Below are 56,063 nucleotides of genomic sequence, written 5' to 3' on the forward strand. Positions count from 1 at the left end.
CAACTGAGCGCGGAGCATCCTTCGGTGCACTTCTGCTTCGCAGCTCAGCCAATTCTTCTCATTTGGGGAAGGCTCTTAAGGGAAGGATATCGCCCTGGGCTCAATCAGACGGGACCAATCAGTCCACTTACTGAAGCATCTTCGCAATGTGCGGCGGCTGTGGCACTGGGCTCTCGTGGCGCACTGAAGTGACCCCGGTAATAACAGCAACTGCTGCAACCACTATATAAATAATGGTCCCTTTAGGCTTTCGGTCCGAGAGGCAATGCCTTGTCGACTCTAGCGAGCGCGAATGTTCAGACATCTTTTTCCTTTGGCGTTGACGGACATATACTTAGTCGATCAGTAGCGCCTAATGAATGGATAGAATCGCGTGCCTCCTTTGCAAGGGACGAATAGCAGTCGGTTCTGCCTGACTGCGGAGATGGAGGTGTTGGCAGATAGACTCACCGCAATAGTCGCTTGTCCGCTCTCCAAACGGAAGTATCGAATCGAGTCGCTTTGGCGATTAGGATCTTAGGCGGCTGGGGATCGCTATTGAGGAGAGTACCCAGCGCATGTGGGCGGCTGCGGCTCCCTGCATGAGCGCAAAATTCCCTTAGATCAATGTCAACATTTTGATCACGACGCAGGAGGCCGATGTTCGGGATTATTTCGGGACGTTGCGTTCTGCAGAAGGGATTTTGATGCTTCATGGCTCCCGCTCGAATGGCGGAAGCTAATAAGCATTTTCAGCGATGTTCCTGACAAATCAAGAAGATAAATGGTGGGTGATGTAGGGCTCGAACCTACGACCCGCTGATTAAGAGTCAGCTGCTCTACCAACTGAGCTAATCACCCGTAACCGCTCGCTCGCGGTGTGACCGGGCATATAAATAGGATCGGTTTGATTGTCCAGCGGCCAGATGAATTTTCTTTGGTTAATCGTCAAAAAAATTTCGAAGAGCCCCAAAAACCTTACAAAATCAAAGCTCAAGAATTCCGGTCGCGACGCGTATGGCCTGACCGCCGATGCGGGCGTTGGCGATTTCGCCGCCGTCGATGTCGATATGGAGATGGATGAAGGAAGGGCGGCCCATCTCGACTCCTTGTTCGACGATGACCGGATGGTGGCCATCCGGCAGGCGGTCGAAGTGGTTGATGGCGCCGGAGAGCGCGGCCACCGCCGAGCCTGTTGCCGGGTCCTCGAGAATGCCCATCCCGACCGGGAACATGCGGGCATGGAACTTGGCCGTGTGATTGAGCGCGCCGCGACAGTAGATGAAGGCCGAGGCGAGCGCACCGTCGACGAAGGGGACGGTCTTTTCCCAAAGCTGCGGATCGAACTCCATCCGCTCGGCCGAGCCGACATCGTGCACCGGCACCAGCAGGAACGGCACGCCGGCGCTCCAGATCGACGGCACATGATTCTCGAAACCGATCTCGGTGATCTTCAAGCTGAGTGCATTGGCGATATCGGCCCTGTCGAGAGGCAGCATGATCTGCTGTGACTTCCGCGGCAGGTCGAATTCGGCGAAACTCGCGCTCCTCTGCCGCAATCTCACAGCGCAGCGCACCGGCCCCACTCGCTCATCAAGAACCGAAACCAGATCGACGTCGCCGCCATGGCTGGCATGCGTCCGCTCGGCCAGCGCAATCGCCGTGCCAACGGTCGGGTGGCCGGCGAAAGGCAGCTCGCGGCCGGGCGTGAAGATGCGCAGGCTTGCCGTATGCGCCGGATTTTGCGGCGGTAGAACGAACACCGTCTCGGAGAGATTCATTTCCTTGGCGATCGCCTGCATCGCCTCGTCATCCAATCCCTCGGCGTCGAAGATGACTGCCAGCGGATTGCCCGCGAGTTTGCTGTCGGTGAATACATCATAGACACTGAAGCTGCGGGCCACCCCTGCCTCCATTACGTGACTCTAGACTGTAGAACCCTGCTCAACCATACATAACGGCAACGCATTTGAGCGCAAGCTAAAGCTATTCCTGACGACCGAAGAACCACGCAAGAATTGGCGGCATTGCCGCGCTGTAACGATGCGCCGCAGGATCGGCCGAACGAATGGCAACCGCGTCGTCGATTTCCTTTTCGTGGTCCACCAGCATATGCGCACGGATCCGCGTGAGCATCTCTTCCGCTGTCCAGGGAAACCGGAAGATGCGGAACAGCGTGACGGAAAGATTCTCATGCGTGGCGTAATAGCCCGGCTCTGCGACGGCATCGCCAAGATCGAGGCCGGTTTCCTCCATGACTTCGCGCCGCATGTTGCCCTCGATATCGCAGTGCCCGTCGACAATATCGTTTTCATCCATCGAACCCGCAGCGCAATAGACCTGGCCGGGATTGGCGGTATGCTCCGCCATACGGATGGCGATGATCGCGCCGTCGGAGGAGACGGCGACCGGAAAAGCAAAGACGTGGAAACCGCCGCTGCGCTCCGCTTGTTTGCGCCACCACATGAATGTGGAGAACGGCGTAACATAGGCCTCGCCCTTCACGGCCTGCTCGCTGACCGACAAACGATGCTGGAAGACCATCCGCCCATCGAAAAGTGCCGGATTGGCGGCGATCTCCTTCTCCCAGTTTTCCTGCGCCGCCTTGGCATTGCTGAGATGAAAGGGATGGTCGCCGGCAACAACGGCGAGATTAACGTGCGCGACCGGGAATACGGTCTTTTCCGGTGGCCAGGCGGCCACATCGTTTCGCAATTTGAAAGCGTGGGTCATAGTAGATCCAATGTCATGACTACGGGGCAATGATCGGAGGCCTTCGGCCTATCCCAACCGGTGCGTGGATAACGTTCTACCTCTTGTCCGGGCGGAAATATGGTACGGAAAGGCTGACCGGAGCGAACGACGTCGGGCAAGCGCGCCGCATTGGCACGCGCCAAGGCCGGAGACAGCCAGATATAGTCGAGCTGGCAAAGCCACTGCTCCTGCGGCCCGCGGGCGTGATACAGCGTCCAGCGATCCAAGGCATCGCGCCGACGCATGACGTTTTCAGCGAAACCGTCCTTACTGAAGACATCGAGCGCGCTGCTCTCTTCATCGCGATGCTTGAAGCGATAGCCGGTATGGCGTGTGCCGATGACGTCGACGCGCTCCTGATAGTCATTCATATCGCCGCAGATGGCGAAATTCTTCTTGGCCGTATGACCGGCGCCAAAACGGTTTTCGATGATGCGGCGTACGCCAAGCGTCTCGGCGCGGCGGACCGGCATGGTCGAATCGCGACCATCGACACCTTCCCGCCCTGGCCCCATCGATTTCAGATGCACGACATAGAGAGAAAGCGGAACGCCACCGATGGTCAAATCAAGCTCCAGGCAATCGCGCTTGAAGATCTTGTCGTCCACATGCAGGCCAAGTTCCGCCAGTTCATCGCTGAAAAGGCCGAAATCTCGATAAGTCACCATGGCGTGACTTTTGATATCCCTGAGCACGATCGGCTGCCCGTCACGCGTCTCCTCGCGCATCATCACGGCAACATCGATACCCCTGGCGTCATTGCCCTCGATCAGGAATTTCTGCCGGTAGCCATTGCCGACCATGCGGTAGAGATAGCCGTATTCGAAGGCCTGCAGCGCCGCCATGCTGTCGACTTCCTGCAGGCAAATGATGTCGGCATCCGCATCGGCTATCGCAAGCGCCGTCATCTGCCTCGTATCGTCGGTAGCGGCCACCACGCGCGCTGCTTCCAGTTGCTGGTAGATGATCTCGTTCTGCACATCGAACAGCTTCAACACACGGTCCTGGCGCAACTGATTGCGGAAACCGGTGTAATCGAAACGGGTCAGCAGGTTTTCGACATTGAAGGTGGCAAGGCGCAGGGACATCTGGCATTCCGGTTTGTGTAGATATGAGCCGGCTTAGCTCGCCCAAATCAATTGGGCTTGGCCGTGACGGTCGATTTGAACTTGCCCATGAGATAGGGGCCGGAGAGAACGGGGGCATATTTCGGCTCCTCGCCCGGCGGAAGGCACGACGGCAGACAGGCGATCTCGGCAAACCAGTTCGGCTGGTGAAAGAACGCCAGCGACTGCCGTCGTTGCATGCCGCCTTCTTCGGGTGGCGGATTGACGACGCGGTGCACCGTCGAAACCCAGCGATCATTGGTCCACAGCGCCATCAGGTCACCGATATTGATGACAAAAGAGCCGGGTACCGGAGGCACCGGCGTCCATTGACCGTCCGGCGCGATGATCTCCAGCCCCTTGGAGCCCGGCTGCGGCAGCAGGATCGTCAGGCTGCCGTAATCGGTATGAGCCCCGGCACGCAACTGGCCCGGCTGTGGCGGGACACGCTGCTCGGGATAATTCAGCGCCCTGAGCGCGCTAATCGGTGCGTCGACGTAGCCGTCGAAGAAGTGCTCGTCGAGACCGAGTGCGATGGCAAAGACGCGCATGATCCGCGCTGCCAAATCCTCCATCGAACGGTAATAGGCCTTCCACGCCTCTGCAAAGCCTTCCGGGCCGTCCGGCCAGATGGTGGCGGCATAGCAGAAGCCGAGCGCTTCCGGGTCGGTCATGCCGGCCGGCACGGCAGGCGGCCCGCCATTGAAACTCTCCTTGAGATCGGGCGGCGTGTCGATATTGCGCGATTTCGAGAGTGCTTCGGTGCCCGGTCCGAGATAGCCATAGGGGTAGCCGGGATACGGCGCTTTTGCCCGTTGCTTGACATCGGCGGGCCGATCAAAAAAAGCCCGCGTCTTTGCCCATATGGCTCCGATCACAGCCTCATCGACACCATGGTTGGCAATCGCCAGAAAGCCGGTCGAACGGCAGATCTCGTCGACCTCTGCACCAAGCCGCCTCTTCTCCCCTTCGCCGGCCGCCTCGAAGGCGCCGAGATCGAAGATCGGGAAGTTGTGATCGGACATGGCGCGACTCCCATTCGTGACATCGGGCAACTCAAGCACAGGTAAAAGCGGCGAACAACCGTATTGTCTTCTGCTCACGACACCGATCATAGCCGCCATGCCGACCGAACGGCGACCGCATAGATATCGCCCGGTTTCACCGCCTCGCGGCTATAGGCCCGGAGCACCTGACCATCCGGCAGCGACAGCCGCAATGCATAGCGCTCGCCTTCGTAAAGGACGGATTCCACCCTGCAAGAGATGCCCTCAGCATCGGCGACAACATCCTCGGGCCGAATAAGGATATTGGCATGCAAGGTCTTGTCCTCCTGCTCCCTCCAAATCATCTTCAGCGCCGGCCAATCGATAAGCCGCGGCTTACCATCCGGAATGGCGAGCGACAGAATCGCACCCTGCCCCACCAATCCGCCGACCAGCCGTCCCTCCGGCCGTGCATAGATTTCCGCCGGGGCTGCGACCTGCAGCAGCCGTCCCTCGGACATGACGGCGACATCCGTCGCCAGTGCCATCGCCTCGCTCTGGTCGTGGGTGACATAGACCATGGTGGCGCCGGAGCGCTGATGGAATTCGCGGAAGGTCTCCTCCATCTCCTTCTTGAGATGACGATCGAGATTGGCAAGCGGCTCATCCAGCAGCACGACATCCGGCGATGTCACCAGGCAGCGCGCCAGCGCCACGCGCTGACGCTGGCCGCCGGAAAGATCCGCAGGCCGCCGTTCGGCGTAGTCGTCCAGGCGTACGGTCGACAAAGCCTCGCGCACCTTCTGACGGTAGCGCTCGCCGGAAATGCCGCGCACTTTCAGCGGATAGCCGACATTGGCGGCAACGTTCATATGCGGCCAAAGGGCGTAGGATTGGAACACCATCGCCATGTTGCGCCGCTCCGGCGGCAACATGTTCGCGGCATCGGCCAGCAGACGTTCGCCGAGATGGATCGAACCATCCGTCGGCTGCTCGAAGCCTGCGATCATTCTCAGTACCGTCGTTTTGCCGCAGCCGGACGGCCCGAGCAGCGCCAGGAAACCACCTTCTCGGACCTCCAGCGACAGCGCCTTGACCGCCGGGCGGCCACCCGTGCCGAAATCCTTGCTGACGTGATTGAGAATCAGCTTCGCCACGGCACCACTCCCTTCGGCAGGCGCTTGGCCAGAATTTCCAGCACCAGCATCATGGTGACCACCATGGCGATGACGATGACCGACATGGCGGAGGCGAGATCGGCGCTGCCGCCGTCATCGAGATTGTAGATGACGACGCCGAGCGTCTGCGTGCCTGCCGACCAGAGCAAAGCGGAAACGGTCAGCTCGTTGCAGGCGATGAGAAAGACCAGGATGACCGAAGCGCCCGCCGCCGGCGCGATCAGCGGTACGATGATATCGGCCAGGCGGCGGAAGAAACCGGCGCCCGAGAGACGTGCTGCCTCCTCCAGCGCCGGATCGAGCTGCAGAAAAGCGCTCATCACCGGCTTGAGGCTGACGGCGAAATAGGCCGAGAAATAGGCGAGCAGAATGATCCAGATCGTGCCGTAAAGCGTGATGTTGAGAACCGGCAGCGGCGCTGCGAAAACCAGGATGAAGCAAACGGCGACGATAATTCCTGGCAGCGAATAGGGAATTTCGATCAGCGCGCCGACGATCCGGCTCAGCATATCCTTGCGCCGCGTCAGGGAGTAAGCCGCCAGCACAGTCACCGCGAGGAGACCAAGCGCCGTCATGCTGGAAAGGAACAAGGAATTGGAGAAAGCAACGCGCGTCACCGCCTGCCGAAACAGGATTTCGGTGAAGGCATGCAGCGAGGCCGTCTTGACGGTCAGAGGCACGCCATAGGCCGGTACCAGCGCGCCGGCGACCAGCGCGAAGAACGGCGCGACCAGCATGATGAACAGGATCGCCCAAAGCAGCGGCACGGCCGCAAGACGCCAACGGCCGAGCGCGAAGGCGGCGGAGGCACCGGAAAGGCCGATGACGCGGTAATCCCGCCCCTTCAACGCCCTGCCCTGTACAGCAAGCCCGGCAACCGAAATCACCGCGATCATCGTCGACAGCACGGCGATATCACCGAATGTGCGCGGGCCAAAACTGGAGAATTTGGTGAAGATCAGCGTCGACAAGGTGAAGATCGAAGCTGGAATGCCGAGGATCGCCGGGATACCGAAATTGCCGACAGAAGAGACAAAGGCGATGGCGGCGCCGGCAATGACACCGGGCAGTGACAACGGCAGAATGATGTCGCGGAACACGCGAAATCCGGAAGCACCCGAAAGCCTGGCCGCCTCGACACCATCGCGCGGCAGCGCCATCAGGCCGGCCCGGAGCGCGAGATAGACCAGCGGCGCGTGCTGTACACCATAAAGCAGTGCAATGCCGCCGACGGAATAAAGCGGCCGCGGCGAGCCGAGCGGCGGTGCAATGTGCAGCGCCTTCAACAAGGGGCTGGATGGGCCGGACATCTGCACCCAGGCAAGTGCCGTCACCTGCGGCGGGATCATCATCGGCAGGACGAAAAGAAAGCCGAGCGGCCCCCTACCCGGAATGTCGGTCAATGTCAGCAGGAAGGCAAAGAGGCAGCCGAGCATCACAGAAATGACCGTACCGAACACGGCGGTCTCGACCGTATACCAAGTCGAACGCCAAAGAGCGGGATCGGTGATCAGTTCATGGGCCCCGCCGCGCAGCAGCGCCCCGATGCCAACCTCCGCCAGCCGCGCCAGGGGCAGCACGCTCAAGAGCATCACGATGACAACGACAAAAGGAAACAGCCAGGTCGGCTGGCTGTTTCCCCTACGCACATATCCGTACATCGACCGTCCGATTGGATCACTTCGATCCGTAGTAGGAAGAGAAGGTCTTCAGATCCTGGTCGGTGTTCTTCAGAGCTTCGGCCGCATTCAACGGCAAAACTTTGATGCTGTCACGCGCCGGGAAACCGGCGGGCAGCGACATGCCGTTGCGGGCGGGAATATAGCCGAGCTTCAGGAAGCCTTGCTGGCCTTTTTCCGACAGAGCGTAATCGACGAACTTCTTGGCGGCGTCTACATGCTTGGCGCTGGCGAGGATGCCGACCGGCTCGGTCACGGCCGAAACGCCTTCGGTCGGGAAAACGAACTCCAGGGGCGCACCCTTGGCCTTTTCGCGGATCGGCATGTAGTCGACGACCATGCCGTAAGCCTTCTCGCCGGAAGCAACGGCCTTGAGCACCGCGCCATTGCCGCCGGAAGCGATTGCGCCATTGGCAGCAAGGTTCTTGTAATAATCCCAGCCGAGGCTACCGACGCCGGTAAGCGTCTGCGCGTGAATGAGAGCCGCACCCGAAGCGAGCGGGCTAGGCATGGCAACAAGGCCCTTGGCCCCCGGCTTGGTCAGATCCTGCCAGCTCGTCGGCTTCATCGAGGCGGCCGTGTTGTAGACGATGCCGGTCGTGATCAGCTTGGTGGAATAATAATAGCCGTCGGCATCGTAGAGCGACGGATCGTAATTTGCGGCTTCGGGCGACTTATAGGCCAGCAGCTTTCCGGCTTCCTTCAAACGCTCCAGCGTCACCGTATCGGCGATCAGAAGAACGTCGGCGACCGGAGCACCAGCCTGGATTTCCGCCTGCAGCTTGGCAATGATCTGCGGGGTACCGTCGCGAACCCAATCGACCTTGATGCCGGGATTGGCAGCCATGAAGCCATCGACGGTTGCCTGTGCATCTTCGTTCGGCTGGCTGGTGTAGAGCACGAGGTCGGCGGCCGCAGCCGAGCCGGAGAAAAGGGCGACGGCCAACAGGCCGGCGAGAGCGGAAACAAACGTCTTCATGAAGCGTCCTCGGCTGAGTGATGAGAAGGGTTCCTTAGCGAGGCCGGTTAACATGATTGTGACAATCCGCAATCGCGAGCCGAACCGTTCATACTATCATTCGACCTTGACCATAAGCGCCCTGCACTATCTCCTAGCGCGCGAGTTTCAGCTTCGGTTTTTGGAGGATAATCTATGGAATACCGTCTGCTTGGCCGCTCCGGCCTCAAAGTTTCGACCATTACCATGGGCACGATGACCTTCGGCGGTGTCGGCTGGGCAAAGACTGTCGGCGATCTCGGCGTCAGCGAGGCTAAGCGGCTTGTCGACATGTGCCTCGATGCCGGCGTTAACCTGATCGACACGGCCGATGTCTACTCGCAAGGGGCTTCTGAAGAAATCCTCGGCGAGATCATCGGCGGCCCGCGCAAGAACGGCGTATTGATCGCCACCAAGGCCCGCTTCCCGATGGGTCCCGGCGTCAACGATGCCGGCTCCTCGCGCCAGCACCTGATCCAGGCCTGCGAAGCCAGCCTGAAGCGGATGAAGACCGACGTCATCGATCTCTACCAGTTGCATGAATGGGACGGCCAGACGCCGCTCGAAGAAACGATGGAGGCGCTTGATACACTCATCCGCCAAGGCAAGGTGCGTTACATCGGCTGCTCGAATTTTTCCGGCTGGCACATCATGAAGGCGCTCGGCGTCAGCGAGCGCGACAAGCGCGAACGCTTCGTCAGCCAGCAGATCCACTACACGCTCGAAGCGCGTGACGCGGAATATGAGCTGCTGCCGGTCAGCATCGATCAAGGGCTCGGCGTCCTCGTCTGGAGCCCGATCGCCGGCGGTCTTCTCTCCGGCAAGCATCGCCGCAACCAGGCGACGCCGGAGGGTACGCGCCAGTTCGCCGGCTGGACCGAACCGCCAATCCGCGACGAGAACCGCCTGTGGAACATCGTCGATACGCTGGTGGAGATTGCCGACGGTCGTGGCGTCTCGGCGGCGCAGGTGGCGCTGGCCTGGCTGATCGGCCGCAAGGGTGTCACATCCGTCATCATCGGCGGCCGCACGGACGCGCAATTCAAGGACAATCTCGCCAGCGCCGAACTGAAGCTGACGCAAGAAGAACGCAAGCGCCTCGACGACGTCAGCCTGCCGCGGTTGCTCTATCCCTACTGGCACCAGCGCAATACCGCCAGCGACCGGCTCAGCGAAGCCGACCTATCGCTGATTGCGCCACATTTGGCGAAGTAAGCAAAACACAACACCTTCTCTCTCGCGGAGAGAAGGTGGGCTCGAGCGATAGAGTGAAACGAAATCGCGAGAGGCCGGATGAGGGGGACACCTCGCATCGCGAGGTGAGTCTTGAGCGGCAAGCGAAAGACATCCCTTACGGTGCAACGCCCCCTCAACCTGAGCTTCGCTCGACCTTCTCCCCGCTGGGGAGAAGGTAAAAATTGAAGTAAAGACTAAGCCGCCATTGCTCCAATCTCGTCGGCAATCAATTTGCCGAGCCGCGATATTCCCTCATCGATCATCTGCTCGTTGGCGCAGGAGAAGCTGACGCGGAAAGTGTTCGGGCCGGAGCCATCGGCAAAGAAGGCCTGACCCGGCACGAAGGCGACCTTTGCCGTCTCCAGCGATTTTGCAAGCAGCTTGGCGCCGTCCATGCCCTTCGGCAGAGTGATCCAGACGAACATACCGCCCTCGGGCTTCGTCCAGCTCGTACCCTCAGGCATGTATTTCGCAAGCGCCGCCAGCATGCAGTCGCGGCGGTGGCTGTAGGTCTTGCGGACCTTGGCAACCTGCGCATCGAAGCCGCGTTCGGCGACCTGATGGATGGCGATCTGGTTGATGGTCGAGGAATGCAGATCGGCCGCCTGCTTCATCAGCACCAATTTGCGAATGACTGGCGCGTTCGCAACGACGAAACCAACACGAAGACCCGGGGCCAAGGTCTTGGAAAAACTGCCACAATAGATCGTCCGCGTATCGTTGATATTGCCTTTGCGGGCAATTTCCAGCGCCAGGATCGGCGGGATCGCTTCGCCGTCATAACGCAGCGACTGATAGGCCGCATCTTCGATGATGGCGATATCCATCTCGTCGGCGAGATCGATCAGCTTTTCGCGGGAGTCCAGATCGACGGTTTCGCCAGTCGGATTGGCAAAATCGGCGGAGAGATAGGCGAACTTCACCTTGCCGCCCGCCTGCTCGGCAGCCGCGCGGTAGGAGGCCGGCGTGCGGTTACCGTTCGGGGTGAGCTGATCATAGGTCGGCTCATAGGCATTGAAGGCCTGCAGCGCACCGAGATAGGTCGGTGCGGTGACGAGTGCCGTGTCCTTCGGCGACAGGAAGAGCTTACCGAGATAATCGAGACCTTGTTGCGAACCGGAAACGATGAAGACGTTTTCGAGCTCGCAGGGAACGCCAAGCGCCACCATCTGGCTGACCAGCCATTCGCGCAGCGGCTTGTAGCCTTCGCTGACCGAATATTGCAGGGCGGCGTTGACAGCCGGACCGGAAAAGATGTCGGCATAAGCCTGCTTGAATTCCTGATCCGGAAACAGCGCCGGATCGGGAATGCCGCCGGCGAACGAGATGATGTCTGGACGCTCCAGCAGCTTCAACAGTTCGCGGATTTCGGAGGCGCGCATACGGCTCGAACGCGTCGCAAAGATATTTTCCCAATTCAACATGGGGTTTCCTCGTAATTTTTGGTCTTTGCACCACAAGACCACGCAACAAACGATAAGTCAATAATGCTGACCTATTTTGTGCGCTCTCAAGAAGATTTATAGTCGAAAGGGTTGAGAACAGTGACGGGAAAGCTCGAGAAATCGACGATATCCCGTGAAACGATAGTGAGATTATGAACCGATGCGGTCGCCGCGATCATTGCATCGGCAATCAGCGTCGGCGATTTGCGATGCATGAATTGCGCCCATCGGATCATGCATTCCGCATCTAAGGAAATGACCCGAATTCCAAGCTTTAGACTATCCAGCCAACGCGTGAGTTCGCTCGCTTTCTGCGGATCGGTTTCCCTAGTCAGTTCAATGCCGCGCTGGATCTCACCGATAGTAACGGCTGAAATTGCAAGATCGCTATCCCCAACGGTGCCGATCCAAGCAAGTACCGCACCATGGGGTTTCATCCTGCGTAGTTCGGAGACCACGTTCGTATCGAGCAGGTACAAGTATCAACCCTCGCTCAGACTGATATCTCGCCATACCCATTCCTTGCGAGACGGAACATCGAGTTCGAATCTCGGTTCGGGCGCTAGGAGGACTTCTTTAGCAGACGGCTTAGCGCGCCTGTTCAATGCCTCCCATTCAGAAACGGAAATAAGCACTGCTTTGGGCTCGCCTCTTTTTGACACGAGCTGCGGTCCCTCCTCCAAAGAGGCATCAAGCATCTCGCTAAATTTCGCTTTCGCGTCTTGAACTGGCCACTGCCGCATAACACGCTCCTTCTGACTAGTTTTAAGACTAGTTACTTTTATAGCCCGTTCAAGCTCTAATTTCACCTGCAATCCCGCTATTCTGACAATTGGGCCTTGATGTGAGCGCAAAGGGCAGCAGTATTCGAGATAGAAATTACTGCGATTAGTATGCCCCCAACCGAGCAGAAATCCTTATGACGAACGACGACCGCACATCCTCTTTTTACGACGAGAACGCCGCCACCTATGCAGTGCGCGACCGCAGCCTGCCACAGCGTCGGCTCGATGCCTTTCTGAATGCCCTTCCCGCCGGCGCGTCGATTCTCGAGCTTGGTTGCGGCGGCGGTCAGGACGCGGCCTATATGATCGCGCAGGGTTTTAACGTCACCGCCATGGATGGTTCGGCGGAAATGGCCAGGCAGGCTGAAAAGTTGCTCGGAAAGCCGGTGATCGTTCGCAAGTTCGAAGAACTGGAGGACGATCAAGCCTATGACGGCATTTGGGCCGAAGCATCCCTGCTGCATGTGCAACGATCGGATCTTCCAGGGATATTCAACCGCGTCCACAAAGCCCTGAAAAACGGCGGCATATTTCACGCTAGTTTCAAAGCGGGAGACACCGAGGGTTACGACAGCTTCGGCCGATATTACAACTATCTCTCGGCCGACTGGCTGAACGACCTGCTGATCTCGACCGGCTGGAAAGAGATTTCACTCAACGAAACCGACGGTAGCGGCTACGATGGTAAGCCGACGAAATGGCTGCGGATGAGAGCCAGCAAAAGCATTCCATCGGCTACTTGAGCCGTAAACATCTTGAAACGTTCAGGGCCGGGGAAGTCTCCCTCCCCGGCCTTTCTCATTGCGGTATAGACCCGAAGAAGCTTAGTTGACGCTCTTGTCGACCAGCTTGTTCTTGCCGATCCAGGGCATCATGCCGCGCAGCTTGGCGCCGACTTCTTCGATCTGGTGGCTGTCGTTGTTGCGGCGGATACCCTTGAAGCGGGCAGCGCCCGAACGGTATTCCTGCATCCACTCGGAGGTGAACTTGCCGGTCTGGATGTCCTTCAGGACGCGCTTCATCTCCGCCTTGGTTTCTTCGGTGATGATGCGCGGACCGGTGACGTATTCGCCCCACTCGGCCGTGTTCGAGATCGAGTAGTTCATGTTGGCGATGCCGCCTTCATAGATCAGGTCGACGATCAGCTTTACTTCGTGCAGGCACTCGAAATAGGCCATTTCCGGCGCGTAGCCAGCTTCGACCAGCGTTTCGAAGCCGGCGCGGATGAGCTCGACGAGACCGCCGCAGAGAACGACCTGTTCGCCGAAGAGGTCGGTTTCGCACTCTTCGCGGAAGTTGGTTTCGATGATGCCCGAACGGCCGCCGCCGACGCCGCAGGCGTAGGAGAGAGCGAGTTCAAGGGCATTGCCGGAAGCGTTCTGGTGAACTGCAACGAGGCAAGGAACGCCGCCGCCCTTCTGGTATTCGCCGCGAACCGTATGGCCCGGGCCCTTCGGAGCGATCATGACGACGTCGACCGAACCCTTCGGCTCGATGAGGCCGAAGTGAACGTTCAGGCCGTGTGCGAAAGCGATCGCAGCACCGTCGCGGATGTTCGGAGCGATTTCAGACTTGTAGATGTCGGCCTGCAGTTCGTCCGGGGTCGCCATCATCATCAGGTCAGCCCAGGCAGCAGCTTCGGCAACGGTCATGACCTTGAAGCCATCGGCTTCAGCCTTCTTGACGGTCGGCGAACCGGCCTTCAGCGCGATCACAAGGTTCTGTGCGCCGCTGTCCTTCAGGTTCAGCGCATGAGCGCGGCCCTGGGAGCCGTAGCCGATGACGGCGACCTTCTTCGACTTGATGAGGTTGAGATCGGCATCACGATCGTAATAGACGCGCATTGTTTGTCCTTCCCTTTGCTTGTCTGGGTGCAGATTTCGAATTGTCAGACGGTCGCTGCTGCTTCCGCCAAAACTTTTTCCGTACCGTAAAGCCTGAGAAAGGCGCTGACCGCCTTCTCCGCTTGACGGCTGGTATCCTTCAAACCGGGCTCGCCGAGCAGCATGCGCACATGCAGATCGGAAACGATGAGCCCGTAGAATGTGTGATATGCCTCGTCGGCATCGGTAAAGCGCAGCAGTCCTGCCCGCTTCCCGGCATCGATCAGCCCGCTGGCACGCCGATCGATCTGGCGGCGGCCACGCTCGAGCAGAAGCTTGCCGAGTTTGGAGCCGTCGCGGTTGGATTGACCGATCGCCAGACGGTTCAATGCGAGCGAAACATCGCCCGCCAGAACCTCCAGCAGATCGCGGGCGAAAATGACGAGATGGTCATGCAGGCTTGCCACGGTCAGCCGTTCGCCGTTGCGCTCGAAGGTGCGCACCTTGTTCGCCTGATAGGCAATCATCGCCGATAGCAGACCATCGCGATCGCCGAACCATTTATAGAGACTTTCCTTGGAGCAATTGGCCGCGCGCGCGACACCAGAGGTCGTCAGCGCCTTTTCGCCGCCATCGACGAGCAAACGCAGCGCCTGTTCCAGAACGGCGTTCTGGCGCGGCGAAAACTCGCTCGTCTGTCCTGCTTCGCTGAGCACGATGGCCACTCCCAAATGCGTACCGTACGGTACGGTTCGCGGTCGTTATGACTGAGGGCGAGGCAAGCGTCAAGCGCAAATCGTTGCTGCACTGCGCCAAAAGAGAGCGCTTGTCAGGGTGGGTTCGCGGCGGCTAGAGCTTGCCAGATATCCGCTTCTCCGCTGGAACCTCCTGATGACAAACAAGTATCCGCTTCCTTCCGAGACATCGGCCAGCTTCACGTACAAAAGCAAACTGCGCGCACTTGTCCGCTTTGCAGGAATTTGCCTTACAGTCGGGATGCTTCCCTTGCCCGTCTCTGCTCACTCAACGGCAAAGCCAGTCTCCAGTCTGGCCGGGCACTATTGCGGGAAGCTTCTGTCCAGCGGCAGGTTGGTGGATGTCGAGACCTCCCTGCAGATCGACAAGCAAGGTCACATCTCGGGGACTTACCGCTTCGATGACGACGGAACCACGACGACCGGATCATTGTCAGAGGTCGGGACAACGACCAGCAGAGAGCGGACGCTGCGCTGGTTCGACAAATATGGAATGGGATTACTGACGATCCGCTTCGATCGAAGCCATCACCATTTCGAAGGATTGTGGGCGCCACAAGATACCACCCCCAACTACACCTGGAGCGGCGGCGACTGCGCCGCTCCTATCAGTTGATCGCAGCCCGGCAATAGAACGGAGCCTATTCCGCTGCCACTGCACTGCGCATGGCCTCGACATCCTTCAAGGGCGGCAGGCCATAGAGGCGGCTATATTCGCGGCTGAACTGCGAAGGGCTCTGATAGCCGACGCGATGGCCGGCCGATCCGACGTCGAGCTGCTCGACAATCATCAGCCGACGCGCTTCATGAAGGCGAAGCTGCTTCTGATATTGCATCGGCGACATCGCGGTCACTGCCTTGAAATGATGATGCAGCGACGAAACGCTCATGCCGACGCGCTCGGCCAGATCTTCGATGCGTAACGGATAGGCGAAATTACCCCGTATCCAGGCAACGGCACGCGCCACCCTGTTGCTCTGGCTCTCGGCCATGGCGACCTGCAGCAGCCGAGGGCCGTTCGGACCGGTCAGCAGGCGATAAAGGATCTCCTGCTCGATCAATGGCGCCATGGCCGGAATATCCTCAGGCCGGTCTAGCAGTCTGAGCAACCGCAGTGAGGCATCGAGCAATTCCGGCGATGCCGCATTGACCGCGAGCCCGCGCATAGGTTCCGCCGTCAACGCCTGGCGCGGAATATTGACGCGCGATAACAGCTCCTTCAGGCGCTCACTGTCGAGCGCCATGCCAAAACAAAGATAAGGCGTATCACTGCGGACATTGGTCACCTGCGTCGATACAGGCAGATCGAGGGCGGTCAAAATATACTCGCCGACGCCGTAGTGGTACGTATCGGTACCGACCGTCAGGCTCTTGCGTCCCTGGACCACAACGGCATAGCAGGGCCGATAGGCCCCATGTTGCCACACGGTGACCGCCGACTGGCGATATAGGTTGAGCCCCTCAATCGGCGTGCGGTGTTCTCCGTCCCCCGTGGCGAAACGTGCAACGATGGAGGCGAGCTCCTGATTGGGATTGAAAGCGAGTGTCATGCGCAACCGATTGTTTTGAGAGCGTGTCTACGCTTATCTAGGTGACCCTCTCTCCCTGAAAAAGAGCCGCTGCCAATTTAGATTCGCAGGATCGTACATAAAGCTTGCAGGATCGCTCTAACGCTGTCGCCCGGTCCCGATGCATAGTCCAGCGTCCCAATTCCACCCCCAACCCATCACAAAGATAAGGAATCTCCCATGCCTATCGCAAAGGGTTACGCAGCGACCGACGCGTCCAAGCCGCTCACGCCGTTCACCTTCGAACGCCGTGATCCGAACGAGGACGATATCGTCATCGCGATCAAATTCTCCGGCATCTGCCATTCCGACATTCATCAGGCTCGCAACGAATGGGGCAACGCTAAATATCCGATGGTACCGGGTCACGAGATCGCCGGCATCGTCACGGCCGTTGGTTCAAAGGTAACGAAGTTCAAGGTCGGCGACCGTGTCGGTGTCGGCTGCTTCGTCAATTCCTGCACGACTTGTGCCACCCGCGATCTCGATCTTGAACATTACATGCCGGGCATCGTTCAGACCTACAACGACGTCGAAGCCGACGGCGAAACGCCGACTTATGGCGGCTATTCGGATTCGATCGTCGTCAAGGAAGGCTATGTCCTTTCCATCCCCGACAATCTTCCGCTCGACGCGGCAGCCCCGCTGCTGTGCGCCGGCATCACGCTTTATTCGCCGCTGCACCACTGGAAGGCCGGCCCCGGCAAGAAGGTTGCGATCGTCGGCATGGGCGGCCTCGGCCATATGGGCGTCAAGATCGCCCATGCGATGGGCGCTGACGTCACCGTTCTCAGCCAGACGCTGTCGAAGAAAGAAGACGGTCTCCGCCTCGGCGCTGATCACTACTACGCGACGAGCGACGCCGAGACATTCAAGACGCTTGCCGGCACGTTCGACCTCCTCATCATGACGGTTGGTATCGCTGTCGACTGGAACGCCTATCTCAGCCTGCTGAAGGTTGATGGCAATATGGTCGTCGTCGGTGCGCCCGAACATGCCGTTCCGGTGCATGCCTTCTCGCTCATCCCCGGCCGCCGCAGCCTTTCCGGCTCGATGATCGGCTCGATCAAGGAAACCCAGGAAATGCTCGATTTCTGCGGAGAGCACAACATTGCCTCGGAGATCGAGGTGATCAATATCGATCAGGTCAACGAAGCCTATGAGCGCGTTCTGAAGAGCGACGTCCGCTACCGCTTCGTCATCGACATCGCCTCGCTGGCCTAAAGCTCGTCGCGATCTTTCAGATTCGCTCCCACGCTTTAGCTCCTTGCTTTGCATGTCGTTTTCGCAAAACCGCCGCATACTTTTGCGCGACATGCATTAAGCGCTATGGCACAAGACTTACAGAAAAGGGCAGCCACCGTGGCTGCCCTTTTTTCATTCCTCGCGCATGGTTTCCCTCTGGGTAATCAGCCGGGCGCTGTGCTGTCGGCTGATGTAGATCCACAGCCAGCTCCAGGCGACTGCAATACGCCAGCGCACGCCGATCAGGAAGTAGATGTGGGCGAGTCCCCAGACCCACCAGGCGAGCCATCCCCTGAGCTTGATCCAACCGAAATCGATGATCGCCGCACTCTTGCCGATCGTGGCGAGACTGCCCTGGTGACGATAGTGAAATGGGCCCGGCGCCGGCTGGCCCGATAGCTTTGCCCATATCACCTTGGCGACATAGGCACCCTGCTGCTTGGCGGCCGGCGCGATCCCCGGCACGGGGCTGCCGTCATCGCGCATGACTGCCGCCGTATCGCCGATGACGAAGACATCCGCCTTGCCAGGTGCTCTCAACTCCTTGTCGACCACGACACGGCCGGCGCGGTCGGAAGGAGCGCCTAGCCATGCCGCCGCAGGTGAAGCCTGCACGCCGGCGGCCCAGACGATCGTCCGGCTCGGCACGAAGGTTTCCCCGATCGTCACCCCCTCCGCGGTGCAGGATGTCACTGGTTTTCCAGTGCGGACTTCGATGCCCAATTTTTCCAACGCCTTGTGGGCATAGGAAGACAGCACTTGGTCAAAGCTTGCGAGAACGCGCGGGCCCGCTTCGACAAGAATGATCCTGGCCTTGGTGGTGTCGATGTTGCGAAACTCCTTCGGGAGAGTCGTTCTCGCCAGCTCGGCAATAATACCGGCAAGCTCGACACCGGTCGGCCCGGCACCGACGATGGTGAAGGTCAGCAGAGCATCCCGGATAGCGGGATCGCTCTCCAGTTCCGCCTGTTCGAAGGCCAGCAAAACGCGGCGGCGGATCGTTGTTGCATCCTCCAGCGTCTTCAGCCCCGGCGCCACCGGTTCCCATTCGTCATGCCCGAAATAGGCGTGAGTCGCCCCCGTAGCCAGCACGAGCGTATCATATGCGATCGTGGTGCCACCTTTCAGCATCACCACATGTGCCTGGCTGTCGACGCCGACGACTTCTGCCAGCAGTGTCGTCACCTCCGGCCGATCGCGAAAAAAGCTTCGGATCGGCCAAGCAATCTCGGAGGTGGCAAGCAAGGTGGTGGCGACTTGATAGAGCAGCGGCTGGAACAGGTGATGGTTACGCCGGTCGATCAGCGTGATGCGGACCGGAGCTCCCTTGAGATCGTTGACGAGCTGCAAGCCGCCAAACCCACCCCCAACGACGACAACGTGATGATCTTGCACGACGACACCCCGCATCTATTTATCCTCGCAACCGTAGGGTTGAGGACGATAGCCGGCAACCATCTTTTATGCATGGCACCTGTGCGGGGACGCGAACCGAATGACCGGAATTTGGTAGCAGATGCCACCAGCGGCAGCTTTCGGCCCTTTGCTGCCGTTCGAGGTCGATCCGAGGAACGTGCGGTATGTGCTAGAATGCGGCCGAAGGCGGAATGAGACTGCGAGGGGCGGTGTGATCGAACCGGAATGCGCGCGACCGAGTGCCAACGTTGTACTCTTGGAAGGGGAGACGAGGAAGATGCCGACACCAGAGCAACCCAGTCTAATAGTTCGACAGAAATCCCCACAGAACATCGAGTTTCCGTTTGCGTCGCTCTCGGATTGGCTAATCCCAACCGAGCTGTTCTTCGTGCGAAACCATTTCCCGTCGCCGGACCTCGATGCGCGAGACTGGAGATTGCGCGTTGGCGGGGCGGTGGAGCGGCCGATCGAACTTGACCTCGACAGCATCAAGGCGATGCGGAGCACGACTTTCACCGCCGTCGTGGAGTGCGCAGGGAACGGGCGGGTCTACTACGAGCCGCCGAAAGAGGGGTTGCAGTGGCAGAACGGAGCCGTCGGCAATGCCGCGTGGACAGGTGTTCTTCTGCGCGAGATTTTGGAAATGGCGGGCGTTAAGCGAACCGCATGTGAGGTTCTGCTCGTAGGCGCCGACAGCGGCGTCGTCGACACGAACAAGAAAACGGCTTCTCCCGGCCCCATCGCTTTTGCGCGCAGTTTACCGCTTGAGAAGGCTATCGCTCACAGCACGATCCTTGCCTATTCGATGAACGAGGAGCCTTTGACGCGCGATCACGGCTACCCGCTACGCGCGGTCGTGGGTGGCTGGTTCGGCATGGCTTGGGTCAAGTGGATCACGCATATCACGGTTGTGGAGCAACCGTTCCTTGGCTACTGGCAGGCGCGTGACTATTTCCGTTGGGAGCACAGCCTCGGGGAACCCAGGCTGGTCCCCCTTGCGGAGATGGAGGTCAAAGCGCAGATCGCGCGTCCCGTGCAGGGGGCGCATCTCATCGCCGGCCAACCGTATCGGATTTTCGGAGCCGCCTGGAGCGGAGAGGCTGTTATCCGGCAGCTGCAGGTCTGCACCGGAGATGGCAGGGGCTGGCGCGAGGGAAGGCTCCTCGAAACAGAACGTCCCTATGCATGGCGCTTGTGGGAGTACATGTGGACCCCTGAAGAAGTGGGGCGATATAAACTGCGATGTCGCGCGATCGATGGGGCGGGGCGCGTGCAGCCCGACCTCCCACGTTCCGACTGCGAGAGCTACGCGGCCAATTGGATCGTTCCGGTGGAGGTTACGGTCGTTCCCAAGCCACAGACGTACGAGGAGGAATTCGTAATCTAATCACCCGCATGGGGCGGAATGGCGGCTTCTGGCGCCAAGTTGCCGTCAATGATACTTCGGAAAACTTAGTAGCACTCGCTACATCGTTCTTCCGCAACGAGATCGCTTCACTCGGCATAACTAACCGGGATCGTCACGCCGCTTTTCAACACTTCCATTGAGATCGACGCCGAAACGTCGAAGAGTTCTACTCGACGCACGATCTTCTTGTAGATGACATCATAGTGTTCGACCCGTGGCAGCACGATTTTCAGGATATAGTCGTGATTGCCGGTCAGCCGGTGCGCCTCGACAATCTCGGGAATGTCGCTGATCGCCTTGCGAAAGGTTTCGATCCATTCGTCGGCGTGATGCGCTGTCTTGATCAGCGCGTAGAGCGTCGTCGGCACCCCCATCTTCTCTCGATTGAGCACGACGATGCGTCTGGCGATATGGCCGCTTTCCTCCAGCCGCTGGATGCGCCGGGAGCAGGCTGAGACCGACAGCGCCACGCGGTCGGCAAGATCGGTCACCGAAATGCCGGCATCGGTCTGCAAAAGATCGAGAATCTTTCGGTCGCGTTCGTCAAGCATGTGCAGCCATCTCCGTAATGACGCGGTATTTTTGCGCATAATACGATATAAGCGCAAAACTTTGCAGATAAAATCGGAGGCACGACAAAGATTGCAAACACGCGGCGCGTGAAATGCCTCAATATTCTGCTATTCATAATCAAGAACGGAGAGCAGCAGTATGCGCACCATCGGCCTTATCGGCGGCATGAGTTTCGAGAGTTCCGCGGTTTATTATCGTCTTATCAATGAGATGGTGCGCGACAGACTGGGCGGCCTCGCCTCGGCCGAGGTGCTGCTGTATTCCGTCAATTTCGAAGAAATCGTCGCCTTGCAGAAGGCCGGTCGTTGGGACGATGCCGCTGCTCGTCTTGGCGATGCCGCGCAGCGTCTGCAGACCGCCGGCGCCGAATGCGTGTTGATCTGCACCAACACCATGCACCTGATCGCCCCGGAAGTTGCCGCACGAGTCTCCATTCCGCTGATCCACATCATCGACGAGACGGCGGCTGCGTTGAAGGACGCCGGCCGCGTCAAGCCGCTACTGCTGGCCACGCGCTACACGATGGAACACGGCTTCTACACCGATCGCATGGCTCGCAACGGTGTCTCCATAATGGTGCCGGATGCTGAAGACCGTACGGTTACCCACGATATCATCTTCAACGAACTCTGTGCCGGCATCGTCAAGGACGAGTCGCGCCGGAAACTGATGGCAATCATCGAACGCGCCAAGGCCAAAGGTGCGGACAGCGTCATTCTCGGCTGCACGGAGATCTGCCTGATTCTCGATCCGAATGCGCTTATTTTGCCGGGCTTCGACACCACGACAATCCACGCAGAGAAGGCAGTCGATTTCGCTCTCGACGGGGAAAAGACGAGCGCCAGCAAGGCCGCATGATCAAGCCAAATTTACTTGACTGAGTCCAATAAATGATGGACATCGTCTTCTATATTTTAGGGAGACGATGTCCATGCTTGTTACGACGGAACTCGCGACCATCGATGCAGTCCGCGACTTTAATCGCTTTTATACAAATTTCCTCGGCGTTCTGAACAAAGCCTATCTCGACAGCCCTTATGCCCTGACGGATGTCCGCGTTCTCTTCGAAATCGGCTCGCGCGGCGGCGTCGCCGCCTCGACACTGACGCGTGACCTGCATCTCGATCCCGCCTATCTCAGCCGCATTCTGAAGCGCTTTCGCGAAGACGGCTTGATCGAGACCAAACCCGATCCGGACGATCTGCGCAGCCAGATCATCACGGTCACCGATAAGGGACAGCAGCAATTCCATGAATTCGTGCGCCGCTCCCGCGCCGAGATCGCCGGGCATTTCGACGCGCTGGCGATCGGCGAGCCCGAACGCGTCGTCGACGCGATGCGAACGATCCGAACCGTACTCAACTCCACCGCTAATGCCATGCCTCCGGCCATTATCCGCGCCCACCGCGCCGGCGATATCGGCTGGATCGTCCAGAGCCAGGCACGCTTCTACTGCGAGGAATTCGGTTGGGATCTGCGTTTCGAAGGCCTGGTCGCCGAGGTTGCCGGGAAATTCCTCTCCAATTTCAATCCGCAAAAGGACCAATGCTGGATCGTCGAGCGGGGCGGACTGAATGTGGGTTCCGTCATGGTCGCCGATGGCGGCGACGGCATCGCGAAGCTTCGGCTGCTCTATGTCGACAAAACAGCACGAGGCCTCGGCCTCGGCAAACTGCTGGTCGGTGAATGCATCCGTTTTGCCCGCAGTGCCGGCTACCGTCAGCTTTCGCTCTGGACCAACGATATCCTCGATGCCGCTCGGGGCATCTATATCCAGTCTGGCTTCCGGCTCGTCTCGGAAGAAAAACATCGCATGTTCGGCCCGGAGTTGAACGGCCAGACCTGGGTGCTGGATCTCTGAGCTGAGGCGTGCATAGACACGCTGTGGCTTCACCTCTATCCTCGGTACACGCCAGATTTGCATCGAGTTACCTGCCATGACCTCACGCAGCGAAATCCGGATAGAACCTATCGCCGTCAAACACATCGAAGGTTTTCACAAGGCGCTCGATACTGTTGCGCGCGAGCGAGAATATCTGACGATGCTTCAAGCCTTTCCACTGGGGCAGACGCGCGTCTTCGTGCTCGGCATGATAGAGAAAGGTAATCCACAATTCGTCGCCCTAGCGGACGGAGAGGTGGTCGGCTGGTGCGATATCAGCCGCCATACTTTTCCCTCCCACGCCCACGCCGGCTCGCTCGGCATGGGCATCATCCCAGCCTATCGCGGCCAGGGCCTGGGGCATCGTTCGATAGATGCGGCTCTGCGGGCCGCGCGTGACGTGGGAATAGAACGTGTCGAACTCAGCGTGCATGCCGACAATGGCAGAGCCATAGCGCTCTATGAGAAGGTCGGCTTTGTCCGTGAAGGCCTGGCGCGCAAATCCGTTCTCATAGATGGACGCTACAAGGACGCGATCCACATGGCGCTACTTTACGAGTAGCGGAACTGAAATCAACGATTTCGGTGGCAATTATGTTGCGTCGCAAAATTCTGCTTGATTTGGAAACGATCATTTCCTAAACAAGCAACATGACGACAGACACACTGGATATTTCCCCGAAGCCTCGCGGTCGCCCGCGAGAATTCGATTTGGACGCAGCGCTCGATGAGGCGTTGCGGGTATTTTCCGAGCGCGGCTACTATGCCGCTTCGATCAGTGAGCTGACCGAGGCCATGGGCCTGACCGCGGGCAGCGTCTATAAGGCGTTCAAAGATAAGCGCGGCGTGTTCGTAGCCGCTTTCGATCGCTATCGTCGCGTGCGTCTCCAACTGATCGACGAGTGTCTTGCCAAGGCGCCCAATGGTTATGAAAAGCTGCACTCCTTGGTGGCATTCTTCGCCGAGGCTTCATGCGGCGAGATCGGCCGCAGAGGCTGCCTCGTAGTTGGTAGCGCGACCGAGCTTGCGCTTTTCGATGAGGAAGTCGCCAGCCGTGTCGGCGTGGCTTTCGATTTCGACGAGCGACGCATTCGGGACCTCATCCTTCTAGGTCAGACGGATGGGTCCGTGGCAAGGCATATCGATCCGGACAGCACCGCCTGCGCCTTACTTGCCCTTACGAAAGGCATGCGCGTGATTGGAAAGACCGGCCGCAAAACCGAACAAATGCTCGCCGTCGCCGAGACGGCCATGAAACTGCTGAACTGATTTTTCACACGAATATTCGGGGAAGCGTTCCCCCGCCCGCATCAAGGATCAAGATATGTCTGCAACCGCCGCAGCGAGACGCGAGAGCGCTCCGCTCCCCGAGAAGACCATTTCGCCATTGATGACTTTCATGTTCGCTGCCGCCTGCGGGCTGGTGGCCGCCAATCTCTATTACGGCCAGCCGCTGGCTGGCCCGATCAGCCAGGCGCTCGGCTTCACGCCGGCAGCGACCGGTCTGATCGTGACGCTGACGCAGATCGGCTATGGCCTCGGCCTGCTGCTGATCGTACCGCTCGGTGACCTCTTGGAAAACCGAAGGCTAGTGCTGACCTTGATCGGCCTTTCGGCCGTGGCGCTCGTCGGCGCCGCCTTCGCTTGGTCGCCATCGCTATTCCTGCTTGCCTCCCTTTGCATCGGCCTCGCCTCGGTGGCCGTACAGGTGCTGGTGCCTTTCGCTGCCCACATGGCGCCGGATGCCAGCCGCGGCGCAGTTGTCGGCAATGTCATGAGCGGCCTGCTTTGCGGCATCATGCTGGCCCGGCCAGCGGCGAGCTTCCTGTCGGAACTCTCCTCCTGGCATACGGTCTACATCCTCTCAGCCTGCGTCATGATCGGGCTTGCCATCATTCTTCGCATCGCCCTGCCGACCCGCGTTCCGCACACCAAGCTGCACTACGGCCAACTGCTCTCTTCAATGGGCCATCTCGCGCTGCATACGCCGGTGCTGCAACGCCGCGCGCTCTATCAGGCCTGCATGTTCGGTGCCTTCAGCCTGTTCTGGACAACGACGCCGCTGCTGCTGGCAAGCCCTGCCTTCGGCCTGACGCAGAACGGTATTGCCCTCTTCGCACTGGCTGGCGCCGCAGGCGCGGTCGCTTCGCCGATTGCCGGTCGTATCGCCGATCGCGGCTGGACGAAGCTTGCCACCACCTTCGCCCTGGTGCTCGCCATCATCGCTTTCCTCATTGGCCACGCTTCCGGTAGCGGCTCGCTGCTGGCGCTCGTCACATTGACACTCTCCGGCATCCTGCTCGATTTCGGCGTGCAGACCAATCTCGTGCTCGGCCAGCGCGCCATCTTTGCGCTGAGCGCCGAACATCGCAGCCGCCTGAATGGTCTTTACATGGCGACATTCTTTGCCGGCGGCGCGTTCGGCTCGGCAATCGGCGGCTGGGCCTATGCCACCGGCGGCTGGAATCTCGCCTCATGGATTGGCGTCTGCTTCCCGGTGGTGGCGCTGCTCATCTTCCTGACCGAACGGCAGAAATGATCAGGATGGCTGCGGAACGACACTCCGCAGCCAATCGCATTCGCTGAGGCCGGCCGAAGCAAAGGGATCGATCAAAGTGCCGGAGACAATCGAGGCCAAGATCTGCGGCCCCGGCGGCACCTTGGCGATGGTGGCAACCAGTCGATCCCGGACCCAGGCCAGTGCTGTCGAATCCGACTGGTAGAACGGCGTAAACACCAGCGATAGCAACTGAAACAGCCGCACATGCATCCGCCGCGCGTTGGTATAGTCGGCAAGCGCTGCACCGATATCCTCGTTGCCCGCCAACGCATGTGCAAGCGCCGCCACATCCAGCAGCGCCATATTGGCGCCCTGCCCGAGTTGCGGGCTCGTCGAATGTGCGGAGTCGCCGACGAAGACTGTACGGCCGCAATAGGGCATGGCCACGGTTCGATGGGTGTAGCGCGCCAGCGTCAACTGATCCCAATCGATAATCTGATCGAGCAGCGGCTGGCATTCCGGCCAATAGCCGCGGACCGCCGACTTCCAGCGATCGAGCCCCTGCCTGCGCACCTCATCGGCATCCGCGATCTTCAAACTCCAGAACAACGCCGCCTGCTTCGGCAGGTCCGGCCTCCGCTGTCCAATCGGCAACACGCCGATCATCACTTGCGCCTGGTCGTAGCGCTGCGTCAGCGCCTTCTCATCCACCAACCCATCCGGACAATCCAGCGTCGCCCAGAAGGCGCCATAGGCGAGATTGCGCGTCCGTGGTGCGACCGGCGACGCAGCGATCAATTCAGAACGCGCACCGCTCGCGTCGATGACAAGATCATACGGCCCCACCCGCTCTCCACCCTCGATAATGAGATAGGTCTGACTGCCCTCTTCCAACGTGCCAGTCACCCGCCGTCCGGTAAAGACAAGGTGTCGCCGTGCGGAGACTTCGTCGTAGAGCGTATCGAACAGCGCGGCGCGATGAACAGCCAGCCCATACCGCCCGCCGGCCAGCCTGTCATAACGCACGTCAAGAACGATGCAGCCACGCTTCGTCTCGGTGCCGAACAGCCGGTCGATGCGATTGCCGGCGGCGTGGATGGCGGGGCCGAGGCCGAGCGATTCCAGCACGGTCAGGCCGGTCGGCTGCAGCATCAGGGCGGATCCGACCGGCGCAGGATTGTCGAACCGCTCGACAATCTCCGTCGTATGGCCGGCGCGGGAAAGAAGCAAGGCGGCAGCAAGGCCCGCAGGTCCGGCGCCCACGATCGCAATTTTCAGGGATTTCACCGGATGCGCTCAGTCTTGCGATTGATCGAAATGAGCTCTTGCGACGCGCACGGCCTCTTGATTGGCCTCAGCCCAGTTCAGAAGCTGCGCCAAAGGCTCGTAGAGCGAATAGCCAAGATCGGTCATGCGGTATTCAACGCTCGGCGGCTTGGTCGGGAAAACCTCACGACCAATATAGCCATCGCGCTGGAGTTCGCGCAGCGTCTGCGTCAGCATCCGCTGGGAAATATCGGGCACCATGCGGCGCAGCTCGCCAAAGCGATAGGGTCGCTGCGCCAGGGCCTCCAGCAACAGCACCGACCATTTGCCGCCGATCTGCGAGATCAAATCCCGCACCGGGCAATCCGTAAACGTGACCTTGCTGATATCGACGGCACGCAACGGTGCCTTCGTGCTACGCAGATTGACGACAGTGCTGGCGCTCAAGACAGTTCCCTTTTGGTAACGTAGAGCCAAAAAACTGCCTCCTTTACAGATCGAAGTCAAACGCCAATGTAGAGCTAGTCTCTTTTTGAGAGCGACAAACCTCTGCAAGTCCGCGGCGGTCAAACAAGGAAAACCATATGAGCAGCACTCTTCTCGTCACCGGCGCCGCGGGTCAGCTTGGCCAGCGCGTCATCCATCACCTGCTGGAGACATACAAGGTCGCCCCCGGCCGCATCATTGCCGCGACCCGCAGCCCTGAGAAGCTTGCCGACCTCGCCGCCAAGGGCGTCGTCACCCGCAAGGCCGATTTCGATGATGCCGCCAGCTTGTCCGCTGCCTTCGCCGGCGTCGATCGCCTGCTGATCATCAGCACCGACGCGCTCGCCGTCCCCGGCCAGCGCCTCAAGCAGCACACGGCTGCCGTGGAGGCCGCGAAAGCCGCTGGCGTCAAGCACATCCTCTATACCTCGATGCCAGCCCCGGAAAACTCCCTCGTCATCTTCGCGCCCGATCACCTCGGCACGGAAAATGCCATCAAGGCAAGCGGCATCGGCTACACGATCCTGCGCGACGCCTGGTACTTCGACAACCACCTGCACGGCCTGCCCCACAGCCTCGAAGTCGGCAAGTGGTACACCTCGAGCGCCGGTGGCCGCGTCAGCAATATCAGCCGCGAAGACTGCGCACTGGCCATCGCCGCCGCTTTGGCTTCCGACACGACGGAAAATGCCACCTACACGCTGACGGGCTCGACCGCCGTCACCATCGAGGACATCGCAAGCGTCGTTAGCAAGATCACCGGCCGGCCGCTGGAAGTCGTGCAGGTCAACGACGAACAGTTCGCCGCTGGCCTTACCGGCGCCGGCCTGCCGAAATTCGTCGTCGACATGCTCGTCTCCGCCGACGCCAACATCCGCGCTGGCAATTTCAATATCCTCACGAACGACTTCAATAAGCTGACCGGCAAGGAGCCGCAGACGCTGCGCAGCTTCGTCGAGGAACATAAGGCCGCGTTGCTCGGCTAAGTCTATGGGATGGTCAGGCGAGGCCGTCTTTGCCGCACCTTCACGCATGGCCCCTCACCCCAGCCCTCTCCCCGCAACGCGGGGCGAGGGAGTTTTCATGCCTCAAGCATGAACTCTAACCGAGTGATGTAATCAATGGCTTGCGCTGTCGTCCCTTCTCCCCGCAATGCGGGGAGAAGGCTAGGATGAGGGGCCAGGCAAAAGGGCGCGGCAAAAGACGAGCGCGCCTGATCAGCCGCAGATCCCGCCGATCAAACCGCCTGCCCGCATGCCCGACAAAACCGCCGCACCGTCTCCGCCATGCCATATTCCAGCGCATCGGCGGTCAGCCCATGCCCGATGGAAGCTTCTGCGAGCCCAGGGATGCGCTTGAGGAGTGCCGGCAGGTTGGCAACCGTCAGGTCGTGGCCGGCATTGACAGCAAGGCCGTTGGCAAATGCCGCGTCCGCAGTCTTGCCGAGACCATCGAGAATGACGGCAGCCCGCTCCGGTGCGTCATAGCAGCCGCCATAGGGACCGGTGTAAAGCTCGATGCGGTCAGCACCAACCTCCTTGGCAATCTTTACGGCCTCGGCATCGCCGTCCCCATCCGCAAACAAGGAAACGCGGCAGCCGATCTTCTTGTATTTGGCAACGACCTCGGCCAACAGATCGCGATTTTTACGGAAATCCCAGCCGTGGTCGGACGTCGCCTGTGAGGGATCGTCGGGCACCAGCGTCACCTGCTCCGGCTCCACGGATGCGCAGAGATCGAAGAACTCGTCGGTCGGATAGCCTTCGATATTGAACTCCGCCTCCGGAAATTCGTCGTCGATCAATGCCCGGATATCGGGCAGGTCGGAGAAGCGGATGTGCCGCTGATCGGGCCGCGGATGCACCGTCAGGCCGCTGGCACCGGCGGCAAGAGCGATCCGTCCCAAGCCGGTGACACTCGGCCAGGGAAGGTCGCGCCGGTTACGCAACATGGCAATAGCATTGAGGTTCACGGAGAGCTTGGCGGGCATGATCGAAATCCATGATTTATAAAGAGGATAATACATCCGTTTTATGCGATTGCACGCCGCAAGACCAACGAGATTCGAATATCGATTCATGCAAAAGATTGATGGTCCTCCCCTCTTTTGCCGTCTCACCCGTCCGACGATACCCCCTTCGGGCAACTTATAATTTCCCCGAAACCCGATAGCGTCATTGTATCGGGCGCCTGATTTGATTCGTCCGGGAATGAGGGGGCCAAAAGTTCGCCCACGGTAAATTTGTCCTTATGAAACCTAAGAATTTTCATCGGCGACATCTGCGTTTGTTGGTCGCGTCATTGTGAAAGCGAGTTGGGCGTAGCTTCGGCCTCCTCCGTCAGACAAAAAAATAGGCACTCAATCGTGGCGTGGGGCGCCGCGATCAAAAGGGGATGGAAATATGGAGGGACTCATGTCTGACGGTTCCAAACGTCCGTTTGCTGCCGCCAATCTTGTTTCTCGGGCGCGCGCCAAGTACCGGTTCCTGCCTGAGACGGCAATTCCGTCTGACCTGCCGGAGGGGTCGGTTGCCATTGCGGATATGGCCAGCGCTTTCGGCGTGACGCACAGGACGCTGCACTTCTACGAGGAAAAGCGGCTGATCTCGGCCGATCGCCACGGGCTGATGCGCATCTACGGCATCGACGATGTGCTGCGCATGGCCGTCATCACGGTTTGCCGCGAAGCCGGCATGTCGATCGCCGTCATTCAGGAGATCATGGAAAAGCTTGACGAGGCGGAAACATCTGATGGTGCCGAGGCTATCTTCCGCACGGCCCTCAACCACCGCAAACGCGAACTGATCGTTGAGATGTCCCAATTGAACCGGCAGATGCAGAAAGTCACCGATCTCCTTGACTATGACAGCACCCCAGAACTCCGCTATTCTCATGGCGAAGACATCTGACCTCTAGCGTCTGGCGCAGAGGTTACCCCACCTAATCACGAAGTGAGCAAGTAAGCTTCACCGGACAATCGTCAGCGTCTCGGCGGCGCGCGTGATCGCCGTATAGAGCCAGCGCTCGCGCGTATCGCGAAACGCCCAGCTTTCGTCGAACAACACGACGTTATTCCACTGCGAACCCTGCGCCTTATGCACGGTAAGCGCATAGCCGTAATCGAATTCATCATAGCGCTTGCGGGTCGACCAGGGGATTTCGCCTTCGACATCCTCGAAGGCTTGCTTCAGCAGCTTGATCTTCGCCGCACCCCGATCCATGTCGTCATCTTCCGGCCGCACCAGCAGATTGATGCCCGGCTTCGTGGTTTCCCTGGACGACGTCATCACCTGCCAGAGCGAACCATTGAGCAGGCCCTTGGCGGGGTCGTTGCGCAGGCAGACCAGCTTGTCGCCGGATTGCGGATATTCGGCCGTAAAACCCTTGAGCTCGCGCAGTCGCTGATTGTAACGTCGGCGGGTACGGTTGGTGCCGACCAACACCTGATCCGCCTCGAGTACCAGTGGCTGCGTCACCTCATTCTTCGAAATCACCTTCGCCGTGCCGTAGTCGCCGTGCATGATCTCCTTGCCCTCACGCACATGCATGGCGAGTTGGATGATCGGATTGTCACGGGCCTGGCGGTGAATGTCCGTCAGCAGATAGTCCGGCTCTTCGTTGGTGAAGAAACCACCGCCTGAGACCGGCGGCAACTGACCGGGATCGCCAAGCACGAGAATCGGCGTGCCGAAACTCATCAGGTCCTTGCCGAGCGCTTCGTCCACCATCGAACATTCGTCGACGATGATCAGCGCTGCCTTGGCGACAGGGCTCTGCCGGTTGATGGTGAACATTGGAGCGATCGACGTCTTGCCGGTCTCTTCGTCCTCGACAGCCTCTTCGCCGCGCGGGCGATAGATCAGCGAATGGATGGTCTTGGCGTTGCTGGCGCCGCGCGAGCGCAGCACCTGCGCCGCCTTGCCGGTGAAGGCAGCAAACAGCACCTCGCCATCGACATGCTCGGCAAAATGCCGCGCAAGCGTCGTCTTACCCGTACCGGCATAGCCGAACAGGCGAAACAGCGGCGAGCGCCGTTCCTTCAGCCATTTGGCAACGGCCTTGAGCGCTTCGTCTTGTTGTGGCGCGAATTGCATGGGCCGACTTGGCAGGATTCGGCCGGCAGAAGCAAGCAGTAAAAAACCCAGAATTGTTGGGAATAAAATCGTGGCAATTCGCGTCTCATGTTCGGCAACGCAAAACGTGGGGCCTAGACCATAGGTCTACCATTCCGAGGAGAAACATCATGAAAGCCGCGAAATTCTTGCCGATCCTGGTCATGGCATCGGCCGTAGCGACGTCGGCCTTTGCCGCAGCCCCGGTAAAAACCGGCGAGAGCGCCAAGGGCAAGGTTCTCACAGGCGAAAACGGCATGACGCTCTACACCTTCAAGAATGACAAGAAGGGTGTCTCCAATTGCAACGACGACTGCGCCAAGGCATGGCCGCCGCTGATGGCCGATAGCAAAGCCAAGGCAGAAGGCGCATATTCGATCATCACCCGCAAAGACGGGAAGAAGCAATGGGCGAAGGACGGCATGCCGCTCTATTTCTTTATGAAGGATACCAAGGCCGGTGAAGTTGCCGGCGATGGCTTCAAGGGTGTGTGGGATGCCGCACGGCCCTGATCGGACCGACAGGGATGCGGGGGGAGCTCTCCCCGCGCCCGACAGCTTCGAGGCGGAGGTGCTGGCGCTCCTCCCCTCGTTAAGGCGCTATTCGCGCAGCCTCACCCGATCCGACGCCGATGGCGAAGACCTTCTTCAGGACTGCGTGGAAAAGGTGCTGGCGCGGCGCAGCCAGTGGCGCGGGCTGAACCTGCGCGGCTGGGTGCTCACCATCATGACCAATCTCTACCGCAACGGCCTGCGCCAGCAAGGTCGTCGCAATTTCGTCGATCTTGACGACAGCACCGATCTGCCGGCCGCCGAGACCAGCAGCGATCCTTTGGAGCGCTCGCGATTGGAAGCGGCGCTGAACAGCCTCGGGGAGGATTATCGCGCCGTACTGATGCTGGTCGTCGTCGAAGGCTACAGCTATCAGGACGTCGCCACCACACTGGATATTCCGATCGGCACCGTGATGTCGCGCCTGTCTCGAGCGCGCCGGAAAATGAGCAGTCTGATGAATGCCGAGAATGTCATTACGCTTCGGAGACCGAAATGAGCGAACGTAACCCGACCGTGACCGAAGCGGATCTCCACGCCTTTGCCGACGGATTGCTGCCGGCGGACGATCACGCCCGGCTGGAAGCCTGGCTTACCGAAAATCCGGAGGAAGCGGACCTGATTTCCGCCTGGCAGGCGCAGAATGCCGACATCAAGGCATTGTTTGCGCCATATGCAATCTCGAAGGAAGGCGACCGCGAGCTGGTATCACCGCCCATCACGGCGTCTGTGCCTGCAACATCACCACGGCTTCGCTGGCTGCCGATGGCTGCGGCCTCTCTGGCGATCTTCCTGGTTGGCGCTGCCGCCGGCCATTTCGGCCCGCCGCTTCTGACACAGCCGGACCTTCGCGTGACGGCTATCGAAGCCCTGCCACGACAGGCGCAATCGGCCTTCGTCGTCTACGCAAGCGATGTCCGCCATCCGGTCGAGGTCGGCGCGGATCAGGAAGCGCATCTCGCCACCTGGCTCGGTAAGCGCATGAATATCGCCGGTCTCAAGGTGCCGAGCCTGCAGACGCTCGGTTTCCAGCTTGTCGGCGGCCGGCTGCTGCCTATCAACGGCACGCCCGGTGCACTCTTCATGTATGAGAACGCCACCGGCCAGCGCCTGACCGTGCTCATCGGCAGCAACAAGGAAAACACCACAACCAGTTTCCGCTTTACCAGCGTCGGCACGGTCGAGACCTTCTATTGGATAGACGGCAAGCTCGGCTATGCCGTCACCGGCGAAATTTCGCGCGACATGCTGAGGCAGGTGGCGGACGAATGCTACAAGCAGTTTTCGTCTTAGTGCATGTCGCGCAAAAGTGTGCGGCGGTTTTGCGAAAACGACATGCACAAACAAAGAGCTAAAGCGTGGGAGCGTATCTGAAAGATCGCGACGAGCTTTAGGCCCCTCAGCGTTCCGGATCGTTCTCAAGCAAGATCGGCTTGCCGTGCGGCGTCGCTTCCGCCGCGCGCTGCCAGCTTCTTTGCAGGTCGAGGATCGCGCCGGCGTCGGCGATGCCGCGGCTGACCAGCAGGCCGGACAATGCCGCCACCCAGCAGTCGAAATAGTCGCTGCCGTCTTCGGCCCTGCCCGGCCTGTGCAATTCGGCGGAAAGCTGCTCCGCCCATTCGCCCCAACTGAACAAGCCCTTCTCATACAGATGCACGGTCATGGCGAAGGCCTCCGCCGCCCAGGGTTCGGGGAAGACCGGCTCACCATCGGTGGATTTTGGCAGTTGCGGCGATTGCGCCAGGGGCGAGGCGATTTCACACGCACTCAAGGTAACTCTCCCAGGCATCGATGGAGACGGTAAGCGTTGGATCGGCGCCCTCGCCCCAAATTTCCGGGGCGTCGAAAACGACCGTGTAGATCCATTGCGGATTTTCGCCCTTGCCGTGGGCGTTGTCGTCGGGGAAGACGAACGAGCCCTGCACGGCCTCGACTACGCCCGATTTGGCGCGCGCATAGCGTGGCAAACGCGTATGTCCTGTCGGATTGATATTCTTCGTCCGCACGCGATCGCCGACCGCAAAAAGCGGCGCTGCATCGACCGGCCGATCGCAAGGGCCGCCCTTGGCGAGCGCACCGGCAACCATATCGGCCTTCAGGATGCGTTTCGGAACAACTCCCTGCCCCGACGAATGGCCGGTTCGCAGCTCCTCCTGCGTTACAAAACCATGCCGTTTCAGCAGCGTCTCGAGCCCGCGCGTCCAGATCTCATAATAGCTGGCGGCAAGATATTCGGCCGGAGGGATGTTTTCGCGCGCATGCCGGCTTTCATCGATGCTCCAGGCGCCGAAGGCACCGCAGGAGAGCGTGACGCCAAGCGCCCGCTTTTCCCATTCCGTGTGGAAGACCGGTTCGTTCGGTTCCGGCGCGACCGGCCCGAAACCCATCTGCCCGCCGAGATCGTGCGGCCCGTTCATAGCGTCACCTCCGGAGCCTTGGCGATCGCGGTACCGATCATCGCGTCACGGCTAACGAGGTCGGCAAGATCAGCCTCATTCATGCCCTCGGTGCCATCAGGACGTTCCGGGATGACGAGATAGCGCAGCTCCGCCGTCGAATCCCAGACGCGAATCGTCTTCCCCTCAGGCAGCGTCAGACCGAATTCGGCCAACACACCGCGTGGATCGATGACGGCGCGGGAGCGATACGCCGGCGCCTTGTACCAGACCAGCGGCAGCCCGAGCACCGACCAGGGATAGCAGGAGCAGAGCGTGCAAACGATGAGATTATGCGTTTCAGGCGTATTGAACACCGCCCGCATATGCTCGCCCTGCCGCCCTGTGAAACCCAGGCTGGCAATCGCCGCCGTCGCGTCACGCTTCAACCATTCGGCAAATTCCGGATCGCTCCAGGCTTTCGCCACCACCTGCGCCCCATTGCGCGGCCCCACCTTGGTCTCATAGGTCTCGACGATGACATCGATCGCTGCCGGATCGATCAGCCCCTTTTCCGTGAGCAGCGTCTCCAGCGCCTTCACGCGCGCCTGCATGTCGGAATAGTGGTTGTCATGATCATGGTGATGGTGGTCGTCATGATCGTGCATGATGTATCTCCCCGTCGAATAGGCCAGAAATCTAAGCCTTTGCTATCGAGGCGCCAAGCGCCTTCTCCACGGTTGCAACCGCGATCAGATGCCGCAACCCTCTCGCATTGTTAGCGCGTTTAGCTAGTCTGCCCAGCATGAAGATTTTGATTCTTGGCGCAACTGGTTTCATCGGCTCTGTGATCGCGGCGCGATTGCGCAAAGACGGGCATATGGTCACAGGTCTTGCTCGCAATCCTGACCGGGCGCGCATAAAACACCCTTCGATTGACTGGATCAAAGCCGATCTGGCTGAAATGACCGATCCATCGGACTGGCGTGCAGCGCTAAGCAGCCACCGGATCGTCATCAACTGCGCCGGAGCCCTTCAAGACGGGCTTTCCGACGATCTCGCCGCCACGCAGGAAAAAGCGATGCTGGCGCTCTATGCCGCAGCCGCACAGTCGGCAATCGAGCTCGTCGTGCAGATTTCCGCGCGCACGGAAGGCGGTGGTCGGGACCAACCATTCCTGGCGACAAAGCGCAATGCTGACAAGGCGCTGGCGGCAAACGGTCTCAACCATATTATCCTGCGGCCGGCGCTCGTCCTCGGCCGCAATGCGCATGGCGGCACGGCATTGCTACGCGCGCTTGCCGCCATACCCTATCTCCTGCCTCTCATTCATGCACAAAGCCCTGTCGAAACCGTCTCGGTCGACGATGTCGCAGCGATCGTTTCGGCTGCAATTGCCGGCGAACTCCAATCCGGCACCGACATCGATCTTGCCGCCAGTGAAGCACTGACACTCCGCCAACTCGTCATCCTTCATCGAAACTGGCTCGGCCTGCCGCCAGCGCAGGTCGTGCCGATACCGGCCAGCTTCGCAAAGCCGGTGACGTGGATGGCCGACATCGCCGGCAAGCTCGGATGGCGCTCGCCGCTCCGATCGACTGCGATGGCCGTGATGTCAGAAGGCGTTCTCAGTCGAAGAGATGGGCAACACCTCCCAAGCCGACGCCTGGCGACAGCAGCCGAAACGCTGGAGGCCAATCCTTCCGGCGTTCAGGATTTGTGGTTTGCCCGCCTCTATTTGTTAAAGCCGCTGATGATCTCTGGCCTGGCGCTCTTCTGGATGCTGTCGGGCATCATCCCGATACTGGCCCCGACAGGCGCAAGCCGGCACCTCCTGCCCTTTATGCCGGATGGCTTGGCAATGGCGTTGACCCTGATCACCTGTTTTCTCGATATAGCCCTCGGCGCATTTGTTCTCGTGCGGCCTTTCGCGCGGTCGGCATTGTTCGGAATGCTTGCCGTTACGCTCGGCTATCTTGCCGGCGGCACCTTGCTCGAACCATCGCTTTGGCTCGATCCTCTCGGGCCACTCGTCAAAGCGCTGCCGTCGATCCTGCTGACATTTGCCACGCTTGCGGTGTTGGAGGAGCGCTGATGCTGGGAGAGGAGCTTCTTCGCCTCGTGCATGTCATCGGCGCTACCGTGCTTTTCGGCACCGGCGCCGGCATCGCATTCTTCATGGTGATGGCGCATCGCACGGGCGACCCCAAGGTGATCGCACATGTTGCCGGCACAGTCGTCATCGCCGACACGATCTTTACGGCAACGGCCGTCATCCTACAGCCGGTCACCGGCTATCTGCTTGCACAATCGATCGGCTGGTCACTCGAAGAAGGATGGATCGCTCTGTCCCTGCTGCTCTATGTGCTGACCGGAGTTTTCTGGCTGCCGGTCGTCTGGATACAGCTCCGCCTGCGCGATCTCGCCCGGACGGCATCCGCGACCGAAACGCCGCTGCCGGCAGCCTACCACCGCCTCTATCACATCTGGTTTGCTTGCGGCTTCCCCGCCTTTTTCGCTGTCATCGGCATCCTCTGGCTGATGCTCAACAAGCCATCCATATCGCTATTTTAACATCGGCCAGAGGCTGAGCACCAGCAGGACAGCCATGGTGATGTTGAACCACTTGAGGCGAACGGGGTCGGAAAGCCAGTCGCGCAGGGCCGAGCCGAAACCTGCCCAGGTCGAAACGCTGGGAATGTTGACCGCCGCAAAGGCAAAGCCGACAAGCAGCACGCTGATCAGGTAGAGCTGCGGATTGGTGTAGGTCGCCATGGCCGTGACCGCCATCACCCAGGCCTTGGCATTGACCCATTGAAAGGCGGCGGCACTCAGGAAGCTCATCGGCTCGACACCGCTTTCCTTCTCGCTGAGGCTGCGCGACGTCGCGATCTTCCAGGCGATCCAGACGAGATAGGCTCCGCCGGCGAATTTCAGGCCGGTATAGAGCACCGGAACGGTATGCAGCACTGCCCCGAGCCCCAGCCCGACGCCCAGCAGCAGCGACAGAAAACCGACGCCGATGCCGAGCATATGCGGGATCGTGCGGCGGAAACCGAAGTTCACGCCCGATGCGAACAGCATCATATTGTTCGGCCCAGGCGTGATCGACGTCGTGAAAGCAAACAACAGAAGAGCCAGGAATGTATTCAGCGGCATGAAGTCCCTCCGAACGCCGCTCTTTGGTCAGCAGGAAGCGTCCATCTCGCGATGCGCATCACTCATAGCGGCGCCTATGCTGCGCGACCCTAATTCGCCCTGGAATCGAATGCCATGACAGGATTGTCACGGTGACATGAATGGCCTGATTGAATTCCCGATGAATGCCCTTATCCTTCGCCTCTCAAGCAGCGAGGACAGGCCATGCGCGACCCCATTCCTACCGTCACTCTCCCCTCCGGCATCACGGTTCCCGCACTCGGCCAAGGCACATGGAACATGGGCGAAAAAGCCGCCCGGACCAGTGACGAGATCGCCAGCCTGAAGGCCGGGCTCGATCTTGGCATGACGCTGATCGACACCGCCGAAATGTATGGCGAAGGCGGCGCGGAGGAAATCGTCGGCGAGGCGATCGCGGGACGGCGCGACGAGGTGTTCGTCGTCAGCAAGGTCTATCCTCACAACGCAAGTAGCAAGGGGACTATTCAAGCCTGCGACCGCAGCCTGAAGCGAATGAAAATCGACCGCATCGACCTTTATCTGCTGCATTGGCGCGGAGAGTATCCGCTGGCCGAAACGGTGGCTGCCTTCGAAGCCCTGAAAGCCGCAGGCAAGATCGGCGCCTGGGGCGTATCGAATTTCGACGTCGACGACATGGAGGAACTGCTCGCGGTTCCCGATGGCGGCAATGTCGCCGCCAATCAGGTGCTCTACAATCTCGGCCGACGCGGCGTCGAATACGATCTGCTACCGTGGTGCCAGGAGCGCAACATCCCGATTATGGCCTATTCACCGATCGAACAGGGCCGGCTGGCGCATCATCCGAATCTGATCCACATCGCCAAGACCTATCAGGCAACGCCGGCGCAGGTTGCGCTCGCCTTTCTGCTGGAGCGCGACGGCGTGATCGCCATTCCCAAAACCTCCAATCCGCAACGCGTTGCAGAAAACCGCGACGCCGTCTCGCTCGACATCACCGATGAGGATTGGGCCACCCTCGACGCCGCCTTCCCGCCACCGGCGCGAAAGAAGCCGCTGGAGATGCTTTAACTACCGACCTCTGCGCGCTGCTGCGCGACGATCAGCTCGATCGCCTGGAAAACATCGATCACCCGCCAGTCCGCGGGATTGCGATAGGTCGGATAAAGCGAAAAGGCGGCAGCGGCGATTTGATCGACGGTCCGCCGCCTGGTTCGTCTGTCGGCGAGAACGGCTTTCGTGTAGACGCCGAATTGATCTTCCGTCACACCCCATCCGGCATAAAACGGCGCCGCATAGCAGCGAACCGGGATGCCGCGCAGAAGCGCATCGAAACCGAACTGGCTGGAGACGGTCCAGACCTCGTCCACGACATCAAGAATCGATGCGACCGATACAGCATCATCAAGAAATACCGCACCACCTTTGCCGGCGGCTTCCGTGGTCAGATATCCCTTGCGGTGGCCGGCCATGACATCCGGATGCGTCCGGATCAGACATTGCGCATCGCTTGCCAAAGCGTCGGCAAGCATCCGCTCGAACGAGGCGCGCGAGCCGAGCGCCTTGCCGACCGAGATATCGCCGACGACCTGATCGACAAGCAGGATGCGACGCTTCGTCGTCCGCTCGATCGCGGGCGACCTGTGCGGCAGATGATTGTATTTGGAGAGCCGATTGCGGACGATCTGTTCGCGGATGGCCCTGCCCAGTTCTCCGGCATCTTCCGCGCCGGCGATCAGGCGTTCAAGGCGCGAGGGCCGGCTTGCGTCTACGGGGAGACCGAGATCGTCGACCACGATCGAAAGAGGGATTGCACCGGCCTTGCCGAGGCCTACCGAGCGCAGAAAACCGTCTTCGAGATTCCAGTGTGGCAATCCCCGCAACCGCGAGATCGCTGCCGCCGTCTTTGCGGGTGCGCGGCCGCCCCAGGAAAGCACGCCGCCGATGCCGGGCGATAGCGTAGACGCGATCTTCTGCGACCCGAAATATTGGCCAAGCCAAGGAAAAGCATTGCGGACATAAAAGGTGGCGCCGAGACTCATCCCTGCCGGAGGATGCCAGCTCTTCTCGCCGATATCAGGCGGACTCTCCGCGGCAGAAAACGTCACCGACATGACCTCATTGATGACGCAACCTATCCGCCCCGAGCGCCGCGCAAGCTACGCGACGCTGATAGACCGGTGAACGGCAGGCTTCCTTACATTCCCTGGGAGCCGCGGTTCATGGCGGCAATGCCGGTGCGGCAAACTTCGATCAGGCCGAGCGGCTTGATAATGGCGATGAACTGATCGATCTTCGATGACTTGCCGGTGATCTCGAGAATGAAATGCTCGACCGTCGCATCCACCACTTTGGCATGGAAGGCATCGGCCAGCCGCAGCGTTTCGGCGCGGGTCTCGCCGCTTCCGACAACCTTCAGCAGCGCCACTTCGCGCTCGATCGGCCGCTCCTGGCCGAGTTCGCGGGCGCGCACCGTCAGGTCGACGACGCGATGAACCGGCACGATGCGTTCAAGCTGCGCCTTGATCTGTTCCAGCACCTGCGGCGTGCCGCGCGTGACGATGGTAATGCGCGACAGATGGGCCTGATGCTCGGTCTCCGAAACGGTCAGGCTTTCGATGTTATAGCCGCGACCGGAGAAGAGGCCGATGACGCGGGCGAGAACGCCGGGCTCGTTGTCGACCAGCACCGAAAGCGTATGGCTCTCGGCCGCCGCGGTTTCCGGCGAAATGAAATAGGCGGAGCCCGTGGGTTGAAGGTGTGCGGTCATTGTCCTTGTTCCGTTTCCTCGGTTCTTATGGTCAGGATGCCAGCGCGATCCTGACTGAATGGTGATTGGTCCAGCGGCCGGGGGACACGGCAAACCTACCGTGTCCCGGCTTTCCGATCAAACGAGCTGCCGACCCTTGGCGTCGATGGCGTTGGCGACGACTTCGTCGGTCGCTTCATCCGGCAGCAGCATCTCGTTATGTGCCTTGCCCGACGGAATCATCGGGAAGCAGTTGGCGAGATTGGCAACGCGGCAATCGAAAATGACCGGCTTCTTGACGTCGATCATTTCCTGGATCGCCGCGTCGAGATCGCCGGGCTTTTCACAGCGCAGGCCGACGGCACCATAGGCTTCAGCGAGCTTCACGAAATCGGGCATGGCCTCGGTGTAGGAGTGCGACAGGCGGTTGCCGTGCAGCAACTGCTGCCATTGGCGCACCATGCCCATATATTGGTTGTTCAAGATAAAGATCTTGATCGGCGCATTGTGCTGGATCGCCGCCGACATTTCCTGAATGCACATCTGGATCGAGGCATCGCCGGCAATGTCGATGACGAGGCTTTCCGGATGGGCGATCTGTACGCCGAGAGCGGCCGGCAGGCCGTAACCCATGGTGCCGAGGCCGCCCGATGTCATCCAGCGGTTCGGTTGCTCGAAGCCGTAAAACTGCGCCGCCCACATCTGATGCTGACCGACTTCCGTGGTGATGTAGGTATCGCGGTCCTTGGTCAGCGCGTAGAGACGCTGGATCGCATATTGCGGCATGATGACATCGTCATGCGGCTTGTAGGCGAAGGAATTGCGCGCACGCCAATGTGTGATATTCGTCCACCAATCGTTAAGACGATCCGCCGCCGGCTTGTGAGGCAGCGCCCGCCACAGGCGAACCATATCTTCCAGAACATTGCCGACATCGCCGAGGATGCCGATATCGACGTGAACGTTCTTGTTGATCGAGGACGGATCGATGTCGATGTGGATTTTCTTCGAATTCGGCGAAAAGGCATTCAGGCGGCCGGTAATGCGGTCGTCGAAGCGCGCGCCGATGCAGACCATCACGTCGCAATCATGCATCGCCATATTGGCTTCGTAAGAACCATGCATGCCGAGCATGCCGAGCCAGCTTTTACCGGATGCCGGATAGGCGCCGAGGCCCATCAGCGTCGAGGTGATCGGGAAGCCCGTCAGCTCGACCAGCTCACGCAGCAGTTTCGAAGCCTCCGGACCGGAGTTTACGACGCCGCCACCGGAATAGATGATCGGCCGCTTCGCATTTGCCATCAGTTCGATAGCCTGCTTGATCCGGTTGAGATCGCCCTGAACCTTCGGCTGATAGCTCTTCTGGACATCATGCGCTTCCGGCGGCGTATAGGTGCCGGTGGCGAACTGAACATCCTTCGGAATGTCGACGACGACGGGACCCGGACGGCCGGACTGGGCAATGCGGAACGCTTCGTGGATGACCGCAGCGAGCTTGTTGACATCCTTGACCAGCCAATTGTGCTTGGTGCAGGGCCGCGTGATGCCGACCGTATCGCATTCCTGGAAGGCGTCAGAACCGATCAGGGACGTGGGAACCTGGCCGCTCAGGCAAACCAGCGGGATCGAATCCATCAGTGCGTCCTGCAGCGGCGTGACGGCATTCGTCGCGCCCGGACCCGAAGTGACCAGCATGACGCCGACCTTACCGGTCGAGCGGGCATAGCCTTCCGCTGCGTGGCCTGCGCCCTGCTCGTGGCGCACGAGGATGTGCTGGATATCGTCCTGCTGAAAAATTTCGTCGTAGATCGGCAGAACAGCGCCGCCCGGATAACCGAATACGTGCTTGACGCCGTTGTCCCTGAGCGCCTGCAGCACGATCTCCGCGCCTGTCATCTGATTGCTGCTCGCCTGATTATCTGTGCCGGTCATACGTTTGTTCCGCTATCTGCTGAGGTTTGGAAAAATGAAAACTCGATTTCGGGCATAAAAAAAGGCTCCTTCGGGAGCCTGCTGTCTAGCGCATGGGTGGCTATCGCCGGATGGTTACACCATCCTGCCCATGCGCTGTCCCACCACGATAAGAACCGTCAAGTTTTTCATGGGCGGAAGTGATAGACAGAAAATTTCTAAGCGTCAACGCATTCCGCAATAAAAAATCGCGGCCTTTCCCAATCCTCTTAAAATCTGGGGGAGCGCGAAAGGGTTTTGTTAAGCCACCCTCCCTATGCTTCACGGCTTAACGCTGGGAGTAACCGTTTGCTCAACAATGATTTGCAGACGTCCGGCAAGGCTGGGGACCTTGATCGTCGCGATAGTATGAAGCCAGGGAATCGCTTCCTCGGCCGTGTTGTCGCGTGCAGTGGTTCCAGGGCGACCATCGCTGCGATCGCCGAAGATGGCGGCACCGATCTGACCGAGCTTTGGTCCGTCGGCAAACTGATCTCGATCAGCGTAGGTGCCAATCGTGTCGCTGCCCTCGTCTACGCCATGAACACCGGCAATACAGGCTGGGGCGAAGGACAAGACAATCTTTTCCGCATCGAAGTGGAATTGCTGGGCGAAGTCCGCGTCGGGCCAAGCGGCCGCGAGGAATTTTCCAGTGGCATCTCCGCCTATCCCTATCTCGGCGCTGTTGCTCACCGCATCCGCGCCAGCGATCTCATGCGCATTTTCGATGCCGGTAAGGACAGCAGTTGTGTCATCGGCAAGCTGACGCAGGATGAGAGCATCGACGCCGCCATCCATATTCCTTCGATGCTGGCCAAGCATTTCGCCGTGGTCGGCTCCACTGGTGTCGGCAAATCGACCGCCGTCTCGTTGCTGCTGCATAAGGCGATCACTTCCGATCCCAAACTGCGCGTGCTGATCCTTGATCCGCATAATGAATTCGCCGCCGCCTTTCCCAAGCATTCCGTCGTCGTCGATACCGATACGCTCGACCTGCCCTTCTGGCTGATGCGGCTCGATGAATTCGCCGAGGTCGTTTTCCGCGGCCGGCCGCCGATCCCCGACGAACTCGACATGCTGCGCGATATTATTCCGGAGGCAAAGCGCGCCTTTCGCGGCAGCGACTCGCCGCTGATGCGCCGTCAGACGGAAAAGAGCTCGGTGACGGCAGATACGCCGGTTCCCTACCGCATGGCCGATCTGTTGGCCTTGATCGATGAGCGCATCGGCCGGCTCGAAGGCCGGCAAGAAAAGCCGCATCTGCGCTCTCTGAAGATGCGCGTCATCTCGGCGATCAACGATCCGCGTTATCATTTCATGTTCTCCAACAACACGATCAGCGACACGATCATGGAGACGATCGCGCAGATCTTTCGTATTCCTGGCGACGACAGGCCGATCTGCACCTTCCAGCTCGCAGGGATTCCATCCGAAGTCGTCAACTCCGTCGCCTCCGTCCTTTGCCGCATGGCCTTCGAGCTCGCGCTTTGGAGCGAGGGCGCGATCCATATGTTGGTCGTCTGCGAAGAGGCGCATCGCTATATCCCCGCCGACCCGAATCTCGGCTTCTTTCCGACGCGGCAGGCAATTGCCCGCATCGCCAAGGAGGGCCGCAAATACGGCGTGTCGCTCGGCATCATCACGCAGCGTCCGGGCGAACTCGACCAGACGATCCTGTCGCAGTGCTCGACGCTGTTCGCCATGCGCCTTGCAAACGACCGCGACCAGGACATCATACGTTCGGCAATCCCCAACTCTTCGATTTCGACGACGAGCTTCCTGTCTTCGATCGGCAACGGCGAAGCCATCGCCTTCGGCGAAGCCATCGCGGTCCCCATGCGCATGCGCTTTTCCCGCGTCGAAGAAAGCTTGCTGCCGAAGGCCAGTGGCAGCATCGCAAGAACGAGCGAGGAATCACCCGATACGGTCGACCTGCGCACCATCATCAGCCGCATGCGATCGATCTCCGGTCCCGATATCTCCGCCTTTCAGCAGAGCTACACAACCCTGAGCGATGCGGCGAAAGATTTCGACGAGGATATTGGCGATGACGATGCTGATCAGCCTACCCCAGCATCCGAGCCGCAGCCGGTGCGAATTGCGGCGCCGTCGATAGAGCCTTATCGGCCCGACATGCTGCCGCGCACGCCGGCGGCTTCAACTTTTGGCTCGGCTCCTCAGACATCGATCGATAGCAGACTTGCCGAGCTGCGCCGCGAGTTCCGAGGCGGCGACAATGCAAGCGGTCAGCCCGCATCGGCGAACGAGCCCCCGCAGCCTGCGCGGCGCGAAGGCGGCCTGTCCCTGCGCGACAGTATTCTGAGAAAGCCACTGAGCAGCCTCTACAACAAGGACTGATGCGGACTACGGACTAATGCGCTCCCAGCTTTCGTCCATCTGATTGCGAAACCAGGTCATCTGCCGTTTTGCATATTGCCGCGTCGCGGCGGCACCGGTCTCAAGAACCTCCTCGCGCGTCATCTCGCCTCGCAGCATCGCAGCGATCTGCGACACGCCGATCGCCTTCATGATGGGCATCTCTTCCGGCAGCTTCAACGCCAACAGAGCCCGCACTTCATCTTCGGCGCCCATGGCGAGCATCTTCTCGAAACGGCCGTTGATGCGCTGATGCAATACCGCGCGATCCGGCAGCACGACGATCTTTCGCGCACGATCGGCATCGACGATGACAGGACCGCTCTTGCCCTGAAACGTTGTGATGGATTGTCCCGTCGCCTCCATGACTTCCAGAGCGCGAACAATACGCTGGCCATCCTGGGGATTGAAGCTTGCCGCTACGGCTGGATCGCGAACAACGAGCGCCTCATGCAGCGCCTCAGGTCCCTGCGTCAACAGCCGTTCCCGTAGGCGGCTGCGAATATCGGCGGGGATATCGGGCATATTGGAAAGCCCGCCGGTCAGAGCCTTGAAATAGAGCCCGGTGCCACCGACAAAAACGGGCATCCGTTTCTCATCGCGTAATTGCGCCACCAGGGCTGTAGCCTCGCGCAGCCAGGCGCCCGTGGAATAGGCTTGCCCCGCCGGTACATGGCCATAGAGATGGTGAGGAATGCCCTGCATATCCTCCTCAGATGGCCGGGCCGTCAGCACGCGCAATGTGTCATAGACCTGCATGCTGTCGGCATTAACGACCACACCATCGTGCTCGCGGGCCAATTCCACCGCAAGCGCGGACTTGCCGCTGGCGGTCGGCCCGGTTATCAGGATCGCGTCGATATCGCTTATAAGGTTTCTGATCATGGCCTTCGTTGCCACGCTTATTGCCAATCCGTCAAACCCCGTTCTCGTCCCGGCAATCGCCGAGCAGGCGGCGGACGCCGTCCAGGCAGCGGGACTCTATTGGCTGGCCGACGGTATCGCCTGCGACATTGCGCTGCGCGACGGCACCGATCTGCAGGCGGCGGAAGCCAATATTCTCGCAGTCATCGCCGGCGCGCCGATCGATCTGGTCATCCAGGAAGCCGAGACGCGCCGAAAGAAGTTGCTGATCGCCGACATGGATTCCACCATGATCGGCCAGGAATGCATCGACGAACTGGCCGCTGAAGTCGGATTGAAGGAGAAGGTCGCAGACATCACCGCCCGCGCGATGAACGGCGAGATCGCCTTCGAGCCGGCCCTGCGAGAGCGGGTGGCCCTGCTGAAAGGTCTGCCGATCTCTGTCGTTGACGACGTCATCGCCAAACACATCACCCTCACCCCCGGCGGCGCGGAGCTGATCGCCACCATGAAAGCCAAGGGCTACTACGCCGCCCTCGTCTCCGGTGGCTTCACCCTCTTTACGAGCCGCATCGCGGCCACCCTGGATTTCGATGAGAACCACGCCAACGTCCTGCTGGAAAACAACGGCGTGCTGACCGGCCTTGTCGCCGAACCCATTCTCGGCATGCAAGCCAAGGTCGACGCGCTCAACACCATTGCCAAAAAGCTTGGTATCTCCACCGCCGACGCCATTGCCGTCGGCGATGGCGCCAATGATCTCGGCATGCTGCAACTCGCTGGCTCCGGCGTCGCCCTGCACGCTAAGCCAACGGTGGCTGCCCAGGCCAAGATGCGCATCGACCACGGCGACCTGACCGCCCTGCTCTACATTCAGGGCTACCGGAAAACTGATTTCGTCAAGGCGTAGCATCAAAACGCTGACGATTGGAGGCGATCCATGATCATTGCCGAAACTGAGCGTCTTATCATCCGCAACTGGCGCGACGGCGATCGCGATCTTGCCTTCGAGATCAACTCCGATGAGACGGTCATGGAGTTCTTTCCGTTTCGCCGCAATCGGGCGGAAGCGGATGCATTTTTGGAGCGGGTCCAATCCATGATCGCCGACACAGGGTTTGGCTTCTATGCCCTGGAACTCAAGGCAAGCGGCGAGGCGATCGGCTTTTGTGGACTGGCACAAACGAACCATCTGGAGCCGTTCGTGCCGGCGGGTACCGTCGAGATCGGCTGGCGGCTGGCTGCGCGGTATTGGGGCAAGGGGCTGGTCAGCGAAGCGGCGCGGGCACTGCTCGCCTACGGTTTCGAAACCCACGGCCTCGATCAGATCGTTTCCTTCGCAGTTCATAACAATATCCGCTCGACATCGGTCATGGAGAGGATCGGCATGCATCGGGTCGAAGGCGGGGATTTCGAGCACCCTGGCGTTTCTGATGCCTACCCTCACCTGCAGCGTCATGTGCTCTATCGCTTAACCGCAGCCGAGTGGCGCGCCCGGCAATGACGATCATCGAGACGCCGCGGCTCATCCTGCGCCCATGCCAGGAGAGTGATCGCGACCTCTTTTATGAACTGAGTTCCGATCCCGATGTCCTCGAATTCTTTCCCTTCCGCCGCAGCCGGGAAGACGCCGATGCCGTCTTCGACATCATCGGCACACTGATACCGGAAGCCGGTTTCGATCTTCTCGTACTGACATTGAAACAGAGCGGCGAGCCGATCGGCTTCTCCGGATTGTCGAAGCCAAAGCTTGAACCATTCTTACCTGAAAATGCCGTCGAGATCGGCTGGCGACTTTCAGCCCAGCACTGGCGTCAGGGCTATGCCAGCGAGGCCGGAACCGCCTTGTTGCGCTACGGTTTCGAGACGCTCAAACTCGACGAAATCGTGTCCATTGCCGTGCACAACAATCATCGCGCGTTGGCGGTGATGCAACGGATCGGCATGCATCGCGATCCGGCCGGAGATTTCGATCATCCGGATATTCCCGCCACTCATCCGCAGCTAAAGCAGCATGTGCTCTATCGCTTGAGCGCTATGGAATGGCGCCGCCAACAGGAGCAGGCCGCCCCGAATTGATGCGGCCTACTCCAGCGCCACAGCAATGAAGCGCAGATCGCCATTCGGAGAGGCGATCATCATCTGCGCATTGCGGCGACCTTCCCGCTTCAGCGATGCAACCTTTTCCGAAGCAGCGGTCGGCGTCTGCACGAATTCCTGAGCCACTTCGACGACAACTTCTCCCGGCTTCAGCCCCTTCTCCGCTGCGGCCGAACCCGGTGCAACCTCCGTGATCACCACGCCGTCGACACTGTCGGCAATGCCAAAGCTCTTGCGGTTTTCGGCGTTCAGCGTCGCGAGTTTCATGCCGAGCACCTCCTGGGTAGCCTGCGGCTGCGGCGCTTGCTGCTGCTGACCGTTGTCCTGGTCCTGCCCATCCGCTCCGTCGTCATCGCCTTCATCTCCCTCGTCGGGATTGATGACGCCGTCGTTGCCGCCGCCCTTGTCGTTGGGCGCAAGCCGGGGCGCCTTGTCGCCGCCGCCCTTATCGCCCTGATTGCTGTCGCCGCTGCTAGCTGCGGCCGCCTGGTCGCTGTCTTCGAGCCGGCCGAGCGTGACCTTCACAGTCTGCTGTTTGCCGTCGCGCATGATGACAACGTCGACTTCCTTGCCGACGGGGCTTTCAGCGACCACACGCGGCAGATCGCGCATCTCGTCAACGTCCTTGCCATCGAATTTCAGGATGACATCGCCGGCCTTGATCGAACCGTTATCGACCGGCCCGCCCTTGATGACGCCTGCCACCAGCGCGCCCTTGGCGCTTTCGAGGCCGAGGCTGTTGGCAACATCGTCGGTGACCGGCTGGATGCGCACGCCGAGCCAGCCGCGACGGGTCTCGCCGAAATCCATGAGCTGCTTGACGACACCCTCGGCCAGTTCGGAGGGCACGGCGAAGCCAATACCGATGGAGCCGCCGCTCGGCGAGATGATCGCCGTGTTGATGCCGATCACTTCGCCCTTCATGTTGAAGAGCGGGCCGCCGGAATTGCCCTTGTTGATCGCCGCATCCGTCTGGATGAAATTGTCATAGGGACCGGCATTGATATTGCGGCCACGGGCAGAGACGATACCCACAGTCACAGAGCCGCCCAGACCGAAAGGATTGCCGATCGCCATCACCCAGTCGCCGATCCGCATCTTGCCGGAATCGCCGAATTTGACCGCGATCAGCGGATGCTTCGGTTCCACCTTGAGCACGGAAAGATCGGTCTTCGTGTCGGTGCCGATCAGCCGCGCCTTCAGCTTGGTGCCGTTCGGGAAGATCGCCTCGATATCGTCGGCACCTTCGATGACGTGATTGTTGGTGACGATGTAGCCGGATGGATCGATGACGAAACCGGAACCGAGCGAGCTGACCTTGCGGTTGCTGTTTTCGTTGTTCCGGTTCTTGAAGAAGTCGTTGAAGAACTCCTGGAACGGCGAATTGTCCGGCACCTTGGGGGTCGCCGGGCCATCGCCCTCATCCTTGACCTTTTGGGAGGTCGAAATGTTGACCACCGCATCCAGCAGACCGGATGCCAGATCGGCAACCGAGGCGGGGCCGGCATTCATTGCCGGATTGCCCGTGACCGGCAACGTCGCGCTGTTAGGCGTCACGGTCGGGTTCTCGGTCGTCGTTACAGTCGAGCCGCTCAAGGGAGCCTGCGCCGGGTTGGTCGCCGTAGCCGGGGTCTGACTATTGGAGGTCGCGGGCGCCTGCGTGCCCGACGCGGTGTTGCCGGTGGTTGCGCCGGCGGAGCCCGTGGCGGGAGCCTGGCCCGTTTCTCCGGTGGGTGCCGGTGCGGTTGTCGCGGAATTGCCCGGAGCCAGTGCGCCTGCAGCAGCGCCGCTATTGGGCGTCATCGTATCGGTTGAAGGCGTCTGCGTCGTCTGCGCATACGCCCGCTCGACGCCTGCTAGGGTGGGACCGGCAATCAGCGCCACACTGGCCAAGAGCGCGAACGAACGTCTGAAAGGCAGGCGATTGGTCGAGGCCATCAGGCATCCTCATCGAGAAAGGGAAGTCTTGTATAAGCATCAACATAAGGCGGAATGATGAAGCGTGAAATCACCTTTTTGCGATATCCCCGCGCGTCCATCCGGCCTTGCGATTCATGGTAAAATTGATGCCATCCGACATAAGACAAGGGGCCGCCAGAAGGCAGCCCCTCGGATTTCAGCGAGTTGTCGCGCACTATTTCGCGGGTGACGGCGCAGCCAGCGCCGGCGCACCTGCCGCAGGAGCAGAACCGACCGAGCTGTCGAAATACTTGAAGAATTCCGACTGGTTCGGCGGCAGGACCAGCGTCTTGCCGCCCGAAGCGAGCGCCGTGCGATAGGCAGCCAACGAGCGATAGAATTCGTAGAAGCTCGGATCGCGCGAGGAGGCATCAGCGAAGATGCCGTTACGCTCGGCCTCGCCCTGACCGCGTAGGACTTCAGAATCCTTCTGTGCATCCGCCACGATCTCGACGACCTGACGATCGGCGATGGCTCGACGGCGCTGACCTTCTTCATTACCCCGGGCACGGATCAGCTCGGCTTCCGCCAGACGTTCAGCCTTCATGCGGTCGTAGGTCTGCTGCGACACTTCCTGGGTCAGGTCGGTGCGGCGGATACGAACATCTTCGATGTTCAGGCCGAGGGACTCGGCATCGCGGTGCAGGTCGTCACGCACTTCCGTCATCATCGAAGCACGCTCGTTGGACAGAGCAGCTTCGAAACCACGCAGACCGTAGACACGACGCAGCGACGCGTCGAGGCGGGTCCTGAGACGCGATTCCGCTGCATCGCGATCGCCCGACACCGTCTCGCGGAATTTTCGCGCATCGGTGATCCGGTAGACGACAAAAGCATCGACCTCATAGAACTTGCCGCCCGAAACCTGGACACGGATATTGTCCAGATCGAAACGCAGCTCCTGATCCTGGATATATTGCACCCGATCGGCATCCATGAAGGCAAAGGGCAGCTTGAAATAGAGACCCGGCTCTGTCTTCACGGCACGGATCTGGCCGAAGCGCAGAACGATCGCCTGTTCGCGGGCATTGACCACGAAAATGGAGGAATAAACGATCAGCAGCACCACCGCGAGCGCGATGAGAATGGTTGGCAAACGGCTGGACGTCATTATTTGGCCTCCGGCTGAGGTGCGGCCGCGGGCTTGGCCGACTGGGTCGTGGACTGCTTGCCGAGGTCGTTCAGCGGCAGGTAGGGCACGACGCCCTGCTTGTCGTCGATGATAATGCTGTTCGAATTGCCGATAACGGACTCCATGGTTTCGAGGAACAGCCGCTTGCGGGTCACTTCCGGCGCCTTGACGTATTCGTCGTAGATGGAGATGAAGCGCTGCGCCTCACCCTGAGCTTCTTTGACGACACGGCTCTTATAGGCAGCCGCCTCTTCACGAATCTGGGCCGCACGGCCGCGCGCCGCGCCAAGCTGCTGGTTGGCGTATTGATTGGCCTCTTGCACCTGCTGGTCTTCGTTCTGCTCGGCGCGCTGCACCTCGTCGAACGCGTCGGCCACTTCACGCGGCGGCGATGCATCTTCGATCGGCACGGCATTGATGGAAATACCCGAGCCGTAACGGTCCATCGTGTCTTGAATGATGTTTCTCACCTCGATCGCGATTTCCTGGCGGTTGTCGCGATAGATATCCTGGGCCGGACGGCGGCCGACAACCTCACGCATGGCGCTTTCCGCAACTTGCTGCAGCGTCTCGTCAGGAGTTTCGAGGTTGAAGAGATAGGCTTGCGGATTGGTGACGGTGTAGAGCACCGAGAACTGCACGTTAACGATATTCTGATCGCCCGTCAGCATCAGGCCGGCGTTCGAACCCGAGCTCGAACGGCCACCGATATTGCGCTGCTGTTCGGTAACCTTGACGATCTCAACGCGATCCATCGGCCAGAAATGGAAATGCAGGCCCGGCATGGATACTTCGGCGCGCGGCTGGCCGAAGCGCAGCTCGACGCCGCGCTCATCCGGCTGAACCGTATAGACGCACTGGATGAGCCAGAAAATGACGATGATCGCCGCGACGATGACAAAGGCGCCGCCATTGAAGCCGCCGGGAACAAGCCCCTTCAAGCGATCCTGACCACGGCGAATGATGTCTTCAAGATCGGGCGGTCCACCGCTGCCGCTTCCCCGCGGCCGGTTCGGTCCCTGCCCCCAAGGCCCCTGATTATTTCCACCGCCGCCACCGCCGCCCCACGGGCCGCCGCCGCCATTCTGATTGCTCCAGGGCATCAAAACCTCTTTGTTTATGGACTCCCAGTATCGCGCAGACTTTGAAATTCGCAGGCAGCGGCGATTGTCTCCCGTTATAGGTATCGGCGCATCTGCTTTCAACGCAACTTCAGGAAGTTCGTCGGATTTATTGGAAAATAGTTGATTTTTGTGGACAGCTTTTATGCTTTGCGCCTGAAATAGCTGACAAAGCGCGTCGGATAATTGTCCTTCTCGCCGGCCGGTACGGCAAGCTCGCTTTCAACCTGCCAGAGAGCCGGATCGACCGCCGGAAAGGATGTGTCGCCGTCCACCTCGGCCTCCACATGGGTGATCAGCAGGCGGTCGGCCAAACCAATCGCCTGTCGATAGATTTCACCACCGCCAAGGATGCAGATCTCACCGACACCCATCTCCGCAGCGAGGCGGCTCGCGACATCGATGGCCTCGCCAAGCGAATGCACCACCGTCACATCCTCCACAGCAAAGCCGGGATCGCGGCTGATCACCACGTTCGGCCGGCCGGGCAGCGGCTTGCCGATCGACTGGAACGTCTTGCGCCCCATGATGACCGGTTTACCAAGCGTCATCGCCTTGAACCGCTTAAGATCGGACGACAGCCGCCACGGCATGTCCCCGTCACGGCCGATGATGCCGTTGCGTGATACGGCAACAAGAATGGTTTTTACCGGTTCAGCCATCCTTCCCTCCCCAGTCAGACGGCAATCGGCGCCTTGATATTGGCGTCGGCCTCATAGCCTTCCAACGTGAAATCCTCGAAATTGAAATCGAAGATATTCTTCACCGCCGGATTAAGGCGCATGGTCGGCAGTTTTTTCGGGGTGCGGGTCAGTTGCAGCCTGGCTTGCTCGAAATGGTCGGAATAGATGTGCGTATCACCGAGCGTATGCACGAAGTCGCCAGGCTTCAGCCCCGTCACCTGCGCCACCATCAACGTCAGCAGCGCATAGGAGGCGATGTTGAAAGGCACGCCGAGGAAGGTGTCGCCCGAGCGCTGGTAAAGCTGGCAGGACAGCTTGCCGTCGGCGACGTAGAACTGGAAGAGGCAATGGCACGGCGGCAGCGCCATTTCGTCCACCTCGGCCGGGTTCCAGGCCGAAACAATATGGCGGCGGGAGTTCGGGTTGGTCTTCAGCCCTTCGATCAGGTTGGCGATCTGGTCGATGTGGCCTCCGTCTGGAGCCGGCCAGGAACGCCATTGATGGCCATAAACCGGTCCGAGATCGCCGTTTTCGTCGGCCCACTCATCCCAGATCGAAACGCCGTTCTCCTTGAGATAACGGATATTCGTCTCGCCCTTCAGGAACCACAGCAGCTCATAGATGATCGAGCGCAGATGCAGCTTCTTGGTGGTGAGCACCGGAAAACCCTCGGAAAGGTCAAAGCGCATCTGGTAGCCGAAGACCGAGCGCGTGCCCTTGCCGGTGCGGTCGCCACGGTCGATGCCGGTGTCTATCACATGCTTCAAGAGATCGAGATATTGCTTCATCGCACCCGCCGCCGATTCCATTTCTCTTGAATTTAATGGCAAGTCGGCGCGAAACCAACTGCGGGCCGACTTAATCCCTGCATTTCTCGTGTCTGGCGGACGTTTATCGCGGCAAACCTGTGTTTCGGCGACGCATTTATGACAAATCCCCTTCCCTTCGCCCAAGGAAAACACTATATCAGCCGTGCCGGTCTTCGGGCCGGCTATGGCGATAAATGAGCGGTGTAATAAACCTATTGGACCCGGGGGCGGTACCCGGCGCCTCCACCAAAAACCGGCCAGGCCAAATTGGCTTCAGACCGGCTTTTGATGGGGGCGAAACAGGATCGACAAGGGTGTAAAGATCGACTTTTCGCTCGGCATTGTACCACCGTTATCGGGCTAAAATTGTAGTTGCAAACGACAACTATGCGGAAGCTCGTCTCGCTGCTTAATCGCGGTGTGACACTTCAAATAAAGTCCTAAGGGGTCGCACTCTTAGGCGGGGTTCGAAGGCACCTGGCAACAGAAGCCTTCACCTTCTCCCTCTCTTCGATATTATGTATGATCAGGCTGATGACTCGCGCACGGGGGTTTCCCGTCAGCGCTGGGCGTGGCATAAGCCTTAGAAAAAACATGGCCAACGAAAGACAGGAAAGTATGGGGCAGGATCATATCCGCTACGACATTTTGGCACAGGACGCCCTGCGTGGAGTCATCCGCAAGGTGTTGACCGAGGTCGGCACCACCGGCCGTCTGCCCGGTGACCATCATTTCTTTATCACCTTTCTGACCGGCGCGGCCGGCGTGCGCATTTCGCAGCACCTGAAGTCGAAATATCCGGAGCAGATGACCATCGTCATCCAGCACCAGTTCTGGGACCTGAAGGTTACCGAGAGCCAGTTCGAGATCGGCCTCTCCTTCTCCGACGTTCCGGAAAAGCTGGTCATCCCGTTCAACGCGATCCGGGGCTTCTACGATCCATCCGTGAATTTCGAGCTGGAATTCGACGTGCCGCTCGCCGAAGACGAGGAAGTGACTTCCGGCGAGATCACCGCCTATCCGGTACCGGCCGAGGGCAGCGAGGAGCCTGCGGCCGCCAAGGACGGCGAGGAGAAGAAGCCAGGATCGGTCGTCTCCCTCGACGCGTTCCGCAAGAAGCAATAGCATCCGGGGAAGCAGGCGCTTCCCCTTTTTGCATCGACCGTGGGGGACATCGATGAGTGCCGAAATCGTCAATCTACGTCAGTTCCGCAAGAAGCAGACACGCTTCGAGAAAGAAAAGCAGGCGGAGCAAAATCGCGTTACCTTCGGCCGCACCAAGGCGGAGAAGAACCTGACCAAGGCTCTCAACGACAAAGCGGCAAAAGCGCATGAGGCCGGCCATATCGAGCCGTCCAAGACAGATGATTGAAGTGCCGAGCTGAAAGTCGAATTCCTTCCGAAATCATTCGCTTACCCCAGCATTTTGAATCATTTTTAGAATTACCTCTTCCGTTTCCGAACTTTTTGATCGATCCGCCGATGATCCGCAAACATTCCGCCACCCTGCATGGCCATCGCACCAGCTTTTCCCTTGAAGACGCCTTCTGGACCGAGCTGAAGGCGATCGCCAATGCGCGCGAAACGTCTCTTGCAGCGCTGATCTCCGAAATCGACGATGGGCGCGATCCCGAGAGCAACCTTTCTTCGGCGCTTCGGCTCTATGTTTTGAAATGGCTGAAGGATCGCCGCTGAAGCGCGTGCGTTAAACGAGGCGCTTAATCACCTCATTCTCCACTCGACAGCCTCCCCGCTCCCTACGACGAAGGCAAGCGGATTTCGTATGGTCGATGGCGACGGATGCTACCGGGCGATGCCGGGAAGATTGTTGAAGTTCAGCGGCCCACCAGTCTGCGGCACCTGTCCATTGAGAACGGGCACTTGCTGCGCTTCCGCCTTCGCGCGGGCTTCCGCATTGGCCTTCGCCTTGGCTGCATCTTCAGCCTGCTTTTCCGCGGCCGCCTGACGCGCCAGCCCCCTCAAACGCTGCTCTTCGGCGCGACGCTGCTGATCGATTGCCGCATCGCGCTGACGCTGGGCTTCGCGCGCAGTGGCAGTATATTTGTAAAGCGCCACCTCACGCCGCAACCGCTGCTTTTCCAACACGCTTGCCTGAAGCCGCTCGACACGCTGACGCTCGCGCTCGAATGCGCGCAGCGACAAGAAGCTGGTGATATCCGTCACATCCATCGTCCGCCCCGGCGTCGCCAACGGACCGGCGAAATTGAGACGCAGTGCCGGTTCGGCGCCGCTCAGCGCCTCGTTGCCGGCATTGAAATCAATGCCGAGCGAGCCGCGGATGCGTTCGTCCGCCAGGCTGATCTCGGCATTACCCGAAAGCTTCGCCAGCTCATTGCCGGTGCTGATATTGGCAGCGCGAATGACACCAGTCGAAATATTGAACGGTATGCTCATGGCCGGCAGCGCCGCCTCGCCATTGTTGAGCAATGTCTGCACGATCGGCAGCACTTTGTCGGCCGTGATATCACCCTGGATCTGGTCCGTCGCCGACAACAACGGCGGTAAGACGGAGAGATTGAGCCCGCGGACATGCGTATCGCCAAGCTTGATCTCACCCGAGCCGCTGGCGTTGGCGGCCAGTTCCCCCAGGCTCTTGCCGCTGGCTTCCATGCTCAGCCCCAAGCCAAAGCGGCCATTGGCAAGCGGCGCGCCATCGCGTTGCCAGGCGACGGCGGCAAGGTCGGCGTTGGTCAGGTTGAGCTTCGTCTGCATCAGCCCCGTACCGTCGGAATTCGCAAACATCAAATTGCCGCCAAGCGTGCCGCCGTTCCAGGCACCGGCAATGTCGTTCAGCCGCAGCTCCTCGCCCTTATAGGCGGCATTCGTGCTGAAACCCGAGATCGGGCCGAAGATACCCGGCCACAACTGCTTGGCCGAAAGCTTGACGTTGAGATCAAGCCCGCTGAACATCGGCAGCCCAAGCTTGGCTTTGGTGAGGTTGCCTGTCGTCGCATCCGTGATCGGCCCATAGATCGCCTCGCCGAGCCAGCCAAGATCGGCCTTGTCGAGCGTCAGCTCGCCGGTCGCCTTGATATTCGGTGCCTTGCGGTCGAAGG

57 protein-coding genes, 1 tRNA gene, 1 other RNA gene and 1 pseudogene (1 of these 60 running past the window's edge) are annotated in these 56,063 nt (G+C 59.9%); 26 read left to right on the top strand and 34 right to left on the bottom strand.

All coding sequences use genetic code 11. The features are described 5' to 3' along the window. Positions 1–764: 764 nt before the first annotated feature. The 8 genes from C9E91_RS11370 to C9E91_RS11405 all read right to left on the bottom strand — a co-directional run bounded on the left by C9E91_RS11370 (position 765) and on the right by C9E91_RS11405 (position 8,661). Positions 765–840, bottom strand: a tRNA-Lys gene (locus C9E91_RS11370). A gap of 125 nt (positions 841–965) precedes the next feature. Continuing rightward, positions 966–1,883: a PhzF family protein gene (locus tag C9E91_RS11375; RefSeq protein WP_107108377.1), complete on the bottom strand. Its 918-nt coding sequence runs from the start codon at positions 1,881–1,883 to the stop codon at positions 966–968. An 82-nt stretch (positions 1,884–1,965) separates the two neighbouring features. Continuing rightward, positions 1,966–2,712 carry a DNA mismatch repair protein MutT gene (locus C9E91_RS11380; protein WP_107108378.1) on the bottom strand — a complete coding sequence of 249 codons (747 nt, stop codon included), beginning with the start codon at positions 2,710–2,712 and terminating at the stop codon, positions 1,966–1,968. Continuing rightward, complete coding sequence (locus C9E91_RS11385; RefSeq protein WP_107108379.1) at positions 2,709–3,821, bottom strand: endonuclease/exonuclease/phosphatase family protein; 1,113 nt, start codon at positions 3,819–3,821, stop codon at positions 2,709–2,711. The genes C9E91_RS11380 and C9E91_RS11385 overlap by 4 nt, the downstream gene beginning before the upstream one ends. A 47-nt stretch (positions 3,822–3,868) precedes the next feature. Then, positions 3,869–4,864, bottom strand: a complete 996-nt coding sequence (locus C9E91_RS11390; protein WP_107108380.1) for an isopenicillin N synthase family dioxygenase — start codon at positions 4,862–4,864, stop codon at positions 3,869–3,871. 86 nt (positions 4,865–4,950) lie between these two features. Further along, the gene (locus C9E91_RS11395) at positions 4,951–5,982 is read right to left on the bottom strand and encodes an ABC transporter ATP-binding protein (protein ID WP_107108381.1); all 1,032 of its coding nucleotides are present in this window, start codon (positions 5,980–5,982) and stop codon (positions 4,951–4,953) included. Next, positions 5,970–7,664: an ABC transporter permease gene (locus C9E91_RS11400; protein WP_107108382.1), complete on the bottom strand. Its 1,695-nt coding sequence runs from the start codon at positions 7,662–7,664 to the stop codon at positions 5,970–5,972. The genes C9E91_RS11395 and C9E91_RS11400 overlap by 13 nt, the downstream gene beginning before the upstream one ends. Positions 7,665–7,680: 16 nt before the next feature. After that, complete coding sequence (locus C9E91_RS11405) at positions 7,681–8,661, bottom strand: ABC transporter substrate-binding protein (protein ID WP_107108383.1); 981 nt, start codon at positions 8,659–8,661, stop codon at positions 7,681–7,683. A gap of 174 nt (positions 8,662–8,835) precedes the next feature. Between C9E91_RS11405 and C9E91_RS11410 the strand changes: the two genes are divergently transcribed. After that, positions 8,836–9,894 (top strand): aldo/keto reductase, encoded by a 1,059-nt coding sequence (locus tag C9E91_RS11410; RefSeq protein ID WP_107108384.1) that lies wholly within the window; start codon positions 8,836–8,838, stop codon positions 9,892–9,894. Between the two features lie 215 nt (positions 9,895–10,109). Here C9E91_RS11410 and C9E91_RS11415 read toward each other — a convergent pair whose 3' ends face one another. The 3 genes from C9E91_RS11415 to C9E91_RS11425 form a co-directional block, all read right to left on the bottom strand. Further along, positions 10,110–11,339: an aminotransferase-like domain-containing protein gene (locus tag C9E91_RS11415; protein ID WP_107108385.1), complete on the bottom strand. Its 1,230-nt coding sequence runs from the start codon at positions 11,337–11,339 to the stop codon at positions 10,110–10,112. 86 nt (positions 11,340–11,425) lie between these two features. Next, the gene (locus C9E91_RS11420) at positions 11,426–11,839 is read right to left on the bottom strand and encodes a type II toxin-antitoxin system VapC family toxin (protein WP_107108386.1); all 414 of its coding nucleotides are present in this window, start codon (positions 11,837–11,839) and stop codon (positions 11,426–11,428) included. A 3-nt stretch (positions 11,840–11,842) separates the two neighbouring features. Next, positions 11,843–12,103, bottom strand: a complete 261-nt coding sequence (locus C9E91_RS11425; protein ID WP_107108387.1) for a type II toxin-antitoxin system Phd/YefM family antitoxin — start codon at positions 12,101–12,103, stop codon at positions 11,843–11,845. A gap of 176 nt (positions 12,104–12,279) precedes the next feature. Between C9E91_RS11425 and C9E91_RS11430 the strand changes: the two genes are divergently transcribed. Then, on the top strand, positions 12,280–12,888 hold the full coding sequence (locus tag C9E91_RS11430; RefSeq protein WP_107108388.1) for a class I SAM-dependent DNA methyltransferase: 609 nt from the start codon (positions 12,280–12,282) through the stop codon (positions 12,886–12,888). 81 nt (positions 12,889–12,969) lie between these two features. On the opposite strand, the gene ilvC is transcribed toward C9E91_RS11430, so the two are convergent. Beyond that, positions 12,970–13,989 (bottom strand): ketol-acid reductoisomerase, encoded by a 1,020-nt coding sequence (gene ilvC / locus C9E91_RS11435; protein ID WP_107108389.1) that lies wholly within the window; start codon positions 13,987–13,989, stop codon positions 12,970–12,972. A 44-nt stretch (positions 13,990–14,033) separates the two neighbouring features. Continuing rightward, positions 14,034–14,684 carry a TetR/AcrR family transcriptional regulator C-terminal domain-containing protein gene (locus tag C9E91_RS11440; RefSeq protein ID WP_107108553.1) on the bottom strand — a complete coding sequence of 217 codons (651 nt, stop codon included), beginning with the start codon at positions 14,682–14,684 and terminating at the stop codon, positions 14,034–14,036. A gap of 175 nt (positions 14,685–14,859) precedes the next feature. Between C9E91_RS11440 and C9E91_RS11445 the strand changes: the two genes are divergently transcribed. Next, positions 14,860–15,339, top strand: a complete 480-nt coding sequence (locus C9E91_RS11445) for a hypothetical protein (RefSeq protein ID WP_245407471.1) — start codon at positions 14,860–14,862, stop codon at positions 15,337–15,339. Positions 15,340–15,364: 25 nt separating this feature from the next. Here the strand turns inward: C9E91_RS11445 and C9E91_RS11450 are convergent, their stop codons facing one another. Then, positions 15,365–16,273, bottom strand: coding sequence for an AraC family transcriptional regulator (locus C9E91_RS11450; protein WP_107108390.1), 909 nt, complete (start codon positions 16,271–16,273; stop codon positions 15,365–15,367). A 198-nt stretch (positions 16,274–16,471) separates the two neighbouring features. Between C9E91_RS11450 and C9E91_RS11455 the strand changes: the two genes are divergently transcribed. Then, positions 16,472–17,515: an NAD(P)-dependent alcohol dehydrogenase gene (locus C9E91_RS11455; RefSeq protein WP_107108391.1), complete on the top strand. Its 1,044-nt coding sequence runs from the start codon at positions 16,472–16,474 to the stop codon at positions 17,513–17,515. A gap of 153 nt (positions 17,516–17,668) precedes the next feature. Here the strand turns inward: C9E91_RS11455 and C9E91_RS11460 are convergent, their stop codons facing one another. Further along, positions 17,669–18,931, bottom strand: a complete 1,263-nt coding sequence (locus C9E91_RS11460) for an NAD(P)/FAD-dependent oxidoreductase (protein WP_107108555.1) — start codon at positions 18,929–18,931, stop codon at positions 17,669–17,671. A gap of 298 nt (positions 18,932–19,229) precedes the next feature. Between C9E91_RS11460 and C9E91_RS11465 the strand changes: the two genes are divergently transcribed. Further along, complete coding sequence (locus tag C9E91_RS11465) at positions 19,230–20,339, top strand: sulfite oxidase (protein WP_107108556.1); 1,110 nt, start codon at positions 19,230–19,232, stop codon at positions 20,337–20,339. A gap of 107 nt (positions 20,340–20,446) precedes the next feature. Here C9E91_RS11465 and C9E91_RS11470 read toward each other — a convergent pair whose 3' ends face one another. Continuing rightward, entirely contained in the window at positions 20,447–20,911 is a 465-nt protein-coding gene (locus C9E91_RS11470; protein WP_107108392.1) for an Lrp/AsnC family transcriptional regulator, read from the bottom strand. Between the two features lie 160 nt (positions 20,912–21,071). Between C9E91_RS11470 and C9E91_RS11475 the strand changes: the two genes are divergently transcribed. From C9E91_RS11475 to C9E91_RS11495, 5 genes are all read left to right on the top strand, one after another. After that, on the top strand, positions 21,072–21,791 hold the full coding sequence (locus C9E91_RS11475) for an aspartate/glutamate racemase family protein (protein ID WP_107108393.1): 720 nt from the start codon (positions 21,072–21,074) through the stop codon (positions 21,789–21,791). 73 nt (positions 21,792–21,864) lie between these two features. Next, a complete protein-coding gene (locus C9E91_RS11480) occupies positions 21,865–22,794 on the top strand; it encodes a bifunctional helix-turn-helix transcriptional regulator/GNAT family N-acetyltransferase (protein WP_107108557.1) in 930 nt (309 codons plus the stop codon). A gap of 76 nt (positions 22,795–22,870) precedes the next feature. Beyond that, the gene (locus tag C9E91_RS11485) at positions 22,871–23,377 is read left to right on the top strand and encodes a GNAT family N-acetyltransferase (protein ID WP_107108394.1); all 507 of its coding nucleotides are present in this window, start codon (positions 22,871–22,873) and stop codon (positions 23,375–23,377) included. Between the two features lie 89 nt (positions 23,378–23,466). After that, positions 23,467–24,084, top strand: coding sequence for a TetR/AcrR family transcriptional regulator (locus C9E91_RS11490; RefSeq protein ID WP_107108395.1), 618 nt, complete (start codon positions 23,467–23,469; stop codon positions 24,082–24,084). 55 nt (positions 24,085–24,139) lie between these two features. Further along, entirely contained in the window at positions 24,140–25,354 is a 1,215-nt protein-coding gene (locus tag C9E91_RS11495; protein ID WP_107108396.1) for an MFS transporter, read from the top strand. On the opposite strand, the gene C9E91_RS11500 is transcribed toward C9E91_RS11495, so the two are convergent. Further along, positions 25,355–26,602, bottom strand: coding sequence for an FAD-dependent oxidoreductase (locus C9E91_RS11500; RefSeq protein WP_107108397.1), 1,248 nt, complete (start codon positions 26,600–26,602; stop codon positions 25,355–25,357). It lies immediately after the preceding gene. 9 nt (positions 26,603–26,611) lie between these two features. Further along, positions 26,612–27,028, bottom strand: a complete 417-nt coding sequence (locus tag C9E91_RS11505) for a winged helix-turn-helix transcriptional regulator (protein WP_107108398.1) — start codon at positions 27,026–27,028, stop codon at positions 26,612–26,614. A 137-nt stretch (positions 27,029–27,165) separates the two neighbouring features. Between C9E91_RS11505 and C9E91_RS11510 the strand changes: the two genes are divergently transcribed. Then, positions 27,166–28,053 (top strand): SDR family oxidoreductase, encoded by an 888-nt coding sequence (locus C9E91_RS11510; protein ID WP_107108399.1) that lies wholly within the window; start codon positions 27,166–27,168, stop codon positions 28,051–28,053. 251 nt (positions 28,054–28,304) lie between these two features. Here the strand turns inward: C9E91_RS11510 and C9E91_RS11515 are convergent, their stop codons facing one another. Further along, positions 28,305–29,057, bottom strand: coding sequence for a pyridoxine 5'-phosphate synthase (locus C9E91_RS11515; protein ID WP_107108558.1), 753 nt, complete (start codon positions 29,055–29,057; stop codon positions 28,305–28,307). Positions 29,058–29,481: 424 nt separating this feature from the next. Between C9E91_RS11515 and C9E91_RS11520 the strand changes: the two are divergent. Then, a pseudogene (locus tag C9E91_RS11520) lies at positions 29,482–29,946 on the top strand (MerR family transcriptional regulator); the annotation flags it as partial. 87 nt (positions 29,947–30,033) lie between these two features. On the opposite strand, the gene C9E91_RS11525 reads toward C9E91_RS11520, so the two are convergent. Then, positions 30,034–31,161 (bottom strand): ATP-dependent DNA helicase, encoded by a 1,128-nt coding sequence (locus C9E91_RS11525; RefSeq protein ID WP_107108401.1) that lies wholly within the window; start codon positions 31,159–31,161, stop codon positions 30,034–30,036. 149 nt (positions 31,162–31,310) lie between these two features. Here C9E91_RS11525 and C9E91_RS11530 point away from each other — a divergent pair, with 149 nt between their 5' ends. The 3 genes from C9E91_RS11530 to C9E91_RS11540 are packed head-to-tail and all read left to right on the top strand — an operon-like array spanning position 31,311 to position 33,023. Further along, positions 31,311–31,691 (top strand): COG4315 family predicted lipoprotein, encoded by a 381-nt coding sequence (locus tag C9E91_RS11530; protein ID WP_104823502.1) that lies wholly within the window; start codon positions 31,311–31,313, stop codon positions 31,689–31,691. Beyond that, on the top strand, positions 31,675–32,229 hold the full coding sequence (locus C9E91_RS11535) for an RNA polymerase sigma factor (RefSeq protein WP_107108402.1): 555 nt from the start codon (positions 31,675–31,677) through the stop codon (positions 32,227–32,229). The genes C9E91_RS11530 and C9E91_RS11535 overlap by 17 nt, the downstream gene beginning before the upstream one ends. Beyond that, a complete protein-coding gene (locus C9E91_RS11540) occupies positions 32,226–33,023 on the top strand; it encodes an anti-sigma factor family protein (RefSeq protein WP_107108403.1) in 798 nt (265 codons plus the stop codon). The genes C9E91_RS11535 and C9E91_RS11540 overlap by 4 nt, the downstream gene beginning before the upstream one ends. Before the next feature lie 106 nt (positions 33,024–33,129). On the opposite strand, the gene C9E91_RS11545 is transcribed toward C9E91_RS11540, so the two are convergent. Genes C9E91_RS11545 through nthA form a run of 3 tightly spaced genes read right to left on the bottom strand, consistent with a single transcriptional unit; the run spans position 33,130 to position 34,773 of the window. After that, positions 33,130–33,501 carry a nitrile hydratase accessory protein gene (locus tag C9E91_RS11545; protein WP_107108404.1) on the bottom strand — a complete coding sequence of 124 codons (372 nt, stop codon included), beginning with the start codon at positions 33,499–33,501 and terminating at the stop codon, positions 33,130–33,132. Further along, positions 33,488–34,147 (bottom strand): nitrile hydratase subunit beta, encoded by a 660-nt coding sequence (gene nthB, locus C9E91_RS11550; protein WP_107108405.1) that lies wholly within the window; start codon positions 34,145–34,147, stop codon positions 33,488–33,490. The genes C9E91_RS11545 and nthB overlap by 14 nt, the downstream gene beginning before the upstream one ends. Then, positions 34,144–34,773 carry a nitrile hydratase subunit alpha gene (gene nthA, locus C9E91_RS11555; RefSeq protein WP_107108406.1) on the bottom strand — a complete coding sequence of 210 codons (630 nt, stop codon included), beginning with the start codon at positions 34,771–34,773 and terminating at the stop codon, positions 34,144–34,146. Before nthA ends, nthB begins: the two co-directional genes overlap by 4 nt. Positions 34,774–34,910: 137 nt before the next feature. On the opposite strand from nthA, the gene C9E91_RS11560 reads away from it, so the two are divergent. Further along, positions 34,911–36,200, top strand: coding sequence for an SDR family oxidoreductase (locus C9E91_RS11560; protein ID WP_107108407.1), 1,290 nt, complete (start codon positions 34,911–34,913; stop codon positions 36,198–36,200). A 2-nt stretch (positions 36,201–36,202) separates the two neighbouring features. Then, positions 36,203–36,679, top strand: coding sequence for a DUF2269 family protein (locus tag C9E91_RS11565; protein WP_107108559.1), 477 nt, complete (start codon positions 36,203–36,205; stop codon positions 36,677–36,679). Here C9E91_RS11565 and C9E91_RS11570 read toward each other — a convergent pair. Continuing rightward, positions 36,671–37,264, bottom strand: a complete 594-nt coding sequence (locus tag C9E91_RS11570; protein ID WP_107108408.1) for a LysE family translocator — start codon at positions 37,262–37,264, stop codon at positions 36,671–36,673. The two genes, C9E91_RS11565 and C9E91_RS11570, sit on opposite strands and share 9 nt — an antisense overlap. A gap of 204 nt (positions 37,265–37,468) precedes the next feature. Here C9E91_RS11570 and C9E91_RS11575 point away from each other — a divergent pair, with 204 nt between their 5' ends. After that, the gene (locus C9E91_RS11575) at positions 37,469–38,314 is read left to right on the top strand and encodes an aldo/keto reductase (protein ID WP_107108409.1); all 846 of its coding nucleotides are present in this window, start codon (positions 37,469–37,471) and stop codon (positions 38,312–38,314) included. Here the strand turns inward: C9E91_RS11575 and C9E91_RS11580 are convergent. The 3 genes from C9E91_RS11580 to C9E91_RS11590 all read right to left on the bottom strand — a co-directional run bounded on the left by C9E91_RS11580 (position 38,311) and on the right by C9E91_RS11590 (position 41,924). Next, complete coding sequence (locus C9E91_RS11580) at positions 38,311–39,285, bottom strand: capsular polysaccharide export protein, LipB/KpsS family (protein ID WP_107108560.1); 975 nt, start codon at positions 39,283–39,285, stop codon at positions 38,311–38,313. The two genes, C9E91_RS11575 and C9E91_RS11580, sit on opposite strands and share 4 nt — an antisense overlap. Positions 39,286–39,440: 155 nt before the next feature. Next, a complete protein-coding gene (ilvN, locus tag C9E91_RS11585) occupies positions 39,441–40,013 on the bottom strand; it encodes an acetolactate synthase small subunit (protein WP_107108410.1) in 573 nt (190 codons plus the stop codon). Between the two features lie 117 nt (positions 40,014–40,130). After that, positions 40,131–41,924 carry an acetolactate synthase 3 large subunit gene (locus tag C9E91_RS11590; RefSeq protein ID WP_107108411.1) on the bottom strand — a complete coding sequence of 598 codons (1,794 nt, stop codon included), beginning with the start codon at positions 41,922–41,924 and terminating at the stop codon, positions 40,131–40,133. A 327-nt stretch (positions 41,925–42,251) separates the two neighbouring features. Here C9E91_RS11590 and C9E91_RS11595 point away from each other — a divergent pair, with 327 nt between their 5' ends. Further along, positions 42,252–44,300 carry an ATP-binding protein gene (locus C9E91_RS11595; protein ID WP_107108412.1) on the top strand — a complete coding sequence of 683 codons (2,049 nt, stop codon included), beginning with the start codon at positions 42,252–42,254 and terminating at the stop codon, positions 44,298–44,300. 6 nt (positions 44,301–44,306) lie between these two features. Here C9E91_RS11595 and miaA read toward each other — a convergent pair whose 3' ends face one another. Continuing rightward, a complete protein-coding gene (gene miaA, locus C9E91_RS11600) occupies positions 44,307–45,203 on the bottom strand; it encodes a tRNA (adenosine(37)-N6)-dimethylallyltransferase MiaA (RefSeq protein ID WP_107108561.1) in 897 nt (298 codons plus the stop codon). On the opposite strand from miaA, the gene serB reads away from it, so the two are divergent. Genes serB through C9E91_RS11615 form a run of 3 tightly spaced genes read left to right on the top strand, consistent with a single transcriptional unit; the run spans position 45,202 to position 47,261 of the window. Next, positions 45,202–46,092, top strand: a complete 891-nt coding sequence (gene serB / locus C9E91_RS11605) for a phosphoserine phosphatase SerB (RefSeq protein ID WP_107108413.1) — start codon at positions 45,202–45,204, stop codon at positions 46,090–46,092. The genes miaA and serB overlap by 2 nt on opposite strands. 30 nt (positions 46,093–46,122) lie before the next feature. Next, a complete protein-coding gene (locus tag C9E91_RS11610) occupies positions 46,123–46,686 on the top strand; it encodes a GNAT family N-acetyltransferase (RefSeq protein WP_107108414.1) in 564 nt (187 codons plus the stop codon). After that, complete coding sequence (locus C9E91_RS11615; RefSeq protein ID WP_107108415.1) at positions 46,683–47,261, top strand: GNAT family N-acetyltransferase; 579 nt, start codon at positions 46,683–46,685, stop codon at positions 47,259–47,261. Before C9E91_RS11610 ends, C9E91_RS11615 begins: the two co-directional genes overlap by 4 nt. 6 nt (positions 47,262–47,267) lie before the next feature. Here C9E91_RS11615 and C9E91_RS11620 read toward each other — a convergent pair whose 3' ends face one another. From C9E91_RS11620 to C9E91_RS11645, 5 genes are all read right to left on the bottom strand, one after another. Beyond that, positions 47,268–49,220, bottom strand: coding sequence for a Do family serine endopeptidase (locus C9E91_RS11620; RefSeq protein ID WP_107108416.1), 1,953 nt, complete (start codon positions 49,218–49,220; stop codon positions 47,268–47,270). A 196-nt stretch (positions 49,221–49,416) separates the two neighbouring features. After that, positions 49,417–50,352: a protease modulator HflC gene (hflC, locus tag C9E91_RS11630; protein ID WP_107108418.1), complete on the bottom strand. Its 936-nt coding sequence runs from the start codon at positions 50,350–50,352 to the stop codon at positions 49,417–49,419. Next, entirely contained in the window at positions 50,352–51,476 is a 1,125-nt protein-coding gene (hflK, locus tag C9E91_RS11635; RefSeq protein ID WP_107108419.1) for an FtsH protease activity modulator HflK, read from the bottom strand. Before hflK ends, hflC begins: the two co-directional genes overlap by 1 nt. 161 nt (positions 51,477–51,637) lie before the next feature. Next, entirely contained in the window at positions 51,638–52,156 is a 519-nt protein-coding gene (locus C9E91_RS11640) for a dihydrofolate reductase (RefSeq protein ID WP_107108420.1), read from the bottom strand. A gap of 14 nt (positions 52,157–52,170) precedes the next feature. Beyond that, on the bottom strand, positions 52,171–52,965 hold the full coding sequence (locus tag C9E91_RS11645; RefSeq protein ID WP_107108562.1) for a thymidylate synthase: 795 nt from the start codon (positions 52,963–52,965) through the stop codon (positions 52,171–52,173). Positions 52,966–53,112: 147 nt separating this feature from the next. Between C9E91_RS11645 and ssrA the strand changes: the two genes are divergently transcribed. The 4 genes from ssrA to C9E91_RS11665 all read left to right on the top strand — a co-directional run bounded on the left by ssrA (position 53,113) and on the right by C9E91_RS11665 (position 54,681). Next, positions 53,113–53,484, top strand: a transfer-messenger RNA (tmRNA) gene (gene ssrA / locus C9E91_RS11650). Between the two features lie 120 nt (positions 53,485–53,604). Further along, positions 53,605–54,111, top strand: a complete 507-nt coding sequence (locus C9E91_RS11655; RefSeq protein WP_107108421.1) for an SspB family protein — start codon at positions 53,605–53,607, stop codon at positions 54,109–54,111. Positions 54,112–54,163: 52 nt separating this feature from the next. After that, the gene (locus C9E91_RS11660; RefSeq protein WP_107108422.1) at positions 54,164–54,358 is read left to right on the top strand and encodes a DUF4169 family protein; all 195 of its coding nucleotides are present in this window, start codon (positions 54,164–54,166) and stop codon (positions 54,356–54,358) included. 110 nt (positions 54,359–54,468) lie between these two features. Continuing rightward, positions 54,469–54,681, top strand: coding sequence for a ribbon-helix-helix domain-containing protein (locus tag C9E91_RS11665; protein ID WP_107108563.1), 213 nt, complete (start codon positions 54,469–54,471; stop codon positions 54,679–54,681). Between the two features lie 108 nt (positions 54,682–54,789). Here the strand turns inward: C9E91_RS11665 and C9E91_RS11670 are convergent, their stop codons facing one another. Beyond that, positions 54,790–56,063: the final stretch of an AsmA family protein gene (locus tag C9E91_RS11670; protein WP_107108423.1), read on the bottom strand. It continues 2,434 nt past the right edge of the window; 1,274 of the gene's 3,708 nt are visible here — the last part of the coding sequence; its start codon lies beyond the right edge, outside the window; its stop codon occupies positions 54,790–54,792.

This window comes from Rhizobium sp. SEMIA4064, assembly GCF_003025035.1.
Classification (GTDB): domain Bacteria; phylum Pseudomonadota; class Alphaproteobacteria; order Rhizobiales; family Rhizobiaceae; genus Rhizobium; species Rhizobium paranaense.

Bases quoted from the DNA above. Each gene is read 5' to 3' on its own strand.
- C9E91_RS11645 (WP_107108562.1), bottom strand. From the start codon at position 52,965: ATGAAGCAATATCTCGATCTCTTGAAGCATGTGATAGACACCGGCATC.
- ilvN (WP_107108410.1), bottom strand. From the start codon at position 40,013: ATGACCGCACACCTTCAACCCACGGGCTCCGCCTATTTCATTTCGCCG.
- C9E91_RS11535 (WP_107108402.1), top strand. From the start codon at position 31,675: ATGCCGCACGGCCCTGATCGGACCGACAGGGATGCGGGGGGAGCTCTC.
- C9E91_RS11560 (WP_107108407.1), top strand. From the start codon at position 34,911: ATGAAGATTTTGATTCTTGGCGCAACTGGTTTCATCGGCTCTGTGATC.
- C9E91_RS11640 (WP_107108420.1), bottom strand. From the start codon at position 52,156: ATGGCTGAACCGGTAAAAACCATTCTTGTTGCCGTATCACGCAACGGC.
- C9E91_RS11530 (WP_104823502.1), top strand. From the start codon at position 31,311: ATGAAAGCCGCGAAATTCTTGCCGATCCTGGTCATGGCATCGGCCGTA.
- C9E91_RS11470 (WP_107108392.1), bottom strand. From the start codon at position 20,911: ATGCTTGACGAACGCGACCGAAAGATTCTCGATCTTTTGCAGACCGAT.
- C9E91_RS11610 (WP_107108414.1), top strand. From the start codon at position 46,123: ATGATCATTGCCGAAACTGAGCGTCTTATCATCCGCAACTGGCGCGAC.
- C9E91_RS11515 (WP_107108558.1), bottom strand. From the start codon at position 29,057: ATGCCCGCCAAGCTCTCCGTGAACCTCAATGCTATTGCCATGTTGCGT.
- C9E91_RS11385 (WP_107108379.1), bottom strand. From the start codon at position 3,821: ATGTCCCTGCGCCTTGCCACCTTCAATGTCGAAAACCTGCTGACCCGT.
- nthB (WP_107108405.1), bottom strand. From the start codon at position 34,147: ATGAACGGGCCGCACGATCTCGGCGGGCAGATGGGTTTCGGGCCGGTC.
- C9E91_RS11660 (WP_107108422.1), top strand. From the start codon at position 54,164: ATGAGTGCCGAAATCGTCAATCTACGTCAGTTCCGCAAGAAGCAGACA.
- C9E91_RS11580 (WP_107108560.1), bottom strand. From the start codon at position 39,285: ATGAGTCTCGGCGCCACCTTTTATGTCCGCAATGCTTTTCCTTGGCTT.
- C9E91_RS11400 (WP_107108382.1), bottom strand. From the start codon at position 7,664: ATGTACGGATATGTGCGTAGGGGAAACAGCCAGCCGACCTGGCTGTTT.
- C9E91_RS11590 (WP_107108411.1), bottom strand. From the start codon at position 41,924: ATGACCGGCACAGATAATCAGGCGAGCAGCAATCAGATGACAGGCGCG.
- C9E91_RS11485 (WP_107108394.1), top strand. From the start codon at position 22,871: ATGACCTCACGCAGCGAAATCCGGATAGAACCTATCGCCGTCAAACAC.
- C9E91_RS11620 (WP_107108416.1), bottom strand. From the start codon at position 49,220: ATGGCCTCGACCAATCGCCTGCCTTTCAGACGTTCGTTCGCGCTCTTG.
- C9E91_RS11525 (WP_107108401.1), bottom strand. From the start codon at position 31,161: ATGCAATTCGCGCCACAACAAGACGAAGCGCTCAAGGCCGTTGCCAAA.
- hflK (WP_107108419.1), bottom strand. From the start codon at position 51,476: ATGCCCTGGAGCAATCAGAATGGCGGCGGCGGCCCGTGGGGCGGCGGT.
- C9E91_RS11465 (WP_107108556.1), top strand. From the start codon at position 19,230: ATGCCGACACCAGAGCAACCCAGTCTAATAGTTCGACAGAAATCCCCA.
- C9E91_RS11570 (WP_107108408.1), bottom strand. From the start codon at position 37,264: ATGCCGCTGAATACATTCCTGGCTCTTCTGTTGTTTGCTTTCACGACG.
- C9E91_RS11575 (WP_107108409.1), top strand. From the start codon at position 37,469: ATGCGCGACCCCATTCCTACCGTCACTCTCCCCTCCGGCATCACGGTT.
- C9E91_RS11615 (WP_107108415.1), top strand. From the start codon at position 46,683: ATGACGATCATCGAGACGCCGCGGCTCATCCTGCGCCCATGCCAGGAG.
- C9E91_RS11480 (WP_107108557.1), top strand. From the start codon at position 21,865: ATGCTTGTTACGACGGAACTCGCGACCATCGATGCAGTCCGCGACTTT.
- C9E91_RS11380 (WP_107108378.1), bottom strand. From the start codon at position 2,712: ATGACCCACGCTTTCAAATTGCGAAACGATGTGGCCGCCTGGCCACCG.
- C9E91_RS11475 (WP_107108393.1), top strand. From the start codon at position 21,072: ATGCGCACCATCGGCCTTATCGGCGGCATGAGTTTCGAGAGTTCCGCG.
- C9E91_RS11665 (WP_107108563.1), top strand. From the start codon at position 54,469: ATGATCCGCAAACATTCCGCCACCCTGCATGGCCATCGCACCAGCTTT.
- C9E91_RS11490 (WP_107108395.1), top strand. From the start codon at position 23,467: ATGACGACAGACACACTGGATATTTCCCCGAAGCCTCGCGGTCGCCCG.
- nthA (WP_107108406.1), bottom strand. From the start codon at position 34,773: ATGCACGATCATGACGACCACCATCACCATGATCATGACAACCACTAT.
- C9E91_RS11540 (WP_107108403.1), top strand. From the start codon at position 32,226: ATGAGCGAACGTAACCCGACCGTGACCGAAGCGGATCTCCACGCCTTT.
- hflC (WP_107108418.1), bottom strand. From the start codon at position 50,352: ATGACGTCCAGCCGTTTGCCAACCATTCTCATCGCGCTCGCGGTGGTG.
- C9E91_RS11405 (WP_107108383.1), bottom strand. From the start codon at position 8,661: ATGAAGACGTTTGTTTCCGCTCTCGCCGGCCTGTTGGCCGTCGCCCTT.
- C9E91_RS11430 (WP_107108388.1), top strand. From the start codon at position 12,280: ATGACGAACGACGACCGCACATCCTCTTTTTACGACGAGAACGCCGCC.
- C9E91_RS11455 (WP_107108391.1), top strand. From the start codon at position 16,472: ATGCCTATCGCAAAGGGTTACGCAGCGACCGACGCGTCCAAGCCGCTC.
- C9E91_RS11390 (WP_107108380.1), bottom strand. From the start codon at position 4,864: ATGTCCGATCACAACTTCCCGATCTTCGATCTCGGCGCCTTCGAGGCG.
- C9E91_RS11415 (WP_107108385.1), bottom strand. From the start codon at position 11,339: ATGTTGAATTGGGAAAATATCTTTGCGACGCGTTCGAGCCGTATGCGC.
- ilvC (WP_107108389.1), bottom strand. From the start codon at position 13,989: ATGCGCGTCTATTACGATCGTGATGCCGATCTCAACCTCATCAAGTCG.
- miaA (WP_107108561.1), bottom strand. From the start codon at position 45,203: ATGATCAGAAACCTTATAAGCGATATCGACGCGATCCTGATAACCGGG.
- C9E91_RS11445 (WP_245407471.1), top strand. From the start codon at position 14,860: ATGACAAACAAGTATCCGCTTCCTTCCGAGACATCGGCCAGCTTCACG.
- serB (WP_107108413.1), top strand. From the start codon at position 45,202: ATGGCCTTCGTTGCCACGCTTATTGCCAATCCGTCAAACCCCGTTCTC.
- C9E91_RS11450 (WP_107108390.1), bottom strand. From the start codon at position 16,273: ATGACACTCGCTTTCAATCCCAATCAGGAGCTCGCCTCCATCGTTGCA.
- C9E91_RS11425 (WP_107108387.1), bottom strand. From the start codon at position 12,103: ATGCGGCAGTGGCCAGTTCAAGACGCGAAAGCGAAATTTAGCGAGATG.
- C9E91_RS11655 (WP_107108421.1), top strand. From the start codon at position 53,605: ATGGGGCAGGATCATATCCGCTACGACATTTTGGCACAGGACGCCCTG.
- C9E91_RS11495 (WP_107108396.1), top strand. From the start codon at position 24,140: ATGTCTGCAACCGCCGCAGCGAGACGCGAGAGCGCTCCGCTCCCCGAG.
- C9E91_RS11510 (WP_107108399.1), top strand. From the start codon at position 27,166: ATGAGCAGCACTCTTCTCGTCACCGGCGCCGCGGGTCAGCTTGGCCAG.
- C9E91_RS11410 (WP_107108384.1), top strand. From the start codon at position 8,836: ATGGAATACCGTCTGCTTGGCCGCTCCGGCCTCAAAGTTTCGACCATT.